The 57,671-nt window shown below is 71.8% G+C and carries 40 protein-coding genes (1 of these 40 running past the window's edge); 31 read left to right on the top strand and 9 right to left on the bottom strand.

Annotated features, from left to right (window positions below):
• Window positions 1–20 carry the beginning of an LURP-one-related family protein gene (locus LUM46_RS18810; protein ID WP_274995949.1) on the bottom strand. Its footprint begins 550 nt before the window's first position, so 20 of the gene's 570 nt are visible here — the first part of the coding sequence; it begins with the start codon at window positions 18–20; its stop codon lies beyond the left edge, outside the window.
• A gap of 94 nt (window positions 21–114) precedes the next feature.
• Here LUM46_RS18810 and LUM46_RS18805 point away from each other — a divergent pair, with 94 nt between their 5' ends.
• On the top strand, window positions 115–477 hold the full coding sequence (locus LUM46_RS18805) for a hypothetical protein (RefSeq protein ID WP_274995947.1): 363 nt from the start codon (window positions 115–117) through the stop codon (window positions 475–477).
• A 411-nt stretch (window positions 478–888) separates the two neighbouring features.
• Here the strand turns inward: LUM46_RS18805 and LUM46_RS18800 are convergent, their stop codons facing one another.
• On the bottom strand, window positions 889–2,472 hold the full coding sequence (locus tag LUM46_RS18800; protein ID WP_274995945.1) for a pentapeptide repeat-containing protein: 1,584 nt from the start codon (window positions 2,470–2,472) through the stop codon (window positions 889–891).
• Window positions 2,473–2,488: 16 nt separating this feature from the next.
• On the opposite strand from LUM46_RS18800, the gene LUM46_RS18795 reads away from it, so the two are divergent.
• The 4 genes from LUM46_RS18795 to LUM46_RS18780 are packed head-to-tail and all read left to right on the top strand — an operon-like array spanning window position 2,489 to window position 7,272.
• Window positions 2,489–4,348 (top strand): VanW family protein, encoded by a 1,860-nt coding sequence (locus tag LUM46_RS18795; protein WP_274995943.1) that lies wholly within the window; start codon window positions 2,489–2,491, stop codon window positions 4,346–4,348.
• Window positions 4,349–4,388: 40 nt separating this feature from the next.
• Window positions 4,389–5,228, top strand: coding sequence for a hypothetical protein (locus tag LUM46_RS18790; protein WP_274995941.1), 840 nt, complete (start codon window positions 4,389–4,391; stop codon window positions 5,226–5,228).
• Window positions 5,228–6,208 carry a prephenate dehydratase gene (locus LUM46_RS18785; protein WP_274995939.1) on the top strand — a complete coding sequence of 327 codons (981 nt, stop codon included), beginning with the start codon at window positions 5,228–5,230 and terminating at the stop codon, window positions 6,206–6,208. Before LUM46_RS18790 ends, LUM46_RS18785 begins: the two co-directional genes overlap by 1 nt.
• Window positions 6,205–7,272, top strand: a complete 1,068-nt coding sequence (locus LUM46_RS18780) for a prephenate dehydrogenase (RefSeq protein WP_274995937.1) — start codon at window positions 6,205–6,207, stop codon at window positions 7,270–7,272. Before LUM46_RS18785 ends, LUM46_RS18780 begins: the two co-directional genes overlap by 4 nt.
• A 43-nt stretch (window positions 7,273–7,315) precedes the next feature.
• Here LUM46_RS18780 and LUM46_RS18775 read toward each other — a convergent pair whose 3' ends face one another.
• The gene (locus tag LUM46_RS18775) at window positions 7,316–9,031 is read right to left on the bottom strand and encodes an FAD-binding dehydrogenase (RefSeq protein ID WP_274995935.1); all 1,716 of its coding nucleotides are present in this window, start codon (window positions 9,029–9,031) and stop codon (window positions 7,316–7,318) included.
• Between the two features lie 46 nt (window positions 9,032–9,077).
• Window positions 9,078–11,405, bottom strand: a complete 2,328-nt coding sequence (glgX, locus tag LUM46_RS18770; protein ID WP_274995933.1) for a glycogen debranching protein GlgX — start codon at window positions 11,403–11,405, stop codon at window positions 9,078–9,080.
• Window positions 11,406–11,478: 73 nt separating this feature from the next.
• Here glgX and LUM46_RS18765 point away from each other — a divergent pair, with 73 nt between their 5' ends.
• The 7 genes from LUM46_RS18765 (at window position 11,479) to LUM46_RS18735 (ending at window position 20,873) form a co-directional block, all read left to right on the top strand.
• Window positions 11,479–12,306, top strand: coding sequence for an electron transfer flavoprotein subunit beta/FixA family protein (locus LUM46_RS18765; RefSeq protein WP_274995931.1), 828 nt, complete (start codon window positions 11,479–11,481; stop codon window positions 12,304–12,306).
• A gap of 47 nt (window positions 12,307–12,353) precedes the next feature.
• A complete protein-coding gene (locus LUM46_RS18760; protein ID WP_274995928.1) occupies window positions 12,354–13,331 on the top strand; it encodes an electron transfer flavoprotein subunit alpha/FixB family protein in 978 nt (325 codons plus the stop codon).
• 146 nt (window positions 13,332–13,477) lie between these two features.
• Window positions 13,478–14,638, top strand: coding sequence for a ThiF family adenylyltransferase (locus tag LUM46_RS18755; protein WP_274995926.1), 1,161 nt, complete (start codon window positions 13,478–13,480; stop codon window positions 14,636–14,638).
• 125 nt (window positions 14,639–14,763) lie between these two features.
• Complete coding sequence (locus tag LUM46_RS18750) at window positions 14,764–16,935, top strand: PhoX family protein (protein ID WP_274995925.1); 2,172 nt, start codon at window positions 14,764–14,766, stop codon at window positions 16,933–16,935.
• Between the two features lie 316 nt (window positions 16,936–17,251).
• Complete coding sequence (locus tag LUM46_RS18745) at window positions 17,252–18,415, top strand: cysteine desulfurase family protein (RefSeq protein WP_374727021.1); 1,164 nt, start codon at window positions 17,252–17,254, stop codon at window positions 18,413–18,415.
• On the top strand, window positions 18,415–19,713 hold the full coding sequence (gene mnmA, locus LUM46_RS18740) for a tRNA 2-thiouridine(34) synthase MnmA (protein WP_274995922.1): 1,299 nt from the start codon (window positions 18,415–18,417) through the stop codon (window positions 19,711–19,713). The genes LUM46_RS18745 and mnmA overlap by 1 nt, the downstream gene beginning before the upstream one ends.
• A 122-nt stretch (window positions 19,714–19,835) precedes the next feature.
• Window positions 19,836–20,873: a uroporphyrinogen decarboxylase/cobalamine-independent methonine synthase family protein gene (locus tag LUM46_RS18735; protein WP_274995920.1), complete on the top strand. Its 1,038-nt coding sequence runs from the start codon at window positions 19,836–19,838 to the stop codon at window positions 20,871–20,873.
• A gap of 129 nt (window positions 20,874–21,002) precedes the next feature.
• On the opposite strand, the gene LUM46_RS18730 is transcribed toward LUM46_RS18735, so the two are convergent.
• Entirely contained in the window at window positions 21,003–23,171 is a 2,169-nt protein-coding gene (locus LUM46_RS18730; protein ID WP_274995917.1) for a prolyl oligopeptidase family serine peptidase, read from the bottom strand.
• 323 nt (window positions 23,172–23,494) lie between these two features.
• On the opposite strand from LUM46_RS18730, the gene LUM46_RS18725 reads away from it, so the two are divergent.
• From LUM46_RS18725 to LUM46_RS18705, 5 genes are all read left to right on the top strand, one after another.
• Window positions 23,495–25,165 carry an ATP-binding protein gene (locus tag LUM46_RS18725; RefSeq protein ID WP_274995914.1) on the top strand — a complete coding sequence of 557 codons (1,671 nt, stop codon included), beginning with the start codon at window positions 23,495–23,497 and terminating at the stop codon, window positions 25,163–25,165.
• Window positions 25,162–25,575: a roadblock/LC7 domain-containing protein gene (locus LUM46_RS18720; protein ID WP_274995913.1), complete on the top strand. Its 414-nt coding sequence runs from the start codon at window positions 25,162–25,164 to the stop codon at window positions 25,573–25,575. The genes LUM46_RS18725 and LUM46_RS18720 overlap by 4 nt, the downstream gene beginning before the upstream one ends.
• Window positions 25,576–25,685: 110 nt before the next feature.
• Entirely contained in the window at window positions 25,686–26,039 is a 354-nt protein-coding gene (locus LUM46_RS18715) for a DUF742 domain-containing protein (RefSeq protein WP_274995912.1), read from the top strand.
• Entirely contained in the window at window positions 26,020–26,631 is a 612-nt protein-coding gene (locus tag LUM46_RS18710; RefSeq protein WP_274995909.1) for a GTP-binding protein, read from the top strand. The genes LUM46_RS18715 and LUM46_RS18710 overlap by 20 nt, the downstream gene beginning before the upstream one ends.
• Window positions 26,628–27,890, top strand: coding sequence for a cytochrome P450 family protein (locus tag LUM46_RS18705; RefSeq protein ID WP_274995908.1), 1,263 nt, complete (start codon window positions 26,628–26,630; stop codon window positions 27,888–27,890). The genes LUM46_RS18710 and LUM46_RS18705 overlap by 4 nt, the downstream gene beginning before the upstream one ends.
• An 86-nt stretch (window positions 27,891–27,976) precedes the next feature.
• Here the strand turns inward: LUM46_RS18705 and LUM46_RS18700 are convergent, their stop codons facing one another.
• Window positions 27,977–29,497, bottom strand: a complete 1,521-nt coding sequence (locus LUM46_RS18700) for a flavin-containing monooxygenase (RefSeq protein WP_274995907.1) — start codon at window positions 29,495–29,497, stop codon at window positions 27,977–27,979.
• A gap of 156 nt (window positions 29,498–29,653) precedes the next feature.
• Between LUM46_RS18700 and ligA the strand changes: the two genes are divergently transcribed.
• Window positions 29,654–32,059, top strand: a complete 2,406-nt coding sequence (ligA, locus tag LUM46_RS18695; protein WP_274995905.1) for an NAD-dependent DNA ligase LigA — start codon at window positions 29,654–29,656, stop codon at window positions 32,057–32,059.
• Between the two features lie 10 nt (window positions 32,060–32,069).
• On the opposite strand, the gene LUM46_RS18690 is transcribed toward ligA, so the two are convergent.
• The gene (locus LUM46_RS18690; protein WP_274995904.1) at window positions 32,070–32,690 is read right to left on the bottom strand and encodes a TetR/AcrR family transcriptional regulator; all 621 of its coding nucleotides are present in this window, start codon (window positions 32,688–32,690) and stop codon (window positions 32,070–32,072) included.
• A 106-nt stretch (window positions 32,691–32,796) separates the two neighbouring features.
• Between LUM46_RS18690 and LUM46_RS18685 the strand changes: the two genes are divergently transcribed.
• From LUM46_RS18685 to LUM46_RS18675, 3 genes are all read left to right on the top strand, one after another.
• Complete coding sequence (locus LUM46_RS18685) at window positions 32,797–33,879, top strand: SRPBCC family protein (RefSeq protein ID WP_274995903.1); 1,083 nt, start codon at window positions 32,797–32,799, stop codon at window positions 33,877–33,879.
• A complete protein-coding gene (locus LUM46_RS18680; RefSeq protein WP_274995902.1) occupies window positions 33,876–35,276 on the top strand; it encodes a methyltransferase in 1,401 nt (466 codons plus the stop codon). The genes LUM46_RS18685 and LUM46_RS18680 overlap by 4 nt, the downstream gene beginning before the upstream one ends.
• Before the next feature lie 312 nt (window positions 35,277–35,588).
• Window positions 35,589–38,552 (top strand): 3-keto-alpha-glucoside-1,2-lyase-like domain-containing protein, encoded by a 2,964-nt coding sequence (locus LUM46_RS18675; protein ID WP_274995901.1) that lies wholly within the window; start codon window positions 35,589–35,591, stop codon window positions 38,550–38,552.
• A gap of 96 nt (window positions 38,553–38,648) precedes the next feature.
• On the opposite strand, the gene LUM46_RS18670 is transcribed toward LUM46_RS18675, so the two are convergent.
• The gene (locus LUM46_RS18670; RefSeq protein WP_274995898.1) at window positions 38,649–39,830 is read right to left on the bottom strand and encodes an ROK family transcriptional regulator; all 1,182 of its coding nucleotides are present in this window, start codon (window positions 39,828–39,830) and stop codon (window positions 38,649–38,651) included.
• A 75-nt stretch (window positions 39,831–39,905) separates the two neighbouring features.
• On the opposite strand from LUM46_RS18670, the gene LUM46_RS18665 reads away from it, so the two are divergent.
• From LUM46_RS18665 to LUM46_RS18620, 10 genes are all read left to right on the top strand, one after another.
• Entirely contained in the window at window positions 39,906–41,444 is a 1,539-nt protein-coding gene (locus LUM46_RS18665; protein ID WP_274995895.1) for a sugar ABC transporter ATP-binding protein, read from the top strand.
• A 35-nt stretch (window positions 41,445–41,479) separates the two neighbouring features.
• Window positions 41,480–42,418: an ABC transporter permease gene (locus LUM46_RS18660; protein WP_274996269.1), complete on the top strand. Its 939-nt coding sequence runs from the start codon at window positions 41,480–41,482 to the stop codon at window positions 42,416–42,418.
• A gap of 83 nt (window positions 42,419–42,501) precedes the next feature.
• Window positions 42,502–43,557, top strand: a complete 1,056-nt coding sequence (locus tag LUM46_RS18655; protein WP_274995894.1) for a substrate-binding domain-containing protein — start codon at window positions 42,502–42,504, stop codon at window positions 43,555–43,557.
• Between the two features lie 75 nt (window positions 43,558–43,632).
• Window positions 43,633–44,811 carry a Gfo/Idh/MocA family protein gene (locus tag LUM46_RS18650; RefSeq protein ID WP_274995892.1) on the top strand — a complete coding sequence of 393 codons (1,179 nt, stop codon included), beginning with the start codon at window positions 43,633–43,635 and terminating at the stop codon, window positions 44,809–44,811.
• Window positions 44,812–44,927: 116 nt separating this feature from the next.
• Window positions 44,928–50,540 (top strand): ThuA domain-containing protein, encoded by a 5,613-nt coding sequence (locus LUM46_RS18645; RefSeq protein WP_274995890.1) that lies wholly within the window; start codon window positions 44,928–44,930, stop codon window positions 50,538–50,540.
• Between the two features lie 111 nt (window positions 50,541–50,651).
• Window positions 50,652–51,299 carry a hypothetical protein gene (locus LUM46_RS18640; RefSeq protein ID WP_274995889.1) on the top strand — a complete coding sequence of 216 codons (648 nt, stop codon included), beginning with the start codon at window positions 50,652–50,654 and terminating at the stop codon, window positions 51,297–51,299.
• A gap of 61 nt (window positions 51,300–51,360) precedes the next feature.
• Window positions 51,361–52,362, top strand: coding sequence for a sugar phosphate isomerase/epimerase family protein (locus LUM46_RS18635; RefSeq protein WP_274995887.1), 1,002 nt, complete (start codon window positions 51,361–51,363; stop codon window positions 52,360–52,362).
• A gap of 180 nt (window positions 52,363–52,542) precedes the next feature.
• Complete coding sequence (locus LUM46_RS18630; RefSeq protein ID WP_274995886.1) at window positions 52,543–53,823, top strand: PQQ-dependent sugar dehydrogenase; 1,281 nt, start codon at window positions 52,543–52,545, stop codon at window positions 53,821–53,823.
• A gap of 7 nt (window positions 53,824–53,830) precedes the next feature.
• Complete coding sequence (locus tag LUM46_RS18625) at window positions 53,831–55,213, top strand: PKD domain-containing protein (protein ID WP_274995885.1); 1,383 nt, start codon at window positions 53,831–53,833, stop codon at window positions 55,211–55,213.
• Window positions 55,213–56,238: a sugar phosphate isomerase/epimerase family protein gene (locus tag LUM46_RS18620; protein WP_274995884.1), complete on the top strand. Its 1,026-nt coding sequence runs from the start codon at window positions 55,213–55,215 to the stop codon at window positions 56,236–56,238. The genes LUM46_RS18625 and LUM46_RS18620 overlap by 1 nt, the downstream gene beginning before the upstream one ends.
• A 78-nt stretch (window positions 56,239–56,316) precedes the next feature.
• Here the strand turns inward: LUM46_RS18620 and LUM46_RS18615 are convergent, their stop codons facing one another.
• The gene (locus LUM46_RS18615) at window positions 56,317–56,982 is read right to left on the bottom strand and encodes a GNAT family N-acetyltransferase (protein ID WP_274995882.1); all 666 of its coding nucleotides are present in this window, start codon (window positions 56,980–56,982) and stop codon (window positions 56,317–56,319) included.
• Window positions 56,983–57,671 lie beyond the last annotated feature (689 nt).

Raw genomic sequence — 57,671 nt, 5'->3', positions numbered from 1 at the left:
TGTGCCTGGAGCGTATTCACCCGCCGGAGTGTGGCACATTCGCAGTGTCCTCCCAGGTGAATGCTGGACAATGGTGGGGTGAACTCACCCCGACGTCACCTGGGACGAACGATCGTGCGCACAGTGCTCGCCGTGCTGCTCGGCGTGGTCATGGGCGGCCTCGGGACGGTGGTGCACCGGTTCGGCGACGAGTCCTGGTACCTCGGCCTGGTTCTCGCGCTGGCTCTGACGGCCGCGGCAGGCGTGCTCGCACGCGCCTGGGCGGGTTACGGCACGCTGCTGGGATTCGGGGTCGGCTGGGTCGCCATGGTGCAGGCCCTGTCGCTGCCCGGTTCCGGGGGCGACGTCGTTGTCCCGGCGGGCGCGCTGGGCATGGTCTGGTCGTACGCGGGTGTGGCGGTCCTGGCGGTCGTCGCGTTCCTGCCGTCGTCGTGGTTCGCCGAGGTGCCAGCACGCCGAGACCGGCCTGCTGCCTGACGTCTGCGGTCCTTCGCAGGCTGGTTCAGGATGGTGGTCAGGATTGATACACAACCTCCACCTCGGGGCGCCCGGTACGCGGCCTTGGGCAGGATTCTCGCTGGATAGGATGCCCGGCAGGGCGACCCCGTCCAGCGGATTCGCCGCAGGTCAGGTGCGCCCTTGGGGACGCGGAGAGCCCGCGTCTCGGGTAGTTGCACGGAGCGTGCCGATGGGTCAGCCGACCGAGCGTGACGAACCGCTCGAGCCGACGTCAGACGAGAGCGCCGGGACGAAGCCTGCCCCGGTGACGCCTCCCCGCTTGTCTCGGACGCGCCCTGGCAGCGTGCCGAGACAGCCGGCGAAGCCCCCCGTACGACTGACCGACCCCGGGGCAGCGCAATCCTCAGTACCGGCCGGTCACCCGACCGCTCAGCCGGCCCCCAGATCCCCAGAGAAGGCCCAGCCCGTGACCCCTTCGGAGCAGTCCGAGGCCCCCCAGGCCCCGCGCCCGCCCGTCGTGCCGCCCGCAGCAGCGTCTGCGGCACCCGAGAACGCCCCCAGCAGCACCGGAGCGGACGCCGAGGTGCCGGCCGACACACCGAGCAAGCCCGACCCGTCGGCCGAGCCCGCGCCGTCGAGCACGCCGGAGGCTTCTGGCGAGCCCGACCCGTCGGCCGAGCCCACGGCTCCCCAGCCGGCTGCGCCGAGCAAGGCGGCCCCGAGCAAGGCTGCGCCGAGCAAGGCTGCGCCGCCGAGCGAGCCTCGGGTGGCTGACAAGGCTGCGCCGCCGGACAAACCGGAGGTACCGAACAAGCCCGCAACCGGCTCCGCGCAGAGCAAGCCGTCGGACGAGCAGGCCGCGCCGACCGCCGATGAGCCTGACCCGGTCGCAGTGCTGCAGACCGTCGTGGAGAAGCTGGCGACGCCGCAGACCAAGGCAGCGGCGCCGAGGAAGGGGTACACGCCGCGCGTCTTCGCGTTCGACCGTCCGCCCAAGACGGCGCCCGCGGCGGACGGCGCGGAAGCCCTGGCCACGCCACCCCAGGCCGTGCCCGCGACGCCGGCCGAGCCTGCGGCGGCAGCGCCCGCAGCGCAGTCCGCTGCCGTCACGGGCACCGGCAAGGCCGCGGACGAGACGCCGGCCGCTTCGGCGGAACCCCTTTCCGACAGCTCTGCCACTGATAGTTCTGCCCGCGACAGTTCTGCGCCCGACAGCTCTGCCCCCGACAGCTCTGCCCCCGACAGCTCAGCGTCCGGAAGCTCGGCGCCCGCGGCAGGGGCCCTCGGCGCCGCGGGAATGGCAGCCGGTGCGGCAGGAGCGGCGGCGGCCGCGGCCGGTGCCGCGGGAGCCGGACCGGCCCCCGCTGGTCCTGCACCAACTGGTCCTGCACCAACTGCTCCTGCTCCCACAGGTCCTGCCCCGGCCGCTCCTGCTCCTTCAGGTCGCGCTCCCGTCGCCGGCCCCAGGGCCGGCTCGTCGGACGGCCCGGTGGGCTCGACCCCGCAGGACGCCACGCCCGACCCGGCGACGGTAGCCGAGGCCACGGCCGGCAAGCCGGAATCGAGCACTCCGGTGCCGCGCACCAGCAGGCCGAGCGCCAGCACGTCGAGCACCAGCACGCCGAGCGCCGCGCGCCCCGGCCGAGAGACGTCCAGCACCGAGCCGTCCAGCACCGAGCCGCCCAGCACGGCGGCGCCCAGCACGGCGGCGCCGAGCGCCCCTGCGCCGGGGACAGCGGTGCCTGGGCAGCAGGCATCGGGCACGACAGGTGCCGGTGCCGCAGCCGCCACCGCAGCGGCGGCGGCCGCCGGAACCTCGGCAGCGGCCGGCGCAGCGGCGAGCACTGCCGCAGCACCGTCCACACCACCGCCCACACCGCCCACACCGCCGGCCCCGCCGTCGGTGCCGCCTCGTTCGCTCCTTCCGCAGCAGGATGCGGTGCCTCCGGGTCCAGGCCCGGGTGCGGTGCGGCCGCCGGAGGCGGGCCAGAACTCCTTCCTGAAGCCGCTCACCGGAGCGATCCAGCGAGTGTCGCGCCCACTGGCCGGTACGCGCTGGGCGCCGGTGCGTCCGGAAGGGGCGCCACAGACCACCTCCGCGCAGGCGCTCGGCGGACCGCAGGGTCCCGGTGGACCGGGCGGTCCCGGCGGTCCGCACGGCTCCGGTGGCCCGCACGGCCAGGGAGCGTCCGGCGAGGGCGAGTTCTTCGGCCTCTCCGGCGACGGCGCCCCGAGCCGGGGACCCAAGATCGCGCTGCTCTCCGTGCTGGCCGTGGTCGTGCTGTTCGCCGTCTACGCCCTGGTGGCGTGGGGTGTGAGCGACAAGGCGCCGCGCGACACCACGGTGGCGGGCGTCGACGTCGGCGGCATGACGCAGACCGAGGCGGCGGCCGCGCTCACCGAGCAGCTCGCCCCGCGGGTCAAGGAGCCGATCGAGCTCACCGCGGGAGAGGGCAAGGCCCAGCTCTCCCCGGAGCCGAGCGGTCTCGCGATCGACGCCGAGGCGACGGCGGCGGAGCTCACCGAGTTCTCGTTGAGCCCGACGCGGATGTGGGCGCACATGTTCGGCGGCTCCGAGCACGAGCTCGTCCTCGCCGTCGACCAGAAGAAGTTCGACGCCGCGGTGGCGGGCCTCGAGGAGTCCCTCGCGGTCGAGCCCGTGGACGGGTCGGTCTCGTTCGTCGACGGACAGCCGGTCAAGACCGACGCGAAGGAGGGCTCACGGGTCGTCGCGAGCGAGACCGCGCGGATCATCCAGGAGCGCTGGATCGTCCAGGAGGGCCCGTTCGAGCTGCCGGTCGAGCCGGTCGAGCCCGCGGTCACGCAGCAGGAGACGGACAACAGCTTCGCGGTGGCGCAGAAGGTCGTGTCGGCGCCGGTCACGGTGTCGGTCGGCGGCCAGTCACCGGTGCTGTCGCCCGAGACGCTGGCCGGACTGATCCGGTTCGAGCAGCGCGACGGCAGGCTCGTCGCCATCGTCGACCGGGAGGCGACGGTCGAAGCCATCGTCGACGGTACCCAGAACCTGCTGGAGGTGCCGTCCGACGCCCACTTCGAGTTCGCCGGCGGCAAGCCGACGGTGGTCGGGGGCAAGACCGGCACCACGCTCGATCCCGCCGAGGCGGGCAAGGCCGTGCGCGTCGCCGCGACGAGCGACGACCGGGAGACGTCGGTCGAGCTCGTCGAGCAGGACCCGACGGAGACCGTCGAGTCACTGGAGGCCCTGGGCGTCAAGGAAGTGGTCTCGGAGTTCCACACGCCGCTGACCAACGAGCCGGTACGCACCCAGAACCTGGTGCGCGGTGCCGAGATGATCACCGGTGACCTGATCAAGCCGGGTGAGACCTTCTCGCTGCTGGAGGCCCTCGCGCCGATCACGCTCGCGAACGGGTACTTCGACGCCGGCGTGGTCGAGGACGGGAAGCACGTGGAGGCGGTCGGCGGTGGCCTGTCGCAGATGGCCACCACCACGTTCAACGCAGGTTTCTTCGCCGGGTACGAGGACGTCGAGCATCACGCGCACTCGTTCTGGTTCCCCCGCTACCCCGCGGGCCGCGAGGCCACGATCTACGTGGGCGCCAAGGACATGAAGTTCACGAACGACACGCCCTACGGCGCCGTGATGCAGTCCTACGTGGCGGGGGGCGAGCTCTGGGTCAAGATCTGGAGCACCAAGCACTACCGGGTCGAGGAGTCCAGCAGCGGCAAGCAGAACGTCGTGCCCACGTCCGTGGTCCACGACTCCTCGGCGGACTGCCAGCCGTACCCGGGCGGTGAGGACGGATTCTCCATCAGCATCAACCGCAAGGTCTACCGGGGCGACGAGCTGGCCAAGGAGAACTCGTTCAGCCACTCCTACAACCCCGACAACCCGGTGGTGTGTGACTAGCGGTCAGGCCTGGACGGCCGACCGGCGGTAGGTTTCGCACATGCTTGGACGTAGCGAGCGGGAATCCCCCGCGCACGCGGTGCTTGCCGCGAAGATGGCGGGCTGGAACGACCCGGTCGAACTGCTGGACCTCGGCACCACGGCGGACACGCTCGCCACGGTGGCCGGCATCGAGGCCCTGGCGGCGGTGGTGCACCTGGGACACCCGGAGCACCCCGCGCCAGGCCTCGAACGTGCCCTCCTGGAGGGCGCGTCGTCGCTCATCGTGACGGGTGCGGTCGCCGTGCCCAGCCAGTGGGTCTGGGTCGGAGCGGGCGCCGCGGGGGGCCAGGTCGTGATCGACGAGGCCGGGATGCGCGACTGCGCGGGCGTCCTGCGGAGCCTCGGGGCGAGTCCTCGCCTGGTGCCCACGCGAGCCACCGTCGAGGAACGCATCGCCCTGGCGGGCGAGGGCGGGTCGCTCGTGATCGAGCGGCCCCGGGTCCCCGCGGGCTTCACCGAGCTGCCCGACAGCGCCGCGCTCGCCGAGGGCGGACCCGTCTGGTACGGGCTCCTGGAGTCCCGTGCCGACTGGCCGGAGTTCGTCGACCCGGCGCAGGTCTGGCTCGCCTTCGGCCCGGCCGACGACCATCTCGGCTCCCTGCAGCCGACGCTCGCGCTCATCGCGGATGCCGGGCTCGACCTCGACCACCTGCGCAGCCAGCCGTCGTCGGCCGGGCCGCACGTGTTCTTCACGTCGTTCTCCTGCCCGACGTCGGCCGTGCTGACCGTCCTGGTCGCCACGCTCACCGAGCGGGGCGTGGCGCACCGCACGCTGGCTGTGCTGCCCGGCGAGGTGTTCGTGCCGGGGCCCGACGCGCTGACGCCGCGGTGGGCCTGATGGCGGGCACCGAGCGCGGCACCCGGGTCGCCTACCTGGGGCCGGAAGGCACGTTCACGCACCAGGCCGCGCTGGAGTGGGCGCGCCGGCACGCCATGTCCGGAGGCACCGCGGGCGACGTGACCGCCGAACCGCTGGACACGGTCAAGAGCGTGCACGACGTCGTGGCCGACGGCGCCGCCGACGTCGGGGTCGTCGCCATCGAGTCCTCCGTCGAGGGTTACGTGGTGCCGTCGCTGGACACGCTGCTCTCCAGTGCGGACGTCGTCGCCGTGGACGAGGTGGCGCTCGACGTGTCGTTCGACGCGTTCGTGCGCCCCGACCACGGCGAGCTGACCGTGGTGTCCGCGCACCCGCACGGTCTGGCGCAGTGCGCGGGCTTCGTCACGGGCACTGGGCTGGCGACCGCTCCGGCGTCGTCCAACGCGGCCGCGTGCCGCGACGCGGGGCCAGGGACCATCGCGCTCGGCCCCACGATCTGCGGTGAGCTCTACGGGCTCGAGACGTACGCGAAGGCCGTCGAGGACTTTCGTGGCGGCCGCACCCGGTTTCTCGTCCTGACCCGGCGGACCGCTGCCGACGCGCAGCTGGCGCGGTCGCGCGCCACGGGCGCGACGGCCTGGAAGACCATGCTGGCGATCACCCCCGCGGTCACCGGGCCGGGGGTGCTGGCGCGGATCACCGCCGCGTTCGGGGACCGGGGCGTGAACATGTCGAGCCTGATCACCCGGCCGCTCAAGGCCCAGGAGAGCAAGTACGTGTTCGTGGTGACGTTCGACGAGGCGCCGTGGGACCAGGGCGCCCGGGAGGTGATGAGCGACCTGCTCGCCGCCGGTGACTCCCTCAAGACGCTCGGCCTGTTCCCCGCCGGCGCCGGCTTCCGGGCGCTCGACGGGGTCCTCGATCCCGACCACGTCCCGGTCGGCTCGGTCTCCGCCAAGGACACCGGACAGGCGCGGGACCGGGGTCTGCTGTGGTGAGCGGCATCGGTGCGCACGGTGGGCCGGTCGGCGTCGTCGGCCTCGGCCTGATCGGGGGCTCGCTGGCCAAGGCGCTGCAGGCGGCGGGTGTGCCGGTGGTCGCGACGGACCCGGTCTCGACCGAGGAGGCTCGCGCGGCAGGCCTCTCGGTGGTGGACGACGTCGCCGGGCTGGCGCTGCACCGTCCCGAGATCGTGGTGCTCGCCGCGCCGCTGCGCGCCATGCGGACGGTCGCGGGGGAGCTGGCGGAGGCACTGGCCGGCGAGCCGGGCTGGGACCCGACGGTGACCGACGTCGGCTCGGTGAAGACGCCGGTGCGCGAGGCCGTCGCCGACGCCGGTCTGGCCGGCCGTTACGTCGGGGCACACCCGATGTCGGGGACGGAGCGGAGCGGGTTCGCGGCGTCGTCGGCCGAGCTGATGCAGGGCATCCCGTGGGCGGTGACGTGCGCGGCGGCCGAGGCCGGCGTGGCGGGGACCGACCCCGGTCGGCTGGAGCGGGTGCTGCGCCTGGTCACGGGTCCGCTCGGCGGGACGGCTGCCGTGCTCACCGACGAGCTGCACGACGAGGCGGCCGCCCTCGTCTCGCACGTGCCGCACGTCCTGGCCAACCAGCTGCTCGGGGCCGTGTCCGGCGCACCGGTGCGGGACCTGGCGCTGGGGCTCGCGGCGGGCTCGTTCCGGGACGGGACCCGGGTCGGGTTCACCGACCCGCGCCGTACCGAGGCGATGGTCACGGAGAACGCCGCCTGGGTGGCCCCCGTGCTGCGGCTCGCCGCCCGGGACCTCGAGCGGCTCGCGGACGACCTCGACTCCAACGCGCCGACGCACTGGTTCTTCGACCGTCCCGACGCGGTGCGCGAGCTGATCGGCCGCCCGGCCGGCCCGCGCGTGACGGGCCTGCGCCCGGGTGACGGTGCGGAGGGGTCCGACGTCGGCCCGGACGTCGGGGCAGACGTCGAGGTCGTGCCGCTGACCGGCGACTGGCCGGCGGAGCTGGTGGGCCGCTGCGCGGCGGGCGCCGTGGTGATCGGGTTCGAGAACGGCACGGCGCTGCTGCGGTAGTGCTGCCGGGGAGCAGCCCGGGCTCCACCGCCCCGCGGGTGGCCTACAGCGCCTCTGCCAGGGCACGTCCTGTCGTGCGGCCCGTGAAGAGGCAGCCGCCCAGGAAGGTGCCCTCCAGCGCCCGGTGCCCGTGCGAGCCACCGCCGCCGAAGCCGGCGGCCTCGCCCACCGCCCACAGGCCTTCCAGCACGTCCCCCGCGGGCGTCAGGGCGCGTCCGGTCTCGTCGCACCAGATGCCGCCGAGCGTCTTGCGGGTCAGCACCGACAGCCGGACGGCGAGCAGCGGCCCGTCCTGGGGATCGGTGAGCGCGCGCGGGGGCGACACCCGGATCGCCTTGTCCACGATGAAGTGCCGCGCGGCCGACGTCGCCACGACCTGGGGGTCCTTGCCCAGTCCCGTCGCCACCTGCGCGTCGCGGGCGGTGATGAGGGCGGCCAGCGCGTCGGCGTCGATGTGCCCGGCCGACCCTTCGGTAGCCTCGGTGAGCGCGTTCATCTTCGCGGCGAGCTCGGCGGGCGTGCTCGCCCAGAGGAACTCCTCCGACTGCTCGGCGAACGTCCGCACCGGCACCGACCTCCCGCGTACCCGCTCCAGCAGGAGCGGCACGGACTTGCCGGTCAGGTCGGGGTTCTGCTCGGAGCCCGACAGCGCGAACTCCTTCTCCATGATGGTCTTGTTCAGCACGAACCAGGAGTGGTCGTCGCCCCGCGTGGTCACGTGCCGGAGCGCCCCGAGCGCGTCGAAGCCCGGGAACAGCGGGCCGGGCAGGCGGCCGCCGTCGGCGTCGAGCCACAGCGACGACGGGCCGGGCAGGATCCGGATGCCGTGCTGGGACCAGACCGGCGAGTGGTTCGCGATGCCCTCGGGGTAGTGCCACATGCGGTCCTCGTGCACCAGAGCCGCGCCGGACGCCGAGGCGACGCCGAGCATGAGCCCGTCCGTGGAGTCGGGCACGCCGGACAGCATCCGCGCGGGCAGGCGCCCGGCATCCGCCGACCAGTGGGCGCGCGCCAGGTCGTGGTTCGCGCCGATCCCGCCGCTCGCGACCACCACGGCCTGCGCGGACAGCTCCACCTCGCCGGTCACCGTACGGGTGGAGGGCTCGCCGCGGCCGACGCCGTCGTCGGCCAGGACCTCCGCGCGGACCCCCGTGACCCGGCCGTCCGTGGTGACCAGGGACGTGACCCGGTGGCGGAAGCGCAGGTCCAGCAGGCCGGCCCGGTTCGCCTCGCGGGCGGCCACGACGAACGGTGCGACGACGGCGGGCCCCGTGCCCCACGTGACGTGGAAGCGCGGCACGGAGTTGCCGTGGTCGCCGGCCGGATACCCGCCGCGTTCCGCCCACTGCACCAACGGGAACCAGCGCACCCCCTTGGCATGCAGCCACGGCCGCAGGTCGCCGGCGGCGAACTCGACGAATCCCTTGGCCCACCGGTACCCGAACCGGTCCGGCCCCTCACCGCGCTCGGCTCCCGGAGCGAACTGGGCGGAGCCGAGCCAGTCGGCGAAGGCGAGGTCGAACGAGTCCTTCACCTTGAGGCGGCGCTGCTCGGGGGAGTCCACGAGGAACAGGCCACCGAACGACCACCAGGCCTGCCCACCCAGCGACGCCGCGGGCTCCTGGTCCAGCAGGATCACCCGCTTGCCCGACGCCGTCAGCTCGGTCGCGGTGACAAGCCCCGACAGCCCCGCGCCGATGACGATGACGTCGGTGTCGGACGCGGCGGCAACGCCGTTGTTGTGGACGGAGTCAGTCATGAACGCACCTTAACCAGGACATAAGGCCCGTGGGGCAAGCGCCCGGTCATGTCCGGGGTGAATCCACGCCTGGCGAGAGCAGGACCTGGAGGCTGAGCGCGTCCAGCGTCACCGTGGTCCGCGGGCCCGCCTCGTCCTCGGGCACGGACGGGAAGTCCCAGGACGAGTCCCAGACGAGCTGCCACGGTGCGCCGTCCGCGCGGGGGTGCGGAGGCAGCGTCACGTGGGCGTCGTCCAGGCTGCCGTTCACGACCAGGAGCACGTCCGCGTCGCCCGCCGCCGGGCCCGGCCGCAGCATCTGCAGCACGCGCCGGCAGGTCTGGTTCCAGGTGGCCGGCTCCATCGGTACGCCGGCGTCGGAGAACCAGAGCAGGTCCGGGTCGGACTCGTTCGGCCGGGGCGAGCCCAGGAAGAACGAGTCGGCCCGCAGCGCCGGGTGCTCCCGCCGCAGTCGCAGCAGGTACCGGGTGGTCTCCAGCAGGTCGGTCGCCGCGTCGTCGAGCGCCCATGGCAGCCAGGAGACCTCGTTGTCCTGCACGTACGCGTTGTTGTTCCCACCCTGGCTGCGGCCGAACTCGTCGCCCGCGGTGAGCATGGGGGTGCCCGCGGAGAGCAGCAGCGTGCCCAGCAGGTTGCGCTGCGACCGGCGTCGCGGCGGCACGATCGCCTGCCACGGCTCGGTGGTGGCGTCGTCGCCCGACGAGGTGTGCCCCTCGATCCCGTGGTTCCACGACAGGTTGTTGTTCGTCCCGTCCCGGTTGTTCTCTCCGTTGGCCTCGTTGTGCTTGTGGTCGTAGGCCACCAGGTCCGCGAGCGTGAAGCCGTCGTGCGCCGTCACGTAGTTCACGGAGGCGACGGGCCCCCGCACCAGGGGCGGGTCACCCGGCCCGAACAGGTCGGCGCTCCCGGCGAGCCGGGTCGCGAGGTCGCGCAGGCCGAGCATCTCCTGCCCGCGGGCGCCCTGCCGGGGTGCGTCCAGCCAGAAGCCGCGGGCGGCGTCGCGGAACCGGTCGTTCCACTCCGCCATGGGCGGCGGGAAGGACCCGGTCTGCCACCCGCCCGGGCCGACGTCCCACGGCTCGGCCACGAGCTTGAGGCCCGACAGCACGGGGTCCGTCTGCAGGGCCACCAGGAACGGGTGGTCCGGGTCGAAGCCGACGGTCCCGCGGCCCAGCGTCACCGCGAGGTCGAACCGGTAGCCGTCCACACCGACCGTCTCGGCCCAGTACCGCAGCGAGTCCAGGGCCATCTGGATCACGCGCGGGCGGCGGAAGTCCAGCGAGTTGCCCGTTCCGGTGACGTCCGCGAGGGCGGCGGGCGAGGCGCCGTCGTGCAGGTAGTAGACCGGGTTGTCGAGACCGCGCCAGGCCACGTGGAGGCTGTCGTCACCGCCCTCGCAGGTGTGGTTGTAGACCACGTCCAGCAGCACCTCGATGCCTGCCTCGTGCAGCAGGTGCACCATGCCGCGCACCTCGTCGAGGACCGCCTCGGCACCCTGCTCCTGCGCCGCCCGCGTGGCGTACGCGGCGTTGGGGGCGAAGAACCCGAGGGTGCTGTAGCCCCAGTAGTTCGGCAGCCCGTTGGCGGCCAGCCGCGGCTCGGCCACGCTCTTGTGGATCGGCAGCAGCTCGATCGTGGTCACGCCGAGGCTCAGCAGGTGCTCGACGATCGCCGGGTGCGCCGCGCCCGCGTAGGTGCCGCGCAGCTCTGCCGGGATGTCCTCGCGGAGCATCGTCAGACCGCGCACGTGCGCCTCGTAGATCACGGTGTCGGCCCAGGGGACGCGCGGTCGCGACAGGGGAGCGGGCGGCGGCAGCGGCGCGACGACGACGGAGTGCGGCACGTACGCCAGCGAGTCCCGCTCGTCGGGCGCGCCGTAGGGGTCGCCGAGCCACCAGCCCGGCTCCCGCTCCGTGGACACGGACCCCACCACCTCCGGCCCGTAGCGCAGCCGGCCGGCGAACCCGCGGGCGTACGGGTCGACCAGCAGCTTGGCCGGGTTGTGGCGCATCCCCGCCTCGGGGTCCCACGGCCCGTACACCCGGAAGCCGTAGCGCTGCCCGGGGGCGACGTCCGGCACGTGCGTGTGCCAGACGCCGTACACCGGGCCCACCATCTCGACCCGCCGCTCCGTGTACCGGTTCGGGTCGTGCTCGTCCAGGGCCGGATCGGTGACGTCGATGAGACACAGGTCGACGGCGGTGGCGTGCGACGCGAGGACGGCCGCGTCGATCCCGCCGTCGGGTGTGACGTAGACGCCGAGGGGCGGGACGTGGCTGCGCCGGGCCGTCGGTCGGATCAAGGGCCGGACGACCGGGCGGGGTGCCGGGTCGCCCGGCGCGCGCTGTGGTTCTGCTCGTGGAGACTGCACCATGGGGCCAATCGTTGCAGAGACGGCATCGTGGACGAGATCCGTCCCATCCCGCGCGACGTCGTACCGTTACCCCATGCGCATAGTCGTCGCCGCCAAGTACGTCCCGGACATCAACACCGAGCGTGGTTTCCGGGACTGTCGGGTAGTGCGCGACGCCGGCGAGGGCACCCTCAACGAGCTGGACGAGAACGCCGTCGAGGCCGCCCTGCGGCTGGTCGAGGCCGAGCGTGAGTCCGGCCGCATCGGACCGGACGACGGCGAGGTGGTCGTCGTCACCATGGCCGGGCCCGACGGCGACGTCGCACTCCGCAAGGCGTTCCAGCTCGGTGTGGACCGGGGCATCCGTGTGTCCGACGACACGCTGGCCGGCTCCGACTACTTCGGCACCGCCGCCGTGCTCGCCGCCGCCGTGCGGAAGCTCGGCGAGGAGGCTCCGGTGGACCTCGTGGTGACCGGCATGGCCGCCCTCGACGGCCTCGGCTCCGTGGTCCCGACGCTGCTCGGCGCCGAGCTCGGCCTGCCCACGCTCAACCTCGCCAAGAAGGTCGAGCTGGCCCCCGCGGAGGGCTCGGAGCGTGTGCTGACGATCACCCGCGAGATCGACGACGTGACCGAGCGCCTGTCCGGCCCGCTGCCCGCCGTCCTGTCCGTGACGGACACGGCCAACCAGCCGCGCTTCCCGGGGTTCAAGCTCATCATGGCGGCCCGCAGCAAGGAGATCGAGGTGTGGACCCCGGCCGACCTCGGGCTCGACCCCGCCGCGGCAGGCACCGCCGGCGCGCGTACCGAGACGCTGTCCGCCGCCCCGCGCCCCGAGCGCGCCGAGCCCGAGATCGTCACCGACAAGGGCGAGGGCGGCGTGGCGCTGGCCGACTTCCTGATCCGCAACGACTTGGTCTGACGCGGAACCGCAGTGTCAGACCAGACAAGCTCAGTTTGAGAGAGACGATGACCAACCGCACAGTCCTGGTCCTGCTCGACCCCGCGACCGAGGTCCGCACCAGCGTGCTCGAGCTCCTCACCATCGCGCGCGGCCTCGGTCGGGTCGAGGCCGTGGCCCTGGAGGCGCCCACCGTCGAGGTGCTCGCACAGCTCGGCGCGTACGGCGTCGAGACCGTGCACCAGGCCGAGCCCGCCCGCGACGGCACCAGCGTGACCGGTGACGAGCGGCACCTGCCCGCCGTCGTCGCGGCGGGCCTGGCCGCCGCCGTGCGCCTCACCGACGCCGACGTGGTGCTGCTGCCCACGTCGTTCGCCGCGAAGGAGGCGGCGGCGCTCGCCGCCCACGACCTCCGCGCGGGCCTCGTCATCGATGCCGCCGCCCTGCGCGACCAGGGCGGTCGGATCGTGGCCGGCAAGCGCGTCTTCGCCGGCTCGTGGGACACCGAGTGCGTGGTGACCACCGACGTCGCCGTGGTGACCGTCCGGGCCAACTCCGCGGTGGCGCAGCCCGCCGAGGCCGCCGTCGAGCCGGTGACCGAGGGCTTCGCCGTCGAGGTGACGCGGTCCCCGGTAGCGCTGCTGTCGCGCACCGTCAGGACCGACACGAGCGGCCGCCCGCCGCTGGACCAGGCGGCGGTGGTCGTGGCCGGCGGGCGCGGCACCGACGGCGACTTCGGGCCCGTCGAAGACCTGGCGGACGCGCTCGGCGCCGCCGTCGGGGCGTCGCGTGACGCGGCGTTCGAGGGCTGGTGGGACACGTACGTGGGTCAGACCGGCGTCACGGTGGCCCCGCGCGTCTACATCGGCGCGGGCATCTCCGGCGCGCCGCACCACCGCGGTGGCATGCAGGCGTCCCAGGTGATCGTCGCCGTGAACAGCGACCCGGAGGCGCCGATCTTCGAGATCTGCGACTTCGCCGTCGTCGGGCAGCTCGCCGACGTGCTCCCGCAGGCCGCGGCGGAGATCCGCAAGCGCAAGGCCTGATCGGCTCGATCCGAGGTACCCCTTCGAGGCCTAAGTTTCTCCGTTCTGAACCGTTTCAGAGCGGAGAAACCTAGACCTCGAAGAGGCGGCCGCCGAGGGTGCCCGCCCCGGACGGAGCCGCTCCGGCGACGTGGTGGAATGGGCGGATGGAGCAGCTCGAGACCGACCGGGGTGCACTGGCGCCCGCCGAGCGGCGTCGCGTCGCGCGGCACCTCCTGCTCGACGGGTTCGGCCTCGCCGCGCAGGAGAGCCTGGCCGCGTCCCGCGTCGTGGTGGTGGGCGCGGGCGGCCTCGGGTCGCCGGTGCTGCAGTACCTCGCCGCCGCGGGCGTCGGCACGCTCGGCATCATCGACGACGACGTCGTCGAGGCCTCCAACCTCCAGCGGCAGGTGCTGCACGCGGTGGCCGACGTCGGACGCGCCAAGACGGAGTCGGCCGCCGACGTGCTGCGCGGCCTGGCCCCCGACGTCGAGGTGATCGCTCACCGCGAGCGGCTGACCCGCGACAACGCCACGGCGATCCTCAGCGGGTACCACCTGGTGGTGGACGGCTCGGACACGTTCGAGACGCGCTACGCCGTCGCCGAGGCGGCGGCGGCCCTGGGCCTGCCCGTCGTCTGGGGCACGGTGCTGGGCTGGGACGGCCAGGTCAGCGTCTTCTGGTCGGCGGCTCCCGAGGGGCGGGCGATCACCTACCCGGACGTGTTCGGTCCGCAGCCGCCCGAGGGGGAGTCGTGCGCGACGGTGGGCGTGCTGAGCCCCGCGTGCGGCGTCGTGGGCTCGACGATGGCGGTCGAGGCGGTCAAGGTCCTGACCGGTACCGGCGATCCGGCGCTGGGGCGGCTGCTGGCCTACGACGCGCGCACCTCCGCGTGGGACACGATCGAGCTGGCGCCGCCGCCGTCCGCCGCCGCACCGACTCCCGAGGCCGCGCTGACCGCCGAGGCCGTGCAGGCCTCGCAGGTCGTCGAGGGGTCGGCGCTCGCGCCGCCGCCGGAGCCCGCGGCGGCTCCCCGGCAGTCGCCGCCCGGGCCGAGGCCGGGTGCCCCCGAGCCAAACCGGAGCGACCCCGAGGCGCCCGGCGTCCTGCTGCTCGACGTCGGGCTGCGCCCAGGCGCGGTGCCCGGTGCGGTCTTCGCACGGCTGGAGGACCTCGCGGTCGGGAACCTGCCGCCGGAGCTGCTCGACCACCCGGTCGACCGGCCGGTCGTCGTGGTGTGCGAGCGCGGTCTGCGCTCGCGCGGGGCGGAGCAGCTGCTGCGCGCCGAGGGGTGGCGCGACGTCACGAGCCGCGCGATCCTCGGTTGAGGAGCACGACCCACTTTCTGGACACGTCCCGTTCATCTGGACGTACCGGACCTGACGCAGGTCGGACACCGCCTGCTTCTAGGTTGACGACGACCTACCCCCCAGCTCGGACCGGAGAACCTCCGATGACGATCGCCCCCGAACACCGCTCGCTGCTCACGGTGCACACGCACGCGCGCGGCAAGCGCAGCCCTGTGACGTGCCGTCTCAAGTGCAACGACGCGTGCCTCCACCCCGCCCCCAACGAGAGCGCCAACGAGTACTTCAAGGACGTCGTGAGCTCGGTGCTGTCGCGCCGCGCGATGCTCGGCACCCTGGCGGTCGCCGCCGGCGCCGTGGTGATCGGGGCGCAGGGTGTCGACAACGCGCCGTCCGCCACCGCCGCGACCCTGCCCGAGGGGCGCTTCCCCGGCCACGGCGGTGGACGCGGCCTGGCCTTCGGTGCGATCGACCCGCAGCCCGTCGACGTCGACGCGCTCGTGGTGCCCGAGGGTTACACCTGGGACCCGATCATCCGCTGGGGCGACCCGATCCTCCCGGGCGCACGTACCTTCGACCCGAACAACCAGTCGCCGGAGCAGGCCGCCAAGCAGTTCGGCTACAACTGCGACTACCTCGACATCCTGCCGTTCGACGTCGGCGACAAGCGGCGCGGCACCCGCGGCCTCCTGGTCTCGAACCTCGAGTACACCAACCCGGCGATCATGTTCCCGCCCACGGCGAAGTACTGGGAGACCGACGCCGCCGGGAACGTCACGGGCACGAAGAACGCCTACGCCCGGGCGATCGAGCGCGCGGCGCACGGCATGGCCGTCGTCGAGGTCCGCCGCAAGGCGCCGGGCAAGCCCTGGTCGTACCAGCGGATCAGCCCGTTCAACCGCCGTCTCCACATGGACACGGAGTTCGTCATCGACGGCCCCGCGGCCGGCACCGACCTGCTCAAGACGTCCGCGGACCCGACCGGCACCCGCGTGCTCGGCACCATGAACAACTGCGCCGGCGGCACCACCCCGTGGGGCACCGTCCTGTCGGGCGAGGAGAACTTCAACGGCTACTTCGCGGCCGCCGGCGCCAACCCCGCCGCCGACGCTCGGTACGGCATCCCCGCATCGAGCGGCTACGGCTGGGAGGCCGACGACCCGCGCTTCGGCGGCGGCGCCGGGTACGAGAACGAGTCCAACCGCTTCGGCTGGATCGTCGAGCTCGACCCGCACGACCCGTCCGCGCCGCCCGTGAAGCACACCGCCCTGGGCCGGTTCAAGCACGAGGGCGCCAACGTCACCCTGTCCCGCAAGGGCCACGCCGTCGCCTACATGGGCGACGACCAGGCGTTCGACTACGTCTACAAGTTCGTCTCCAAGGACCGCGTGGCCAAGGGCAGCTCGCGCTGGGCCCGCGCCCACAACAAGACGCTGCTCTCGGAGGGCGACCTCTACGTCGCCAAGTTCACCGGCGACTCGCCGGCCGCCGAGATCGACGGTTCCGGCGCGCTCCCCTCCGACGGCGCCTTCGACGGCTCCGGCGAGTGGCTCCCGCTGGTCGTGAACGGCCGCAGCAAGGTGGCGGGCATGTCCGTCGAGGAGGTGCTGGTCTACACCCGCATGGCCGCGGACAAGGTCGGCGCCACCAAGATGGACCGTCCCGAGGACGTCGAGATCAGCCCGGTCACGGGCCGCATCTACGTGGCGTGCACCAACAACTCGGGCCGCACGCCGGGCAACGCCAGGGAAGCCGCCACGGAGATCAACCCCCGCGACCACAAGGTCCAGAACGGCGCCACCATCAACGGCAACCGCGACGGACACGTCGTCGAGATCATCCCTTCGGGTGACCAGACCTCCACCCGCTTCACGTGGAACCTGCTGCTCGTCGCCGGCGACCCCGCGGTCGAGGGCACGTACTTCGCGGGCTACCCGAAGGACCGGGTCTCGCCGATCTCCTGCCCGGACAACCTCGCGTTCGACGCCGAGGGCAACCTCTGGATCTCGACCGACGGCCAGCCGAGCTCCAGCGGCATCGCCAAGTGCGACGGCCTGTTCAAGGTGCCGGTCGTGGGCCGGGAGCGCGGGCACGTGCAGCAGTTCCTCTCGGTGCCGGCCGGCGCCGAGACCTGCGGCCCGATCATCGACTCCCGCGACGGCATGGTCTACGTCAACGTGCAGCACCCGGGTGAGGACGGCACGTTCGCCGCGCCGCAGTCCTTCTTCCCCGACTACATCGCCGAGGGTACGCCGGTGGAGGCCGGCGACTTCCGGGGCCCGCGCCCCACGGTGGTGCAGGTCTACCGCAAGCGCTGACCCCCACGAGGTAGTCAGCCCGCGAGGTAGTCGGCTGGCGAGGTAGTCACAGGGCGAGGTAGTCACCCAGGTGGGGTGACTACCTCGCCTCATGACTACCTCGCCGGCTGACTACTTCGCCAGAGGACTACCTCGCGGAGCCGGGCATGTCACACCTCCGGGATGCGATAGGGCCTTCCCGGCGTTCGTAGACTTGATGACCGTGACGAACCCGCCTCCCGATCCCGCACGCACGCCCCTGACGGCGAGCGGCGCGCACGGCCAACCGCCGCGCGAGCCGGACGGCGCGTACCTCGACCATGCCGCGACCACGCCCATGTCGGCCGCGGCGCTCGCCGCGTTCGTGGCCGAGGCGCAGCGCACGGGCAACGCGTCGTCGCTGCACTCCGCGGGCCGCACGGCACGGCGCGCCGTCGAGGAGGCCCGCGAGACGCTCGCGAAGTTCCTGGGCGCGCGGCCGAGCGAGGTCATCTTCACGGCGGGCGGCACCGAGTCGGACAACCTGGCGATCAAGGGCATCTTCTGGGGACGCCGTGCGCAGGACACCCGCCGCTGCCGGGTCCTCGTCTCCGCCGTGGAGCACCACGCGGTGCTCGATCCCGCCTTCTGGCTGGCCGGCCACGCGGGTGCCGAGATAGTGCTCCTGCCCGTCGACGGCGAGGGCCGGCTCGACCTCGACGCCCTGCGCGCCGAGCTCGCCGCGCACGGTGACGAGACCGCTCTGATCAGCGTCATGTGGGCCAACAACGAGGTGGGCACGCTGCAACCGATCCGCGACGTGGTGCGCGCAGCGCGCCCGTACGGCGTCCCCGTGCACACCGACGCCGTGCAGGCCGTGGGCCAGGTCGAGGTCGACTTCACCGAGTCCGGCGTCGACGCCATGACCGTCAGCGGCCACAAGCTGGGCGGCCCCGTGGGTGTCGGTGCCCTGCTCGCGCGGCGCGACCTCGCGCTCGACGCGGTGCTGCACGGCGGTGGCCAGGAGCGTGGCGTGCGCTCCGGGACGCTCGACACCGCCTCGATCGCCGCTTTCGGCGTCGCCGCACGCCATGCGGTCGAGTGCCTGCCGCAGCGCGCCGCCCGGCTGTCCGCCCTGCGCGACGACCTCGTCGCCCGCGTACGCGTCGCCGCCCCCTCCGCGGTGCTGCGCGGCCCCGAGCCGGGATCGGCCGACCGGCTGCCCGGCAACGCGCACTTCACCTTCCCCGGCGCCGAGGGCGACTCCCTGCTGTACCTGCTCGACTCCGCAGGGGTGCAGGCCTCCACCGGCTCGGCCTGCCAGGCGGGTGTGCCCCAGCCCTCGCACGTGCTGCTCGCCATGGGCGTTCCCGAGGCCGAGGCCCGTGGTGCCCTGCGCTTCACGCTCGGGGCCACCTCCACGGGGTCCGACGTCGACCGGCTCGTCGCCGCACTGCCCCAGGTCGTGGCCAGGGCGCAGGCCGCCGGCCTGGTGTCCGGCCGTTCGATCGGGGGTGTGTGATGCGGGTGCTCGCAGCCATGTCGGGCGGCGTGGACTCCGCGGTCGCCGCGGCGCTCGCGGTCGAGGCGGGGCACGACGTCGTGGGTGTGCACATGGCGCTCTCCCGGAACCGGGACCAGTTCCGCACGGGGTCGCGCGGCTGCTGCTCCATCGAGGACGCCGGTGACGCCCGCCGCGCGGCCGACGTGCTCGGCATCCCGTACTACGTGTGGGACCTGTCCGAGCGGTTCGAGGAGACGGTCGTGGCCGACTTCCTCTCGGAGTACGAGGCCGGCCGCACGCCCAACCCGTGCGTGCGCTGCAACGAGCACATCAAGTTCGAGGCCCTGCTGGACAAGGCGACGGCCCTCGGCTTCGACGCCGTCGCGACGGGCCACTACGCGCAGATCGTGACCCGTGAGGTCGCGCTGCCCGACGGCGTGCGGCGCACCGTGCGCGAGCTGCACCGCTCGCCCAACGCCGCCAAGGACCAGTCGTACGTGCTGGCCGTCGCCGGTCCGGAGCGGCTCGCGCGTGCGATGTTCCCGCTGGGCGGGTTCGCGTCGAAGGACGAGGTGCGGGCCGAGGCGGCACGGCGCGGGCTGTCGGTCTCCGCCAAGCCCGACTCCTACGACATCTGCTTCGTGGCCGACGGTGACACCCGCGGGTTCCTGCAGTCCCGCCTGGGTTCCCGGCCGGGTGCCGTGGTCGACACCGACGGCGACGTGGTGGGCGAGCACGACGGCGCCTACTCGTTCACGGTGGGGCAGCGCAAGGGGCTCGGGCTCGGGCGGCCGGCCGCCGACGGCAAGGCGCGGTACGTGGTCGACGTGCAGCCCGCTACGAACACCGTGGTGGTGGGTCCCGCCGAGCTGCTGAGCGTCGACCGGATCGCGGGGGAGAAGGCCCTGTGGTTCGACGGGGTGCTGGAGCCGGCTCCGCTGGTCGAGCCCACCCCGTCGGTCGACCCTGTCGAGACCACCGACGTCGTCCCGGACGCGGACGGGTGGTTCGACGCCGAGGTGCAGGTGCGCGCGCACGGTGCCCCCGTCCCGGCGCGGGTGCGGTCGATCGACCACTCCGGCGCCGCGTATGGTGACGGCGTACCGGAAGGTGAGCGGTCGGCGTCGTCCGCGGCCGGGGTGGAGCCGTCCGCACCCGCGATGGAGATCGAGCTGACCGGGGCGCCCCTGCGGGGTGTCGCGCCGGGACAGTCGGTCGTGGTGTACCGCGGTACGCGGGTGCTGGGCCAGGCGACGGTCTCCCGAGCCTGGCGGGCACCTGCGCCGGCTGCCCCCGCCGCGGACCGGGCTCGCTGACTTCGGTCCGTAGGGACGATCGGTCGATCGACCGACCGACCGGTCTCAAGCCGCGGGACCGGTCCCGTGCGCGGTGTTGCGTGGGTCGCTGTAGAGGACCGACATCTGAACAAGGAGAGCTGATGACCGCTGTGACCGGACACGGGCCGTGGCCCGGAGGCGAGCGCGACGTGCTCGAGGCGCAGCAGACGGCGCTGGACGAGCTCGCGGAGCTGCCCACGGGCGTCGACGCGATCCCCTTCGTGACGCAGCTGGAGCAGCGCGGTCCGGGGGCGGACACCCTCGGGCGGACGGCGGTGCGGCTCGCCGAGATGCCCGTCGAGCTGGGACCGCACGGCTGGAAGCTCACCGAGCGGCCGGGCGTCGACGCGCGGCGGGCCGAGACGTTCTGGCGCGAGGACCTCGAGGCCCTCGCGATCGCGGCCCACGGCCACACGGGACGGCTCACCGTGGAGATGCTGGGGCCCTGGACGCTGGCGGCCCAGCTGTGGTCCGCTCGCGGGGACCGCGTCCTGGCCGACACCGGCGCCCGGGCGGATCTCGGCCTCGCGCTCGCCGGGAGCCTGCGGACGCTCGTGTCCGACATCGTGGCCCAGGTGCCCGGCGCCGAGGTCACCGTCCAGCTCGCGGAACCGCTGCTCGGTCAGGTGCACGCGGGCGTGCTGCCGACGTTCTCCGGGTTCTCGCGGCTGCGGGCGGTGGCCGGGCCCGAGATCGTGGAAGGGCTGGAGCCCGTGCTCGCGGCGGTGCGCGACGCCGGCGCCCGCTCCGTCGTCCACCTCGGCAGCACCTGGGTCGGGGTGCCGCCCGTGGTGCTCGCCGGTGCCGACGCGCTGGGCCTCGACCTGGCCGATGTCGGGCCGGGTGGCTGGAACGAGCACGCCTGGGAGCTGGTGGCACGCGCCATGGAGCGGGGCACCGGGCTCTGGGCGGGGCTGCCGCCCGCACAGGTCTCGCAGTGCGCGGGACCGGCGCTCGGCGAGCTGGCCGACCTCGTCGCGGTCCCCTGGCGGCGGATCGGTCTGCCCGCCGCGCAGCTCACCGAGGTGACGCTCCTGGCCGCGCACCGGAGGTCGCTCGGCTCGACCGACGCCCACCGCGCGGAGCTGGCCAACCTCGGCCGCGTGGCAGAAACCCTGTCGGAACGCGCGGAGGCCTGACCGCACCCCTGAGGCCGCCGGGGCCACCCTCTTCGAGGTCTAAGTTTCTCCCTTCTGAATCGCTTCAGAGCGGAGAAACCTAGGCCTCGAAGAGGGGCGGCGCAACCGCGTACGAGCGCGGTCCAGGCGTCAGGCGCTCAGCCGGTTCCAGAGGAACGTCCAGTGCGTCGCGGCCATGTGCGCGGCCTGCGCGTTGTTGGCCGCCCCGCCGTGGCCGCCCTCGATGTTCTCGTAGTACGTCACGTCCTTGCCCGCGGCCAGCATGAGCGCGGCCATCTTGCGGGCGTGGCCGGGGTGCACCCGGTCGTCCTTGGTCGACGTCGTGAACAGCACCGGCGGGTACTCCCGGCCGGCGTCGAACAGGTGGTACGGCGAGAACCTCTGGAGGAACTCCCACTCGTCGGTGTCCGGGTCGCCGTACTCGGCCATCCAGGACGCGCCCGCGAGCAGGTGCGAGTACCGCTTCATGTCGAGCAGCGGGACGCCGACGATGATCGCCCCGAACAGGTCCGGGTACTGCGTCAGCATGTTGCCGGCGAGCAGCCCGCCGTTCGAGCGGCCCTCCATCCCGAGCTGTGCGGGGACGGTGATGCCCCGCGCGACGAGGTCGCGTGCCACCGCGGCGAAGTCCTCGTACGCGCGGTGCCGGTTCTCCTTGAGCGCTGCCTGGTGCCAGGCCGGCCCGTACTCACCGCCGCCCCGGATGTTGGCCACGGCGTACACGCCACCCCGCGCCAGCCACGACCGGCCGACGGTGCCCGAGTACCCGGGCAGGATCGCGTGCTCGAACCCGCCGTAGCCCCACAGCAGGGTGGGCGCCGGCCCGGCCTCACCGGAGACGCGGTCCGCGCGGCCGACGACGAAGTACGGCACGCGCGTGCCGTCGTCCGACTCGGTGAACTGCTGGCGGACCTCCAGCCCAGCCGCCTCGAAGTACGAGGGCGCGGACTTGAGCACCTCGGGCGTTGCCTGCTCCCGCGTCCCGACCGTGGTGCGCGCCAGGGTCGACGGCGTCAGGTAGCCGGTGGTGACCACCCAGACGTCGTCCGAGTCGACGACGTCCACCGCGCCGACGCCGACCGTCAGCAGCTCGCCGCCCACGGACAGGTCGGAGCGGGTCCACTCCTGCTCACCGGTCGAGCCCGCACCGTCGGCGGGCGGTGTGAGCACGTGGAGCAGGTTCTTCACGTCGTCGAGCACGTTGAGCACCAGGTGGTGCCGCGTCCAGGTGATCCCGGCGAGCGACGTCGTCGGCGTCGGCTCGAAGAGGACCGTCAGGTCGCGCGACCCCGCCATGAAGTCGTCGAACGGGGCGACGAGCAGCGACCCGGCACGGTAGGTCGTGTCGCCGAGCGCCCAGTCGTCACGCAGCCGGACCATCATCCACTCGCGGTGCAGGCCGACGTTCGCCGAGTCCGGCACGTCGATCTTGGTGAGCGTCTGGTCGGGCGTGCCCACGTTCGTCGCCAGGTAGGTCTCGTTGGCGTAGAACCGCAGGGCGCGGTGCACCAGGTCCCGCTCGAAGCCCGGGGTGTGCGAGCGCGAAGCGCTGATGTACATGTCCTGGTCGGTGCCCTCGTAGACGAGGGTCGCCTCGGCCAGGGGAGTGCCGCGGCGCCACCGCTTCACTTGCCGGGGGTAGCCGGACGGCGTCATGGTGCCCTCGCCGAAGTCCGTGAACACGTAGACCGTGTCCGCGTCGACCCAGGACAGCCCGCCCTTGGCCTGGGCGCGGACGAAACCGCCGTCGCTCTCGGGCACGAACTGCTTCGTGACCAGGTCGAACTCGCGCGTCACGTCGGAGTCCGAGCCGCCGGGGGACAGGTCGACCAGCGCGTGCCGGCGCGGCTCGCCCGCCGCGAGCTGCTCGGGCGTCGGGCGCAGGACGCTCGCGCCGTGCCAGACCCAGCTCTCGCCCTCCTGCTCGGCCAGGGCGTCGAGGTCGAGGACGATCTCCCACTCGGGGTCGTCGGTCCGGTAGGAGTCCAGGGTCGTCCGGCGCCACAGCCCGCGCTCGTGCTCGGCGTCCTGCCAGAAGTTGTAGTAGTGCTCGCCCACCTTGGAGACGTGCGGCATCTTGTCGTCCGAGTCGAGGACCTCGCGTACCGCCCGCTCCGTCTCGGTGAAGGCGGGACCGCCGAGGGCCTCCGCACTGTGCGCGTTGCGCTCGCGGACCCAGGTCAGGGCGGTCTCGCCGTCGACGTCCTCGAGCCACGCGAACGGGTCGGGGCCGGAGGGGTCGAGGGGGGTGTCCGGGAGAGCGGTTCGGGGGGCGGTCTGGGTGTGCTCGACGCTCATGAAGAGCACCCTACGCGGCCCGTCCGGGCCGCCGTCGTCCCGGGCCGTGTCCCACGCTCCCGCATCGCGCGCGTCCGCTTTTAGCCGTAATGTGGTGTTATTGCGCCACGAGGCAGCCTCATTCCTCAATGGCACATATTTTCGCTGGTCGCACCACGGTCGTGCCCTTCCACGCCCGGGACGCGCTGTGGTAGAAACTGCACTCCAGGGGGTTGTTCGCCCTCTCCAGCCGAGTTCGTGGAGCAGGTCGCGGTATTCCGCCGTGTCCGGTCTTCCCAAACTCTGACGAGACAACTATTAGGGGGATCGGCTCGGTGAGCTCGATGTCTTCTTCTCCTCCGCCGAGCAGGCTGCGCCAGGTCGCGCCCTGGGTGTGCGTCGCCGGCGTGCTCGCCTATGTACTCGTAGCACCCGTCCTGTTCACCGCCACCGGAGCCTCCTCCACGTGGCCCGCATGGCTCGTCGGCATCGCCGCCGTCGGGCTTGCCGTGGCGGCCGCACTGATCGCCGCCCGTTCCTCGCGGGACGATCTCGCCGCGCACGAGGACCTGGTCCTGGCGTACCGCCGGGCCGAGGAGCGCGCCGGGGCGGCGTCCGCTGCGCTCGACGCGCTCGCGAAGGAGCAGCTGCCCGCGTTCCTCGACAGCGAGCCCGCCCCGCCGCTCCCGCACCTTCCGGGTGATGCCGGCGCCCAGGCCCGTCTCGACGAGGCCGCGGCCATGCTCGCCCGGGTGCAGGAGGAGCGCGTCGCCCGTCGCGATGCCGTCCAGGTCGCGGTGGTGGCCCTGAGCCGCAAGGTCCAGGCCGCCGCGCACCGCATCCAGGAGGAGGCGGCGCGCATGGTGCAGCGCCACCCCACCGACCCGGACATCCTGCAGACGTCCATGCGCGTCGACCACGCCGCTGCCCAGCAGGCACGGCAGGCGCAGAGCCTCGCGGCCCTGTGCGGCGAGTGGCCGGGCCAGCAGTGGAGCGAGCCGCTCCCGCTGCCCGACGTCGTCAAGGGCGCTGCCAGCCGCATCACGGCGTTCCACCGGGTCGAGGTGTCGGGTGACCCCGGCGTCGCCGTCTCCGCGCGCATCGTCGAGCCGCTCATCCACCTCGTGGCCGAGCTGCTGTCCAACGCCACGCAGTCCTCGCCGCCCACCACGCAGGTGCTGGTCTCGCTGCGTCAGGTGCAGCGTGGCGCGGTCGTCGAGATCGACGACTGCGGTGTGGGCCTCGACCTCAAGCAGCTCGAGCAGGCGCGTGACATCGCCTCCGGCAAGCGCGAGATCAGCATCACCGAGCTCGGTGAGATCCCGCAGACCGGCCTGGCCGTCGTCGGCACCTACGCCCGGCGCCACGGCTTCCGCGTGGACGTCACCGAGTCGGTGTACGGCGGCCTCCGCGCCATCGTCATGATCCCGGCGGAGCTCACCGAGGCAGTGGTGCCGACGGGCATGCTCACGCCGGCGGCCACCCTGCCGAGCGCCGGCAACCACACCAGCGGGGCCTCGGCACTCGGGTCCCGCCGCAGCGCCACCGCGGTCGTCGAGGCGCCGCTCGCGCCCGAGCTGCCCAGCGCCAAGCCCGCGGACGACGACGAGTGGCCCGCGCCCGCGGCGCCCGACCCGGCGACCGTGGTTCCCGTCGAGCCGCTGAGCGCGCCCGGCGACGTGGTCGACGAAGAGGAGGAGACGCCTGTGGCAGGTGCCCCGGTGCAGGCCCCTGGCGAGCTGCCCCTGCGTCCGGGGCGAGCCCGCCCCGAGGACGACGAGTTCCCCGAGCCGTCTGCGCTTCCGCAACGGCGATCGCGCCGTGGAGAGGCGGATACGCCCGGCCGGACCAAGGCCACGGAGCCCCGTACCGAAGCTCCTGGTCCCGCTCAGACGGCCGAAGAGGCCGGTGAGTGGATGGGTGCCTTCTTCAGTTCGAGCGAGGCGCGGTTCGGGGACTCACCTGACAGCAGCGAACCGTCGGCTGGAGCCGGCGGAACTTCGGAGGACCGATGACTACGCAGGCCGACGGCATGACGAGCACCGACGGCAACAGCTGGATGCTCGAGCTCATCAGTGGTGTACGGGGGGTCAAGCATGTTGTGGTGCTCACCTCGGACGGACTGATGAAGGTTCGGACGGACCAGACCCCGCTGGACGTGGCCGACAAGGTAGCTGCGGCATGTGCCGGACTTGTCGCACTGGGCATGGGAATGAGCAGGGAGTTCGGGAGCAGCGAGACGATCCGCCAGGTGATGGTGGAGTTCGACGGCGGGTTCCTCTTCGTCCGCGGAGCCGGTGACGGCTCCCGCCTCGCGGTCGTCACCGAGACGGTGATCGACCCGGCGCTGATCGCCCAGCAGATGCAGGCCCAGGTGCTCATGATCGGAGAGCGCACGCTGGGCACGGAGCGGATCTCCAGCTGATCCCGCCCCAGGCACCTTTGCGGAAAGCACCACCTGGGCCTGAAGAGGCTCTGGCGTATCAGGCACCACCAGCTCGACCGATACCTGACCGACCAACAGGGGGCGACGGGATGGACACCGAGGAGTACCGCGACCACCCGGTGCGCTCGTACGTGCTCACCTCGGGGCGGGCACATCCGTCGCGCAACACGCTGCGACCGGAGACACTCGTGCGGGCCGTCGAGAGCCGGCCCGTGCTCTCGACGGCGAGCCGGCTGGAGCGCGAGCTGGTCGAGCTGTGCCGCGGGACGCTCGCGCTCGCCGAGGTCGCTGCGTACCTGCAGCTTCCGGTGAGCCTCGTGGCGGTCATGGTCTCCGACCTGGTCGACTCGGGGAACCTGACGATTCGTTCCAACCATCAAGCGCACGTCCTGCCCGGCAAGGACATCCTGGAGAAGATTCTCGATGGACTCCGCAAGCTCTGACCGCACAGCGTCCGGCCAGCACCTGGCACCGACCGTCGCCCGGTCGGTCAAGGTGCTGGTGGTCGGCGCCTTCGGGGTGGGCAAGACGACGCTGATCGGTGCGGTGAGCGAGATCGACCCGCTCCGCACCGAGGAGCGCATCACCACGGCGAGCGTGGGCATCGACCCGGGGCAGCCGAACAAGGAGACGACGACGGTCGCGATGGACTTCGGTCGCATCACCGTGACCGAGGACATCGCGCTGTACCTGTTCGGCACCCCGGGCCAGCGCCGCTTCTGGGACCTGTGGGCGGGCCTGGCCGACGGCGCCGTCGGTGCGCTGGTCATGATCGACACCCGGCACCTCGAGGACAGCTTCGAGGTGCTGGACCAGCTGGAGCTGCGCACCAAGATCCCGTTCGCGGTGGTCGTCAACCAGTTCCCGGACTCGCCGAACTATCCGCTGGAGCGGGTCCGAGCGGCGCTCGACCTGCTGCCGGAGACCCCGATCGTCGAGTGCGACGCGCGGGACCGGCAGTCCGCGGTACTCACCCTGATCACCCTCGTCGAGCACGCCATGACGTTCCCGGTGTTCCAGAAGGTCAACGCGTGACACTGGCCAACAGACTGCACCTCCGGCTGGAAGACATCTCGGACCGGATGCAGCTGTCGGACATCACGACGGCCCGGGATCCGCACAAGCTGTACGAGCAGCTCCGTGACGAGTGGGGTCCGGTCGCGCCGATGGACCTGGAGCCGGGTGTGCCCGCCTGGCTCGTGCTGGGGTACGACGAGGCGAGCAGCGTCATGCGCAACGAGCTGCTGTTCTCCCGCAACTCCCGCAACTGGCGGTACGTCCAGGAGCGTGCCCTGCCCCCGGACTCCGGGGTGTTCGCCGCCCTGGCGCCCCGCGAGAGCGCCTACTACCTCGACGGGATGCAGCAGCGCCGGCTGCGTGCCCCTCTCGACGACGCTCTGGGCGCCATCGACGAGAAGCGCCTGGCCCGCACCGTCGCGGTGACGTGCGAGGCGATCATCGACCGCCTGATGCCCCGCGGCGAGGCAGACCTCGTGAAGGACTACGCCGTGGCGGTCCCCGTGATGGTCATGACCGAGATGTTCGGCATGAGCCTGTCCGACGGGAACAAGATGCACGAGCTCACCGAGGCGGTGTACGCGGGCAGGGAGAAGGCCCGCGCTGCCGCGATCGAGCAGGAGTCGCTCCTGGCGGTGCTCGTGGCGACGCACCGGGCCGAGCCCGGCGAGGACCTCACCACGGCCCTGGTGAACCACCCGAACCACGAGAACGACGTCGAGGTGATGGCTTCGATCGGCGTGATGTTCAGCCTGGGGCACGACGCGGAGATCGCGTGGATCGCCAGCACGCTGCACATGATCCTGACCGATCCCGCGTTCGCGGCGCGCGTGCGCCGCGGCCGGATCGACCTGGACGACGCCCTGGACGAGGTGTCGCGCCGCAACCCGCCGGCTCCGCACGTGCTGCCGCGGTTCGCCCGCCAGGACTGCGAGCTGGGCGGACGCCGGATCGCGTACGGCGATGCCCTCGTGCCGGCCGTCGCCGCCGCGAACGCCGACCGGGCCATCCGTACGGACGACCCGTGGGAGGAGCTCGGCAGCCGGTTCCACCTCACGTGGGGCGCGGGTGCGCACGCGTGCCCCGCCCACCGGATCGGCCCGCTCATCGGCCGCATCGCCGTGGACACCCTGCTGCGCCGGATCCTCGACATGGAGCTCTCGGTGTCGGCGGACTCGCTCAAGATGTCGGTCTCACCGTGGTCGCGCTACCCGCGCAGCCTCCCGGTCCGGTTCACGTCGCCGCTCACCGAGGGCGGCCCGCGCACCGAGCGCTGACCCCGCCGAGGTAGTCGTCTGGCGAGGTAGTCACCCTGCTCTCGCTGGGGACTACCTCGCCAGACGACTACCTCGGCACGACGGTGTCAGACCTCGGTGCCCACCCGCTCCTTGGGAGCAAGCTCCTTGATCCGCTCCTTGAGGCGCGGCACCATGCTCTTGTAGACGGACGGCTCGATCGGCAGGAGCCACTGGATCGCGCGAGCACGCGAGCTGATGTTCACGCCTGCCTCGTCGAGCGTCTCGTCGATCTGGTGCATCGAGAACGGGATGACGTTGGTGCCCCGCGCGTGCTTGCCGCGGGTGCGCTTCTCCATCCACGCCACGCGCTCGGCCACGTGCTTGCGCCGCTCCTCGAGGGGCGGCAGGTCGAGCGCCCCGCCGAGGTACGCGGCGATCCAGATGGCGCCGGCCTCGGCGGACAGGGGCGAGAAGAGTGACGAGTTGTAGCCGGAGAACGTCAGGTTCGGCACGTCGTGGGGCAGGATCTGGCGGTAGAGCTCGTAGTTGCCCTGGTCGTCCAGGAGACGCGCGGAGATCGTGTCGTCGAGGAACGGGACACGCTGGTGGAACCCCGTGCCGCAGACGACGAGGTCGGTGGGGAGCCGCGTGCCGTCGCTGAGCACCGACACCGGTCGGTCTCCCTCGACCTCGAACCGCTCGATCTCGGTGTCGCGGTGGACGGCGATGGTGCCGGCGGCGACCTGCTCGTAGAACCCGTCGGTGGACAGCGACACCGTGCTGTTGGCGATGTCCGCGAACTCCCCGCGGGGGACCAGCCCGAGCTTCTTGAGCTTCAGCTGCACGGTCGCCACGGAGCCGATGCTGTCGAGCATCGACGCGCGGATCTTGTCGCCGGGGCCGTGCAGGAACTTCTCCATGGGGTTGTTCAGGTCCTGGTAGCGGAACAGCGCCTCGCCCAGGCGGGACAGCAGCAGGTACTTCATGTTGAGCACCTTGCCCACGCGCTTGGGCATCTTCCACAGCAGCTGGCGCGCCACCACCGTGGTGGACTCGGCGACCGGCCCGATCTCGGCGGCGACGTCGCACGCCGACTTGCCGTACCCGACCACCACCACGTGCTTGCCGCGGGCGTCGTCCAGCGTGTTGAGCTGGCTGGAGGCGACGAGCTTGCCGCCGGCGCGGACGAGGTTGGCATAACCCTCGTACTGCGGGAAGACCGGGTCGGAGAAGATGCCGTTGGCGACCACGAGGTGGTCGAACTTCTCGGGCGCGGAGACCGGGGCGCCGACACGACGGGCGGTGATCATCCAGCCGTCCTCGGCGTCGGTCAGCTCGGCGCGGACGACCTCGGTGGAGAGCCGCAGGTGCGGGCGGAGCCCGAACGTCGAGACGTACCGCTCGAGGTAGGCCTGGACCTGCTCGCCGGTGGGCCACTCGGGGTAGTCGCGCGGCATCGGCAGGTCGGAGAAGGCGTACGAATCCTTGTTGTTCTGCGTCCGCAGGCCGGTGTACCTGCGCGTCGCGCTCCACACCCCGCCGACGTCCGGCGCCTTCTCGAAGACGGTGACGTCGTGCTCGAACTCGCGGAGGATCTTCGCGGTGGCCAGACCTGCAAAGCCGGCACCGACGACGGCGATCTTCAAGGGACCCCTGCTCTCAGTAGATTCCTGGCATTTTTCACGAATGGTAGCCGGACCGGACCATGCGCGATAGGGGCGGATCGAGTCGAATGCCCAGGTCGGCTGACCCTTCGGCGCAGGCTCCAGCGGCTGGCCGCTCGGATGTCAGTGGTTCAGTCCATGATTGTGTCTGTGAGCGAGACGACAGGCATCCCGGAACCCGCAGGAGCGACCAGCGACGAGGCCACCGCACAGCGCCGGTGGGCCGAGCTCGTGGCCTGGATCGAGGAGGACCGGCGGGCGTACTTCGAGGCCGACGCCCCCGTCTCGTCGGACGCCGAGTACGACGCGCGGATGCGCGAGCTGCAGGAGCTCGAGGCGGCACATCCCGCGCTGGTGACACCGGAGTCGCCCACACAGAGTGTCGGCGGCGCCGCGGCGGCGGGGTTCGCCACCGTCGAGCACATCGAGCGCATGCTCTCGCTCGACAACGCCTTCAGCACCGACGAGCTGGCGGTGTGGGCCGAGAAGGTGAACCGCGACCTCGGCACGGACAAGCCCGGGTTCCTGTGCGAGGTCAAGATCGACGGCCTGGCCATCTCTCTCGTGTACGAGAGAGGGCGTCTGGTGCGGGGCGTCACCCGCGGGGACGGTCGTGTGGGCGAGGACGTCACCCGGAACGTGCTGCGCATCGCGAGCATCCCGCAGCAGCTCACCGGCGAGGACCACCCCGACGTGGTCGAGGTGCGCGGCGAGGTGTTCATCCCGGTCGCCACCTTCGCGCGGCTCAACGAGCTGCAGGCCGAGCTGCGTGAGCGGGTCGTCGACGAGGCACAGGAACGTGCCGGCCGGCACGCCGGTGGCAAACAGTTCGACGTGGAACGAGCGCGCCTCGTCGCGCTCCGCCGGTTCCCGCAGTTCGCCAACCCGCGCAACGCCGCGGCGGGTGGTCTGCGCCAGCTGCTGGAGAACAAGGACGGCCTCGAGCTGGAGGCGGGACTTGCCCGCGTCGAGGGTCTGCGCATGTACGCGCACGGTGTGGGCGCCCTGCAGTGGGAGGCGGGCACGCACGAGGAGCTGGAGCGGCAGTCCGACGCGTACGCCCTGTTCGAGCAGTGGGGTATCCCCGTCTCCCCGCACAACCGCGTCGTCGACGGACTGGACGGCGCGCTCGAGATGATCGAGCACTTCCGTGAGCACCGGCACGACATCGAGCACGAGCTCGACGGGATCGTCCTCAAGGTCGATGCCCTGGCGCGGCAGCGCAAGCTGGGCTCGACCAGTCGCGCACCGCGCTGGGCGATCGCGTTCAAGTACCCGCCCGAGGAGGTCAACACGCGGCTGCTGGCCATCCAGGTGGGTGTGGGCCGTACCGGACGGGCCACCCCGTACGCCGTCATGGAGCCGGTGAAGGTCGCGGGCTCCACGGTGCGCCAGGCCACCCTGCACAACCAGGACGTGGTGCGGGCCAAGGGCGTGCGCATCGGTGACGTGGTGGTGCTGCGCAAGGCGGGCGACGTCATCCCCGAGATCCTCGGGCCGGTCGCCGCCCTGGCCGACGACGGCTACCCACGCGAGGACTTCGTCATGCCGGCCCAGTGCCCGGAGTGCGGCACGCCCCTGCGCCCGATGAAGGAGGGCGACGTCGACCTGCGCTGCCCCAACGCGGAGTCCTGCCCCGCGCAGGTGCGCGGACGGGTCGAGCACATCGGCTCGCGGGGTGGCCTCGACATCGAGGCTCTCGGTGAGGTCACGGCAGCCGCGCTGACCCAGCCGCAGGTTCCGGCGGACCCACCGCTGCGCACAGAGGCCGGCCTGTTCTCGCTCACGCTCGACGATCTCGTGCCGATCGAGGTCGTGGTCCGCGACCCTGAGCTGGGTGCGCCGAAGGTGGACGATGACGGAGTCGCGCGGGTGCGCACCCCGTTCCGCAAGAAGCGCAAGCTCTCCAAGAGCGAGGAGCGGGCGGCGACCGAGGCGGGAGAATCGTTGTACGAGCCGTCATCCGGGGCACATACGCTGCTGAACGAGCTGGAGCGCGCCAAGACCAAGGAGCTGTGGCGCAAGCTAGTCTCCCTGAACATCCGGCACGTCGGGCCGGTCGCGGCGCGGGCGCTCGCGGGCTGGTTCGGTTCCGTGGACGCGATCGAGGCGGCGTCCGAGGAGGAGCTGGCGGCCGTCGACGGTGTGGGCCCGGTGATCGCGGCCGAGATCAAGGCCTGGCTGGCGGTGGACTGGCACCAGGAGATCCTCACCGCGTGGCGCGCGGCGGGCGTGGAGCTCGCGACGCCGGGGCATCCCGGCCCCGCGGCGATGGCGGAGGCGGACACCGAGCCCAGCGGCCCGCTCGCGGGCCTGACCGTCGTGGTGACCGGCTCGCTGGAGGACTTCACGCGGGACGGCGCCAAGGAGGCCATCATCGCCGCGGGCGGCAAGGCCTCCGGCTCGGTCTCGAAGAAGACGGACTACGTGGTGCTGGGGGAGAACGCCGGCACCAAGGCGGCCAAGGCCGAGGCGCTCGAGATCCCCACCCTGGACGAGGACGGGTTCAAGAAGCTGCTGGAGGGTGGTCCGGAGGCGCTGTGAGCGGGCGGGCTCACCGGCGGCCCGGCAGCCGCATGGTGAGCAGCTTGGCCTGCGGTGCGAGACGAGCGGCGAGGGCGAAGACGCCGTCGGTCCGCTGCCGGTCCGGGTCGATCACCGAGAACAGGTTCACACCCAGGTAGAAGGTGATGGCGGCGTCGGCGACGTCCCGTGCAGGCAGGAGCTTGCCGAGCGGTGATCCGCCGACGACACGTTCCCACTGCTCGGCGACGAAGCCGACCCAGGGCTCCGCGCGCACGCTGATCTCGGCCCGCAACGCCGGCTTGGTGACGGCAGCGGCGACGAGCTCGCCGAACTGCGCGAGATACCCACGCTCCAGGTCGGTGCGGTAGATGGTGGTCGCTGCCTCGACGAGCTCCTCGACCGTCCGGGCTTTCGCCGCGGTGGCGCGGTGCAGCGTCATGCGTTCCTCGGTCGCGCGGTCGAGCGCCGCCAGGAGGAGCTGGTCCACGCCCCCGAAGTGGTAGAAGACCAGCGCCGAGTTGGCTTCGGCCGCCGTCGCGATGGATCTCGCCGTCGCCCCGGCGTAGCCCTGCTCGCGTAGCACCTGGTCCGCCGCGTCCAGCAGCCGCTTGCGTGTCTCCTCGGCCGTCCTGCGCCCGGTCTGGGCCATCGTCAGCTCCCTCCGTCGTCGCTTGATCATATGCTTTAATCACTTGATTAAATCGATCGATCAAAACGCACAGGCGGTAGGCGGTGCGGCAACGACGGAGGAACCCGTGCGCGAACCGACGAACCCACCCCGGGATGCTGACCACGACCCGGAACGGCAGGCCCGCCGGGACACTCGGTCCGACGAGGAATGGGATGCCGATCCTGAACCGCCGCACACCTCTCGCCCTCCGCTGGCGCCGGAGGCACGGCGCGCCCGGCTGCTCCTGGCCGGCGTCGCGCTCGCCCTGTTCGCCGCGATGCTCGTGGCCAAGCTCCTCGACTCGGCGGACGCGCAGCAGACGGCCCTCTTCTACGTGGGCATCCCAGCGGTCATCGCTCTCACGGTGATCCTCACCGCGCGGCCCCGGAGCGCGGTCGGCACCGCCCTGGCGACGACGACGGTGGGCCTGGCGCTCGCGGGCCCGTTCCTGAACGAGGGTGTGGTGTGCCTGGTCATCGCCGCGCCGCTGTTCTACGGCGTGGCGGCCGCGATCGGATCCACCATCCAGAGGTCGCGCAACCATCGCGGCCGGGCGCTCGCCGTCGCGCCGCTGCTCCTTCTCCTGATGGCCGAGGGGATCGGCGGGTTCAGCCTGCTGCCGCGTGATGACACGGGCGTCGCGACCGTCGTCGTGCAGGCGACGCCCGAGCAGGTGGCCGCCGCGCTGGCCGCCCCGCCCACCTACGGCGAGTTCGAGGCCCCGTTCCTGCGAGCGGTCCCGTTCCCGGAGCCGGTGTCCGCCACCGGCAGCGGGCTCCGGGTGGGCGACGAGCGGCACGTGACCTTCAGCCCGCGCCGCAGCCTGGGGATCAACACGGGGACGACGCCGCGCGCGATGTCGCTGCGGGTCGCGCAATCCCAGGTGTCTGCCACCGGGGGCCATCTGCGCCTCGACGTCACCTCCGACACGACCCTGGCTCGCTGGATGGACCTGCACGCCGCGGACGTCACGTGGGAGGCGGCCGGCGCCGGTCGCACGCGGGTCACCTGGGCCCTCGAGTACACGCGCACCTTCGACCCCTCCTGGTACTTCGGCCCGATCCAGCACTACGCGTCCGGCCTGGCCTCCGAGTACCTGATCGAGACGTTCGCGAGCACGGCGGAGCACGCCACGGCGGAGCACGCGGCGGAGCGGGCGGGCGCGTGATTGGTCTGCTCGAACCGGCCACGGCCGCCGTCATCGTGCGGGGGGCGGCAGTAGCGGTACCCCTGCTCGCGGTGGTCGCCCTCTGTGCCTGGCGGACGCCGAGCCCGCGCGCCGTCGGTGCGGCGGTCACCGCGACGGCCTGGGCCGCGCTGCTGCTCCTGCCGCTGAACATCGTCGCGCCGTCGTTCGGCTGGTGGACGTTCCACGCGACAGGGGCCGTCTGGCTCGGTGTGCCCGTCGACCTCTGGCTCGGCTGGTCGCTGCTCTGGGGTGCCGTGCCCGCCCTGGCCCTGAGCCCTCTGAGGGGCGAACGAGACCCGAGCACTGTCCGGACCGCTCGCCCGGCCAGGTCCGGTCCGGGCACCGGCCGCGGGCCGCTCCTGCTCCTTGCCGCCGCCCTGGTCTGGCTGGACCTGGCCGTCATGCCGCTCGGTCAGCCCGTGGTCGTGCTCGGTGACGCCTGGCTGGTCGGCGAGGCGGTGGGGGTCGTGACCGCCCTGGCCCCGGCGTTGTTCCTGGCCCGCTGGACGCTGCACCGGAGGCACCTCGTTGTTCGGGCATGGGCGCAGGCGGTATGGGCGGGCGGCCTCCTGCTCGCCCTTCCCGTCGTCGCGCTGTCGCCGGAGCCGCACTGGCCCCCGGTCGTCACGTCGACGGGCGTCCAGCTCGCGCTCCTCGCGTGCCTGCCGGGCCTGGCAGCGATGCGGGAGCTCGCCGCTGCCGGGCGCGGCACACCCCTGCCGTACGACCCGCCGTCCCGCCTGGTCACCTCGGGGCCCTACGCATACCTGCGCAACCCGATGCAGACCACCATCGCCGCCGCCTACACAGGGCTCGCGCTCACCCTCGGCGAGCCCGCGCTCCTGCTCGGCACCCTGGTCGCCGTCGGATACTCCGCAGGGCTGGGCGAGTGGCACGAGGGGGAGCAGCTACGGCACGCGTTCGGCGAGCCCTACCGGGACTATCGCGCATCGGTGCGGTCCTGGCTGCCGCGCTGGCGTCCGGCGCCCGTGATGCCCGCGGCCACGCTGTGGGTCGCGGCGGACTGCGCACAGTGCACTGGCGTCGCCCGCTGGTTCGTGCGCCACAACCCAGTTCACCTGCGGGTTCGTCCGGCGGCAGAGCATCCGGAGGTCGTGTACCGCGTCACCTACGAGGTGTCCGGCGTGCTGGGTGAGGCGTCCGGGCCGACGCTCGTGGTGCGGGCCCAGGGTGTCGCCGCGATCGCCCGCGCGCTGGGGCACGTCCACCTCGGCTGGGCGCTCGCAGGCTGGGCGCTCGACCTGCCGGTCGTGCGGCACTTCGCTCAGCTCGGCGCCGATGCGTTCGGGGCGGGACCCAGACCGTCCCGCACGGGAGCATGCGCGTCGGCTGTGGCCGCGAACGGTATGACGTGACCAGACGCTCCCACCCCGCCGCCCGACCCACCCCGCGTCGACCCACGCGGTCGTCAGTCCACGACGTAGTCGAGCCGAAAGTTGCCGGTCGATCGGGGCCCGGATCGACGCGGGACGTGCGGTTCGGCGCCCTAGCGTGCACCGGTAACGGTGTCTGGTTTACAACTTTTGCTTGACTACCGGCAGAAGTCCCTCGTAGGTTCTAGCCGCATGGTCAATGCCGACCGAGGAGATTTCATGAAACAACGTGGAACCAGAATCCGCGCGAGACAGGCTGCCGCAGGCGCGACTGCCGTTGCGCTGACAGCAGTGATGCTGGCAGGGACCGTCCCCGCCGCGTCGGCGGCAGACGACCTGCCGCCGCAGGAGCCCGGCGTCACCCTGAGGACGTATGACATGGCGCGCGACCTGAGCGAGCTGTGCACGCTCCGCTCCGGCCAGACGCCGAACGTCGACCAGCTGAAGCCGACCATCGACTACGCCACGGAGGCCGACTTCGGCATGGGCGAGCGCTTCATCGCGCACGCGCTCGCCAACCTGTCGGTGCCGTCCACCGGGAACTACGAGTTCCGGCTCACGAGCGACGACGGCTCGCGGCTGGTGATCGACGACGCCGAGGTGATCGACAACGACGGCCTGCACGGCGCGGAGTCGAAGGAGGGCACCGTCGCTCTCGAGGCGGGGTTCCACGACCTGCGGGTGGAGTACTTCGACAACACCAACGACAACATCCTCAAGCTCGAGTGGCGTCCGCCGGGCACGACGGACTACGTCGTCGTCCCCGAGAGCGTGCTGAGCACCGAGGCCGGCGTCGTGCGCGTGACGGCACCGGGCACCAAGTACTGCGAGGGGTCGGACGAGACGGCGGGCGACGGCATGCGCCTCGACTCCGTGTACCCGGGCTACTCGCTGACCGACCTGCGCCCGGAGGGCTTCGAGCCCATGGTCGCCGGGCTCGACTGGACCGACGACGACCGCCTCGCCGTGGTCACGTCCGGCTCGGTGAGCCCCGGCGGCTGGGTCGAGAACCCCGAGCCGGGCGAGGTGTTCCTGCTCGACAACGTGACGGGCGAGACCTCGAAGGACGAGGTGACCTACGAGAAGGTCGCCACCGACCTGTTCAACCCCATGGGCATCGCCGTGATCGAGGACTCGATCTACGTCTCCGAGCGTGACAAGCTCACAGAGCTCACGGACCCCGACGGTGACGGCTTCTACGACGAGCACCGCACGGTGGCCGAGTGGCCGTTCGGCGAGAACTTCCACGAGTTCGCGTTCGGCCTGCTGCACGACGACGAGAACTTCTACGTGAGCCTGTCGGTCGCCATCAACAACGGCGGCGCCACCACGGACCCGCAGCCGGCCGAGAACCGCGGCACGACCATCAAGATCGACCGCGAGACCGGTGAGCTCGAGTACGTGGCCGGCGGTCTCCGCACGCCCAACGGCATGGTCAAGGGCCCCGACGGCGAGCTGTTCGTGATGGACAACCAGGGCGCTTGGCTGCCCAGCTCGAAGCTGGTGCACGTCGAGGAGGGCAAGTTCTTCAACCACTTCACCAACCCGGCGGGACCGTTCGACGACCAGTCCGTCTCGCCGCCCGCCCTGTGGGTGCCCCAGAACGAGATCGGCAACTCGCCGAGCGGTCCGGTGCAGCTCGAGGAAGGTCCGTACGCGGGCCAGCTCGTGTTCGGTGACGTCACCTACGGTGGTCTGCAGCGCGGCTTCCTCGAGAAGGTCGAGGGTGAGTACCAGGGTGCGGTGTTCCGGCACACGGCAGGCCTGGAGGCCGGCGTCAACCGCACGGTGGTCGGGCCCGACGGCGCCCTGTACGTCGGCGGCATCGGCGAGGGCGGCAACTGGAGCGAGCCGGGCAAGCTGCGCTACGGCCTGCAGAAGCTCACGCCGAACGGCGAGGACGCTTTCGACATGACCGAGATGCGGGCCACCAAGAAGGGCTTCGAGGTCGAGTACACGCAGCCGCTCTCGGACGAGACGGTGGCGAAGATCGCCGAGGACCCGAACGCCGCGTTCCGGATGGACCACTGGCGCTACGTGCCCACGCGCGCCTACGGCGGGCCGAAGGTCGACGAGCAGCAGCTGTTCGTGTCGCGCGCCAAGGTCTCCAAGGACCGCACGAAGGTGACGCTCACGGTGGACGGGCGCCAGCCCGGGTACGTGGTGCACCTGCGCAGCCCGCGTCCGTTCGCGGACGTCGAGGGCCGCGAGCTGTGGAACACCGAGGCTTGGTACACGCTCAACGCGATCCCCGGCTACAAGGCACCGACAGGATTCCAGGAGGCGGAGGAGGCGACGCTCCGCGGCAGCGCCAACGTGGCCAACGAGCACAACGGCTACTCCGGCTCCGGGTTCGCTGCCGGGTTCAACCAGGAAGGTGCCTCGGCGACCTTCACGACCACCGCGCGCCGCGCGGGCAGCGTCCCGGTGCACCTGCGGTACGCCAACGGACCCAACCCGTTCGAGGGCACCAAGACGCTGTCGGTGCTCGTCAACGGCGAGGAGGTCGAGCCGTGGGCGCTGGAGTCCACCGGCACCTGGAAGACCTGGGCGACCGCGACCCGGTCGCTGGACCTGCGCAAGGGCGACAACACCATCACCCTGCGCTACGACGAGGACGACGACGGCAACGTCAACCTCGACTTCCTCAAGGTCGGCGGCGGTGACGACATCTGCGAGGCGAAGCGGTACGAGCGGGGCTACACCGCGCTGTTCGACGGCACGATGGCCTCGCTGGACGGCTGGAACATGGCTGGTCCGGGCTCGTTCGGCCGACAGAGCGACTGCACCATCCGCGGCAGCGGCGGCATGGGTCTGCTCTGGCACTCCACGGAGCTGAACGAGTACAGCCTGAAGCTCGACTGGAAGCTCAAGAAGGACGACAACGGCGGTGTCTTCGTCGGCTTCCCGGACCCGGGCAACGACCCGTGGGTCGCCGTCAACCAGGGCTACGAGATCCAGATCGACGCCACCGACGAGTCGGACCGCACCACGGGCGCGATCTACACGTTCCAGGGCGCCGACCCGGAGGCCGTGGAGCGGGCGCTCAAGCCGGTGGGCTCGTGGAACTCCTACGAGATCCGGGTGGAGGGGCAGACCATCAAGGTCCTGCTCAACGGTGAGCTGGTGAACGACTTCGTCAGCACCGACCCCGCGCGCGACCTCAGCCAGGGGTTCATCGGCCTGCAGAACCACGGTCAGGGCGAGGCGGTGAGCTACCGCGACATCCGGGTCAAGGACCTGGGCGACGCCGGCTGACCGAGCTGCCGAAGCAGAACTCTGGCGAGACAGAGCCCGGCGACCGGGCGCTGTCTCGCCAGAGTTCTGTCTCGCCCTGGTTCTACCTCGGCAGGGTCAGGCGACCAGACGGTCGACGGCCTCCGACGAGAGCGCCTGGTCGACCGCCATGGCGCTCGCGCCGAGGACACCGGCCTGGGTGCCGGTCCGGGCGGTGACGATGCGCAGGTGCTGCGTCGCCAGGGGCAGGGACCGCTGGTAGACCACCTCGCGGATGCCGGCGACGATGTGCTCGCCGGCGTCGGCCAGGATGCCGCCGATCACGATCATCGACGGGTTGAGCAGGCTGACGCTCGTGGCGAGCACGGCGCCGATGTCGCGGCCGGCCTGGCGGACGGCCTGGCTCGCGGGGACGTCGCCGGCCCGCACCATGGCGACGACGTCGGCGGGCTTCTCTGCGCCCTCCAGCGCGTTCGCGACGGCCAGCCCGCTCGCGATCGCCTCGAGGCAGCCGATGTTGCCGCACCGGCAGACGACGTCCGTGACGCCCGGCACCGCGACGTGCCCGATGTCGCCCGCCGAGCCCTGGGCGCCGCGCCGGAGCGCGCCGTCGGCGATGATGCCGGCGCCGATACCCGTGGCGACCTTGACGAACAGGAGGTCCGCGACGTCGGGCCAGGCGGCCCGGTGCTCGCCGAGCGCCATGATGTTCACGTCGTTGTCCACGAGCACCGGCGCGTGGAACCGGGCGCCGAGGATCGCGGGCACGTCGGCGTCGTCCCAGCCCGGCATGATCGGCGGGTTGTTCGGCTTGCCGGTCGCGTGCTCCACCGGCCCCGGCAGGCCGACGCCGACCCCGGCGAGCTCGCTGGCAGACCGGCCGGCCTCGCTCAGCAGCTCGGCGCCCGTCTGCGCGACCTGGTCGAGCACCGCGTCGGGGCCGTCGGTGATCAGCAGCGGCAGCTCACGCTGCGCCAGGATGGTGGACGCGAGGTCGGTCACGGCGAACCGCGCGTGCGTCGCACCGAGGTCGACCCCCAGCACCACCCGGGCGGACGGCGCGAACGCGAACGTCGCCGGCGGACGGCCCCCGGTCGAGGAAGCCTCGCCGGCCGGAGCGATGAGCCCGGCCGTCATGAGCAGGTCGATGCGCGCCGCGACGGTCGACCGGGCCTGCCCCGTGACGGCTGCGAGGTCGGCCCGCGTGCGGGGCCGACCGTCGCGCAAGAGCTGGAACATGTCCCCCGCTCCGGAGACCTTGGGCGCCTGCTGAAACACTTCCCGTGCCACTTCCACCATGCCTCTAGTCAATCATGGTCAACGAAGTTGCGACTTTTGCTTGACCGTCGCCAAAAGTCCCTCTACGTTCATTCCATGGTCGACGTGGACCCCCCTGGGGCAGAGCAACAGGCGCAGCAGCCCCTGCTGCAGATGCGTGGCATCGTGAAGGAGTTCCCCGGCGCGCGGGCGCTCGACGGTGTGGACCTCGAGGTCCGCCCGGGCGAGGTGCACTGCCTGCTGGGTCAGAACGGGGCGGGCAAGTCCACCCTGATCAAGGTATTGGCCGGAGCGCACCAGCCCACCGCGGGCGAGGTGCTGCTCGACGGCGAACCGGTGACCATCCCGGATCCGGTGGCAGCCCTCGGCCTCGGCATCGCGACGATCTACCAGGAGCTGGACGTCGTCGACGGGCTCACGGTCGCCGAGAACATCTACCTCGGGCACGAGCTCGCCCGGGGCGGTGTCACCCGCCGGTCCGACGCGGCCCGGAACACCCGGGAGATCCTGAAGCGGCTCGGGCACCCGGAGATCTCGCCGCACCGCGAGGTGGGCAGCCTGCCGGCGGCCGGCAAGCAGATCGTCTCGCTGGCCCGCGCGCTGTCCCGGGACGCGCGCGTGGTCGTCATGGACGAGCCGTCCGCCGTGCTGGACTCCGAGGAGGTCGAGAACCTTCACCGGATCGTGCGCGAGCTCACCGCCGACGGCGTCGCCGTCATCTACATCTCGCACCGGCTCGAGGAGATCCGGCAGCTCGGTCACCGCATCACGGTGATCAAGGACGGCCGCACGGTCGCGACGAGCCTGTCCGTCGCGGACACGCCGACGGACGACCTGATCAAGCTCATGACGGGTCGCGCGGTCGAGTACTCGTTCCCGAAGCGCCCCGGCGTGCCGGAGGCCGCAGCGCCGGTCCTCGAGGTCACCGACCTCGGGCTCGGCGACGTCTTCAAGGATGTCTCGCTCACCGTCCGGGCCGGCGAGATCGTCGGTCTGGCGGGCCTCGTCGGCTCCGGCCGCTCCGAGATCCTCGAGACCATCTACGGGGCCCGCCGCGCGACATCGGGCACCGTGCGCCTGGGCGGCAAGCGCCTGCGTGGCGGGGTCGACGCGGCGGTCGCCGCGGGCATGGGCCTGTGCCCGGAGGAGCGCAAGAGCCAGGGCCTGCTCCTGGACGAGCCCGTGTACCGGAACATCACCCTGTCCACCTTCGCGCGCCTCGCCCACAGCGGCTGGCTCGACGAGAAGGCCGAGCGCGCGGCGGCGCAGGAGCAGGTCGAGGCGCTCGACCTGCGGCCGGCCTCCGTGGACCGCGACGCGCGCACGCTGTCCGGCGGCAACCAGCAGAAGGCGCTGCTCGCCCGCTGGCTGGTGCACGGCTGCCGCGTCCTGCTGCTCGACGAGCCCACCCGGGGCGTCGACGTGGGCGCTCGCTCCGAGATCTACAACTTGATCCGCCGGCTGGCCGATGACGGCGCCGCCGTCATCGTCGTGTCCAGCGAGATCCCCGAAGTGCTGGGCCTGGCAGACCGGGTCCTGGTCATCTCCGACGGCAGGGCGGTCCACGACAGCCCCGCCGACGACATCGACGAGCACGCCGTGCTCGATATGGTCATGGAAGGAAGTGTCCCGTGAGAGGACGATCGGCCCTGTCAGGGCCGGCTCTGCGAATGGGTGGCCTCGTGCTCGCCCTGCTCCTGCTGTGCGTGGTGGGGATCGTCACCACGGGTGGTCGGTTCGCCTCGGTCGGCAACATCACCACGCTGCTCGCTCTCGCGGCCACGACGGGCGTGGTGAGCATCGGCATGACGTTCGTCATCACCGGTGGTGGCATCGACCTGTCGGTCGGCTCGGTGCTCGGCCTGTCCACCGTCTGGGCGTCCACGCTGTCCACCCAGTACCTGGCGGAGGACTACGGCTGGTGGGTCATGGTGGTCACCGCGCTGGCCGTCGGTCTGGCCGCAGGCCTGGTGAACGGCGCACTTGTCGCGTACGGCAAGGTGCCGGCCTTCATGGCCACCCTGGCGATGCTGGCAGCGGCCAGGGGCCTCGCCGAACTCATCGCCGGACGGCGTACGCAGCTCGTCGAGGTGGATCCGTTCCTCGATACCTTCCGCGCCGACCTGCTCGGCCTGCCGGTGATCGTGTGGATCTTCATCGTGGTCGCGGTCGCCGGGTGGTTCCTGATGAACCGGACCACCTTCGGCCGCCGAACCGTCGCGGTGGGCGGCAACCCGGAGGCCGCTCGGCTCGCGGGCATCAAGATCAAGCGGCACACGCTCTACCTGTACGGGCTCACCGGCCTGACGGCGGGCATCGGCGCCGTGATGGCGCTGGCTCGCACCACAGCGGGCTCCTCGACGAACGGGACGCTCCTGGAGCTCGATGTCATCGCGGCGGTCGTCGTGGGTGGCACGCTGCTGGCCGGCGGCCGCGGCACCATCACCGGCACCGTGCTGGGCGTCCTGATCTTCTCGACGCTCACCAACGTCTTCATCCTGAACAACATCGACAGCTCGGTCCAGGCGATCGCCAAGGGCGCGATCATCGTGGGCGCGGTGCTCCTGCAGCAGTGGTTCGCCGCACGCGAGAAGGCGACGAGCACCTGAGCCGCCGCTCCAGCGGCCTCAGTCCTACCCAGTACCTGTTTCAGCCAACCCCAGAGCACGACCCCGGATCAAGGGAGATCACGATGACTTCTTCAACAGCAGTACGTACGCGCAGGGTTTCCGGCGCCTTCATCGCAGCGGCCTGCGCAGCGCTCGTCGTCACCGGCTGCGTCAGCAACGAGCCCCGCGACGAGGAGACGGCCGCTACCGGCCCCGTCACGACGACCGACAACGACGAGCCCGGCGACGAGGTGGTCATCGGGTTCTCCGCGCCGGCCGCCGACCACGGCTGGATGGGTGCCATCACCTCGGCCGCCGAGGCAGAGGCCGAGAAGTACGAGGACGTCGAGCTCCGCGTCGCCGAGGGCACCAACGACGTGAACGTGCAGATCAGCCAGATCGAGGGCTTCATCACCGACGGTGTGGACGCGATCGTGCTGCTGCCGTTCGACGGTGCAGCGCTCACCGAGGTGGCGCTCGAGGCCATGGAGGCAGGGATCCCGGTCGTCAACGTGGACCGTGAGTTCACCAGCCCGTTCGCCGCACGCACCACGGTGCTGGGTGACAACTACGGCATGGGCGTGAGCGCCGGCACCTACATCTGCGAGCAGCTGGGTGACAACCCGGACGCGGTGGTCGCCGAGATCGCCGGGATCGACTCCCTGCCGCTGACGACCGACCGCAGCACCGGCTTCAAGGACGCGCTCGACGACTGCGGTCTCGACGTCGACGCCCGCGTCGCCGCCGACTTCACGGTCGAGGGTGGCGAGGAGCAGACGGCGAACCTGCTGTCCGCCGAGCCCGAGATCGACGCCATCTGGAACCACGACGACGACCAGGGTGTCGGCGTCCTCGCGGCCATCGAGAACGCCGGCCGCGACGAGTTCTTCCTCGTGGGCGGCGCAGGGTCGAGCAACATGATGGAAGAGATCCAGTCCGGCGACAGCGTGGTTCAGGCGACGGTCGTCTACCCGTCCACCCAGGCCGCCGACGGCGTCAAGCTCGCCCGCCTGATCGCGCAGAACAAGACCATCGGCGACCTCGCCTCGATCGGCGTGCCCCGCACCGTCCAGCTCTTCGCACCGGTCGTCACGGCGGACAACGTCGAGGAGTACCTGCCCATCGGCTTCGACTCCTGACCCGGTGACGCAGCGAACGGCGCCCGGTTCGGGTGTGCGACACGGCGGTGAGACAACAGTGGCGGGAGGCGCGGTATGAGTAGCGGTAAGAGCGAGCTCGGGGTCGGCATGGTCGGCTACGCGTTCATGGGGGCGGCACACTCGCAGGCCTGGCGCACGGCGCCGCGGTTCTTCGACCTGGCCCTGGCGCCGCGCATGCGCGCGGTGGCCGGGCGGGACAAGACCGCGGTCCGTGCGGCGGCCGACAAGCTGGGCTGGGACGAGGCGGTCGTCGGCTGGCAGGACCTGCTGGGGCGGGACGACATCGGGCTGATCGACGTCTGCACGCCCGGCGACACGCACGCCGAGATCGCCGTGGCGGCGCTGGAGGCGGGCAAGCACGTCCTGTGCGAGAAGCCGCTCGCGAACAGCGTGGCCGAGGCGGAGACGATGGCCGCGGCGGCCGAGGCCGCCGCGGAGCGGGGCGTGCGCGCGATGGTGGGCTTCACCTACCGCCGCGTGCCCGCCATCGCCCTGGCCCGGCAGCTGGTCGAGCAGGGGCGCATCGGCCAGGTGCGGCACGTGCGTGCGCAGTACCTGCAGGACTGGATTGCCGACCCACAGGCGCCGATGTCCTGGCGGCTCGACAAGCAGAAGGCGGGTTCCGGCGCGCTGGGCGACATCGGCGCCCACGTGGTGGATCTCGCGCAGTACGTCACGGGGGAGTCGCTCACGGGGGTGAGCGGCCTGCTCGAGACGTTCGTGCACGAGCGCCCGGAGGCGTCGTCGTCCTCGGGCCTGTCCGGTGTGGCCGACGGCGGCCGCACGGGCAAGGTCACGGTGGACGACGCCGCGGTCTTCCTCGGGCGGATGTCCGGCGGCGGGCTGGCGACCTTCGAGGCCACCCGGTTCGCCTGGGGCCGCAAGAACGCGATCCGGCTGGAGATCAACGGCTCGAAGGGTTCGCTCGCGTTCGACTTCGAGGACATGAACCTCCTGCACTTCTTCGACGCGGCGGACGACGCGGCGACGGCGGGCTTCCGCCGCATCGTCGTGACCGAGCCGGAGCACCCGTACGGCGGCGCCTGGTGGCCGCCGGGCCACGGTCTCGGCTACGAGCACGCGTTCACGCACCAGGTCGTCGACCTGATCGGCGATCTGGCCGCCGGGCGGCAGCCGACGCCGTCGTTCAGTGACGGCTTGGCGGTCCAGCGGGTGCTGGACGCCGTCGAGCGCAGCGCTGCCGGCGGCGGGGGGTGGGTGTCGCTCGTCTGAGTTCCGGGCTCAGGGCAGTGCGGTGACCGCACTGCCCTGAGCACCACCCGCACCCCAGCAGTAGCAGTAGCACGTGCACCGCACTAGTACTGACCCGACTCAATGAGGAGCTCCAGGTGAGAAACGTGCAACGAGCCCGCCGCGTTCTGCGGTCGGTGGTCGTGGCAGCAGCCGTGACCGCTCTTGGCATCCCCGTGGCGCTGACGTCGGCCGCACAGCCGGCCACGGCGCCGGAACCGGTCGCACTGCCCGGCATCGGGGCGGCCGCCGCCCCTGGTGATGCGGCAGCCGAACCCTTCGACACCCTCGTCTTCTCGAAGACTGCGGGCTTTCGGCACGGTTCCATCCCCGCCGGCATCGCGGCGATCACAGAGCTCGGTGCGGCGAACGACTTCACGGTCACCGCCACCGAGGACGCCGGCGTCTTCACCGACGACGGCCTCGCCGACTACGAGGTGGTCGTCTTCCTGTCCACGACGGGCGACGTGCTCGACGGCGAGCAGCAGGCCGCGTTCGAGCGGTACATCCAGGGTGGCGGCGGCTACGCCGGCATCCACGCGGCTTCCGACACGGAGTACGACTGGCCCTGGTACGGCGAGCTGGTGGGTGCCTACTTCAACTCGCACCCGCAGAACCAGGACGCCACCATCAAGGTCGAGGACCACGCGCACGAGTCCACCGCGCACCTCCCCGACCGCTGGGACCGCCACGACGAGTGGTACAACTTCCGTACCAACCCCCGCGACGAGGTGCACGTCCTCGCCTCGCTGGACGAGTCCACCTACGACGCCGGGACGGGCGCGATGGGCGCGGAGCACCCGATCGCCTGGTGTCAGGACTACGACGGGGGCCGGTCCTGGTACACCGGTGGCGGGCACACCGACGCCTCGTACGCCGAGCCGGAGTTCCTCGAGCATCTCCTCGGCGGGCTGCAGACCGCGGCCGGGGTCGTCGACTCCGACTGCGCCGCGACGCAGAGCGACAGCTACGAGATGGTGCCGCTCGACGAGGACACCGCGAACCCGATGATGCTGGACGTGGCCGACGACGGCACCGTCTTCTACGTCGAGCGCGACGGTCGCGTCCAGGTGATCGATCCCGGGTCGAGCACCACGAGCACCGCGGTGACGTTGTCCGTGACCCAGTCCAACGAGGACGGGCTGACCGGCATCGTGCTCGACCCGGACTTCGCGTCGAACGGCTGGGTGTACCTGTTCTGGTCGCCGCAGGACGTCGGCGAGGACGGCCCGCACAACCGGGTCTCGCGCTTCGAGTACGACGCGGCAGTCGGCACGATCGACCCGGCCACCGAGGAGACCGTGCTGGTCATCCCGACGCAGCGCCAGACCTGCTGCCACGCGGGCGGCGACATGGTGTTCGACGCCGACGGCAACCTGTACGTGGCCACCGGCGACAACACGAACCCGTTCGAGTCCCAGGGGTACTCGCCGCTGGACGAGCGGGCCGGGCGGGCGAACTACGACTCCCAGCGGACGTCGGCCAACAGCAACGACCTGCGCGGCAAGGTGCTGCGGATCACCCCTCAGGACGACGGCTCGTACACGGTCCCCGAGGGGAACATGTTCGCTCCGGGGGAGGCGGACACGCTCCCCGAGATCTACGCGATGGGCTTCCGCAACCCGTTCCGGATCGGCGTCGACCCGGCGAACGGCAACGTGCTCGTGGCCGACTACGGCCCGGACGCCGGCTCGGCGAGCGCGGCCCGTGGGCCGGCCGGCACGGTGGAGTGGAACGTCGTGAGCGAGCCCGGGTTCTACGGGTGGCCGTACTGCACGGGAGCGAACGCCGACTACCGCGCCTACGACTTCGCCACCGGGCAGTCCGGTGCGGCGTTCGACTGCGCCGGCGGTCCGGTGAACGACTCGCCGAACAACACCGGCATCACGCAGCTGCCGCCCGCCGTGGAGGCGGAGGTCTGGTACGGATACGGGACCAACCCGCTGTTCCCGGAGATCGGCGGCGGCGGTGCCCCGATGGGCGGCCCGGTCTACTCCTACGACCCGGAGCTGGAGTCCGACGTCAAGTGGCCCGCCTACTGGGACGGCAAGGCGCTGTTCGGGGAGTGGAACCAGGGGCGGATGTACTCGTTCCAGCTGGCCGGCGAGCAGCGGGACGACCTCGTGGACATCAACCGGGTCCTGCCGGAGATCTTCGACCCGGCGGCCGGGTTCGACCGGCCGATGGACTTCGACTTCGGGCCCGACGGCGCGCTCTACGTCGTCGACTGGGGTTCTGGCTTCGGTGGGAACAACGACAGCTCGGGCGTGTACCGGGTCAACTACGTCAAGGGTGAGCCGGCACCGATCGCGCAGGCCTCCGCCGACGTGACCGACGGCCTCGCCCCGCTGACCGTGCAGTTCTCGTCGGAGGGCACCCGGCACCCGGCCGGGGAACCGATCACGCTGCAGTGGACCTTCGGCGACGGGTCGGAGCCGAGCACCGAGGCGAACCCGACCCACACCTACACGGAGAACGGCCGCTACACCGCCCAGCTCGTCGCGACCGACGCCGCCGGGCAGACCGGGGTGGCGAACGTGACGATCGTGGTCGGCAACGTCGCCCCCGAGGTGACGATCACCTTCCCCGAGAACGGTGGCTTCTTCGAGTGGGGCGACCAGGTCCGCTACGAGATCGACGTCGACGACCCCGACGGGGACGTGAGCTGCGAGGACGTCTCGCTGTTCACCTCGCTCGGCCACGACTCGCACGCGCACCCGTTCGACGAGCTGACCGGCTGCGAGGGCGTCATCCAGACGGCCCGCGACGAGGGCCACGGCATCGAGGCGAACATCTTCTGGGTGATCGAGGCGTTCTACACGGACGACGGCGGTGCCGCCGGCGCACCGCTGACGGCCACCGACCTGCAGGTGCTGCAGCCCAAGCTGGTCCAGTCGGAGTTCTTCACCGGCACGGGACGAGTCGACGGTATCGGCGACGGCACCGGCGACCCGGGCGTCCAGATCGAGCAGACGGGCGACACCGCGGGTGGCGGCCAGAACATCGGGTACATCGAGCCCGGTGACTACTGGGCCCACGAACCGGTGGGCCTGGCCGGCGTCGACGCCATCTCGCTGCGCGCGGCCTCCGGCGCCGCCGGCGGGGAGGTCTCGGTGCGCTGGGACGCGCCCGACGGTCCCGAGATCGGCCGGATCACGGTGCCGAGCACAGGTGACTGGCAGCAGTACGTCGACGCCCGTACCGAGCTGACCGACGTGCCGTCCGGCTCGGGATCACTGCACTTCGTCCTGCTCTCCGGCGGGATCAACGCCAACTGGATGGAGATCGACGGCCGAGGGGTCACCGACAACGAGAGGCCGGACGTCGAGCTCACGGTCGACCCGGTCTCGGGCGACGCCCCGCTGACCGTGACCGCCACCGCCGAGGCCACCGACCCCGACGGGACCGGCGACCTGACCTATGCCTGGGACGCCGGGCTCGGTGACGGGTTCGTCGACGGCACCTCCGCCTTCGAGCACACCTACGAGGAGCCGGGCACCTACCGGCTCCAGGTACGCGTCACCGACGAGGGCGGCGCCTATGCCGTCGAGTACGTCATGGTCGAGGTCACCGGGACCCTTCCGGAGCCGACGCCCTGCCTGGCGGGCCGGTCGGACGACTTCCTCGGGGACGAGCTCGACCCGGAGCGCTGGACGGTGCTCGACCGCAACCAGGACCTGCAGGTGGCCGACGGGACCCTCACGGTTCCGGCGAGCACCTCGGACATCTACGGGACGGACAACACGGCAGTCCCGAACCTCGTCCTGCAGGACCTGCCGGACGGTCCGTTCACCGCGACGGCCAAGGTCACGATCCCGGCCCACGCGCAGTACCAGCAGGCGGGGCTGCTGATCTACGGCGACGCGGACAACTACGCGAAGATGGTGATCCAGGGGCGTTCGGCACCCGCCGACCCGGCCACCCGCGTCTTCCAGTACATCCGTGAGGAGGGCGGCACACCGAACGAGGTCGGGGACTCCAACACCGCGGCGCTCGGCGAGGCGTACCCCGACACGGTGTACGTGCGGCTGGCGAGCAGCGACGGCGAGGACCTGACGGCGTCGTACTCCGCGGACGGCGTGGAGTTCACGGCCATGCCCCAGACCAAGTCGCTCGACGGCATCGTCGATCCGCGGATCGGGCTCTTCGCGCTCGCGGGTGCCGGATCGGCGGCTGACGTGGTGGACGCGCAGTTCGACTGGTTCCACATCACCCCGGACGACACGGCCGGGACCCCCGGGCCCGCGGACGAGTTCGACGGGGACACCCTCGACGGCTGCCGCTGGGACGTGGTGCGGGAGGATCCGACGGGCTACCGGGTGACCGGTGGCGCGCTGGAGATCGACACGACCGCCACGGACATCTACACGGGCAGCAACTCCGGCACGCCGAATATCGTCGTGCAGGACCTGCCGGAGGACGACTGGACGGTCGAGACCCGGGTGGACGGGTCGGACTTCGACCAGCAGTACCAGCAGGGCGGTCTCATCGGGTACGGGGACGACGACAACTACGTCAAGCTCGACCTCGTGACGGACAACGTGGCCGGAGACCCGGTCGCGCAGCGCATCGAGCTCCGCAGCGAGGTCGACGCCGTGGTCCAGGACCCGCAGCCGGGCGCGAACGACCTCACGTCGGGCGTGTGGCACCTGCGGCTGTCGAAGCAAGGGACCACCTTCACCGGTGAGTACAGCGCTGACGGCGAGGACTGGACGGCCCTCGCCGATCCGGTGACCCACGACGGGCTGCAGGACGCCCGGGTGGGCCTGTACGCCCTCGGGGCTTCCCAGCAGTCGGCGGCCACGGCCACGTTCGAGTACTTCCGGACGACGGACGCCACCGAGCCGCTCGAGGTGACGGGCACGGTGTCGCCGGCTGAGCCGGACGGCCCGGACGGCCAGTGGCTCGGACCGGTGACCGTCACGGTGGAGACGACCGGCGGGCCGGACGGCGCGCAGGTGTACCGAGAGGTCAACGTCGACGACGGGGGCTGGGCCGAGTACACGGCACCGCTGGAGATCTCGGCGGCCGGCGCCCACACCGTCCAGGTGCGGGCCTCGGCGGACGGCGAGACCGTGGTCGGCGACACCGTCGAGTTCACCATCGCCGAGCCACAGCTCACCGAGGCGACACCTGCGGTCGACGTCGTGCAGCCCACGTGCTCGTACGGGCCCTCCGGGGCCGAGGTCGTCACCGCGGGCGCACTCGTCCCGGCCGAGGTGGCCGGCGTGCGCTCGTACGTGGTGCGCGAATGGGTCGACGGCTCGGCCGGTGACGTCCTGGACGACCTGGACCACGTGGCTCCGGGGACGTACCGGATCGCGGCCCGCCCGGCCGAGGGGTACGCCCTCGTCGGCGAGGGCGACTGGAAGGTCCGGGACAACGGGCTCGCCGTGCTCTTCGTGACGCTCGAGGAGCCGGAGTGCCCCGACCCGAACACGCCGGACGTCGTGGTCGTGGCCGCGACGTGCGACGCCGGTGGCTCGATCGATCCGGTCGAGCTGCCGGGGGTGCGCAGCTACGTCGTGCACCGCTGGGTCGACGGCGAGGCGGACGGCAAGGCTCGTGACCTGGGCGACCTCGCCCCGGGTGACTACCGGGTGATCGCCACGCCGAACCGCGGTGCGGAGCTGACGGCGGCCGGGGACTGGGAGCTCAGCCCGTCCGGCAAGGCACGCCTCATCGTGACCGTCGAAGAGAGGTGCGACTGACAGCCCGGGGGCGTGCACCGATCACCGGTGCACGCCCCGTCGCACCATGGCCCGAGGTCAGCGGGCAGCGCTGCTGACCTCCGGGCCCTCGTGAGTCGGAGAGGAACGAGCATGAAACGGTTCACCCCCCTCGGCGCGGCGCTCCTGCTGGCGCTCGGTCTCGCCGTCGTGCCCGCCGCCACGGCTCCGGCCGCCGCACACGGTGGCAAGATCGACATCGAGCTCGGCACCGATGGCGCCGGCGGTGTCTCCGCCGCACTGACCTGGGCAGGGGACGGGCATCCCGTCGAGGAGTCGGCCGTCGTCGTCGTGCAGGCGGTCTCGGACGCCGGTGACGAGGTCGGCCCCGTCACGCTCGTCTCCGCCTCCGAAGGGGTCGGCTGGTACCGCTCCGACCCCGAGCTGCTCGGCGAAGGGCACTGGACGGTGACCGCGCGGGCGACGGAACCGAAGAAGGCGAAGGTAGAGGTACAGGTCGACGTCGCCGCACCGGCCGCCCCGCCGTCCGAGGACGAGGCGTCCGACCCCGCACAGTCCGACACCGCACACTCCGCGCCGGCAGAGTCCGGGCCCGCGCCGTCGGGTCCAGGAGCCGCAGGGACCAACCCGGACGCGGACGCCGCCGGCGCGGCCGCGGCGGCCGGCGACGGGGCGCCGTCGTCCGGCGGCGTGCCGGCCTGGACCGGCTGGGTGCTGGGGGCGCTCGTCGTCGCCGGAGGGGCGGCGGCCGTCGTCCGCCTGCGCCGCGGGAAAACGTGACCGAAGACCGAAGGGCACGACCGGCGACGCCGGATCGTCACGCACAGGAGGAAAGAAAAAGATGACACGACCGATCACCCTGTTCACCGGCCAGTGGGCCGATCTACCGCTCGAGGAGGTGGCGCGGCTCGCCGCGTCGTGGGGTTACGACGGCCTCGAGCTGGCCTGCTGGGGCGACCACCTGGACCCGTGGCGCTGGGACGACGACGAGTACGTCGCCGGGCGCCTGGAGCTGCTGGAGCGGCACGGCCTGAAGGTGTGGGCGATCTCCAACCATCTCAAGGGCCAGGCAGTCTGTGACGACCCGATCGACCAGCGGCACCGGGACATCGTCTCCGACCGCGTCTGGGGTGACGGCGACCCCGAGGGCGTGCGGCAGCGCGCCGCCGAGGAGATGAAGAACACCGCCCGGCTCGCCGCGAAGCTCGGTGTCAAGACGGTCATCGGGTTCACCGGCTCGGCGATCTGGAAGTACGTGGCGATGTTCCCGCCGGTGTCGGACGCCGCCATCGAGGCCGGCTACCAGGACTTCGCCGACCGCTGGAACCCGATCCTCGACGTGTTCGACGAGGTGGGCGTCAAGTTCGCTCACGAGGTGCACCCGAGCGAGATCGCCTACGACTACTGGACCACCGTCCGGACCCTCGAGGCGATCGGCCACCGCGAGGCGTTCGGCCTGAACTGGGACCCCAGCCACATGGTGTGGCAGGACCTGGACCCGGTCAGCTTCCTCTGGGACTTCAAGGACCGGATCTACCACGTGGACTGCAAGGACACGAAGAAGCGCATGACGAACGGTCGCAACGGCCGCATGGGCTCGCACCTGCCGTGGGCGGACCCCCGCCGCGGCTGGGACTTCGTCTCCACCGGGCACGGGGACGTCCCGTGGGAGGACGCCTTCCGGATGCTCAACACGATCGGCTACGACGGCCCGATCTCCGTGGAGTGGGAGGACGCAGGCATGGACCGCCTCGTCGGTGCGCCCGAGGCGCTCCAGTTCGTGCGCTCGCACGCGTACGACGCCCCCGACGCAGCGTTCGACGCCGCGTTCTCGACCCGCTGAGGCCCTGACAGGCCGACGCCCGCCGTACACGCACTGAGCAGGGAGGTACGACCAGGTAGGGAGAGGGACCACCGGCGGCGCAGCGCGGCGCCGGTGCGACAGGAAGACCGGGCCCCGGACGAATGGGATGCGGACGAGGCCCGGCCGGCGTGACGAACTCGATGAGGAGCTGCATCACGTATGAAGACTATCCAGGCGCCCGCCCGTGCGCGGCGGAAGAAGACTCTCGCGGCGCTCGCCGCGACCTCGCTGGTCGGCGTGGCTCTCCTGGCCACGCCGGCGGCGTCCGCCCACGAGGGCCACGACACCGAGACCCAGGACGCCGAGGCTGCCGCCACGGCCGACACGGACTGGGGCAGCTACGAGAAGGTCCTGCTCACCAAGGACGTCGGTGAGCCCATCGACATGGCCGTGCTGCCCGACAAGCGGGTGCTCCACACGGCCCGCAACGGCGAGATCCGCGTGACCGACCCGGCGACGGGCGTCACCACGCTGGTGGGCACCCTCGACGTGTACGCGAACTCGGAGGACGGGCTGCAGGGCATCGCCCTGGCGCCGGACTTCGCGGAGAGCAACGAGGTCTACCTCGTGTACGCGCCGCGGGACGCCGATGGGGACGGCACGGCGGACACACCGTCGGGCAACGCACCCAACTCGCTGCCCGCGGGCGAGGACGAGAGCTACTGGGACCGCTGGGTGGGCGTGAACCGCCTGTCGAAGTTCACCTGGACGGGTGACGCCCTCGACCCGGCCTCGGAGCAGCCGATCCTCGACGTCGAGGTGCAGCGCGGCCAGTGCTGCCACGTCGGCGCCGACATCGACTTCGACGCCGAGGGCAATCTCTACCTGTCGACCGGGGACAACACCCCGGCCGGTACCCCGGGTGCCAGCGGCTACGCCCCGAACAACGACGCACCGAACATGAACCCGGGCTTCGACGCCCGTCGCGGGGCGGGCAACACGAACGACCTGCGGGGCAAGATCCTGCGGATCGACGTGAAGGACGAGATCCCGGCCGGCGCACCGCCGGGCGAGGGCAGCACCTACGACATCCCCGAGGGGAACCTGTTCGCGCCGGGCACGGAGGGCACGCGTCCCGAGATCTTCGTGATGGGCGTGCGCAACCCGTTCCGCATCGAGGTGGACCCCGAGACGAGCTCGCTGACCTGGGGTGACTACGGGCCCGACGCCGGTGCCGCGAACCCCGACCGCGGGCCGATGGGCTACGTGGAGTGGAACGCCGTGGGCCTCGACGACCCGCACAACTCCGGCTGGCCGTACTGCCACGGCCCGAACGCGGCCTACAACGAGTGGGACTTCGCGACCGCCACCCCCCCGCGAGTTCTTCGACTGCGACGCGCCGCAGAACAACTCCCGCTGGAACACGGGCCTCACCGACCTCCCGCCGTCGCGGGCGGCGACCCTGCACTACGGCGACCAGCCCGGGCAGCAGCCGCGTGACGAGCTCGTGAACTTCGGCTCGGGCAGCGGGCAGGGCCCCATGGGCGGTCCGGTCTACCACTACGACCCCGAGAGCACGGCGCCCGGCAAGTTCCCGGAGCACTGGGACGGCAAGGCGTTCTTCGGCGAGTTCTCCCAGGACTACTACGCGGCGTTCAGCGTGGACTGGGCCACGTTCGAGGTCGGCGAGATCGAGGACTTCTTCCCGAACGCCGCGGTCGAGGCGGCGGGCATGCCCCGCAACGACAACCCGATCGACCTCGAGTTCGGCCCGGACGGCTCGCTGTACGTCCTGGAGTACGGCGACGGCTTCTTCCGCCAGAACCCGGACTCCGGGCTGTACCGGATCGACTACGCGGAGGGCAACAAGGCGCCCCAGGCGCGGTTCACGACCACGCCCTCGTCGTCGTCCTCCGCGCCCGTGGAGGTCACGTTCGACGCGTCCGCCTCGACCGACCCCGACGGTGACGCGCTCACGTACGAGTGGGACTTCGACGGTGACGGTTCGTTCGACGCCAGCGGTGTCCGGGCCACCCACACCTACACGGAGCTCGACGTGTACACGGCCCGCCTCCGGGTCACCGACGCGCGCGCCAAGTTCTCCCTCACCTCGCGGGAGATCAGCGTCGGCAACCAGGCACCCGAGGTCACGGTCGACTTCCCGGCCGACGGCGGGTTCTTCGAGTGGGGCGACGCGGTGCCGTTCCAGGTCAGCACGCAGGACGCCGAGGACGGTGGCGAGACGGTCTGCAGCCGGGTCGCGTGGTCCTACGGGCTCGGCCACGACGAGCACGCCCACCCCGAGGTGTCCGGCACGGGCTGCACGGGTGTCTTCCCGACCGACCCGAACTCCCCGGAGCACGGCCCCGGCGCGCACCTGTACGGCGCCGTCGTCGTCACCTACACCGACAACGGGGCCAACGGTCTGCCGCCCGCCAAGGGTGAGGCCACGCTGCGCCTGAACCCGAAGCTGCAGGAGGCCGAGCATGGAGCCGTCCAGGGTGCCGAGGTGGTCGAGGACGAGGCGGCCTCGGCCGGCGCCTACGTGGCGGGTCTGGCCAAGCGCGACTCGCTGGCCCTGGAACGCGTCAGCCTGTCGGGCATCGACAGCGCCACCGCGAAGGTGCGGGGCAAGGGCAAGGTCGAGCTCCGCTGGGGCTCACCCACGGCCAAGCCGTTCGCGACGGCGAAGGTGACCGGCACGGCGTGGCAGGACGTCGACCTGGCGTTCGACGCCCCCGAGGGCACCGGGACGCTGTACCTCACCACGACCGGCACGCTCGACGTCGACGCGGTGACGATGGTCGGCGCGGGCGTGGGGACGCCCCCGGCGGCAGCACAGAGCTCGACCGGCCCGACCGGGGCCGCTCAGACCGAAGGAGAGCAGTGATGGAATCACGCACTGACGTCAACCGCAGGAACTTCCTGAGGCTGGCCGGCGGCACCGTAGCCGTCGGTGCGGCCACGCTGGCCGGTGCCGGTCTCGCCGGCAGCGCGGCCGCCTCGACCCTCGCCCCCCCAGCGGCGACCGGAGCGGCGACCGGAGCGGCGACCGCGAGCCGGGGCCGGGTGCTCGTGCCCGCCGGCCACATCGGCATCCAGCTCTACTCGATCCGGGACAAGGTCTCCTCGCTCGGGTTCCGTACCGTGTTCGAGCGGCTCGCCGACATGGGGTACGCGGAGATCGAGTTCGCCGGGTACACGCAGGGGCAGGTCGGCCCGATCACCCCCGAGGAGATCCGGCAGCTGCTGGACGACAACGGCCTGCGGGCCGTCGGCTCGCACCGCGGGATCGGCGACTTCGCGAACAACATGGAGCGCGAGCTCGACATCGCCGAGATCCTCGGCACGGAGCACGTGGGCACCGCGCAGGCACCCACGAACAACCGCACGGTCGCCGGCTACCTCGCCGCCGCCGAGCAGTTCAACGGCTTCGGGGAGGCGGCGTCCGCCCGAGGCCTGAAGTTCTACCAGCACAACCACGACGGCGAGTTCAGCTTCGCCACGGACAACCCGGACGTGCGCCTCTACGACGTCTTCTACGAGAACACCGACCCCGCGAAGGTGTACCTCGAGATGGACGTGTACTGGGCGTTCGTGGGCAAGCACCGGTACCCGGGCTTCGAGCCGGTGGACTATGTCAAGCGCAACCCGCACCGGTACCCCCTCCTGCACCTCAAGGACGGCGACGCGAACCCGGCGAACACGGGCGGCTACGACATCGTGGAGTTCGGGGCCGGCGACCTGCCGTACACCGAGTTCCTGTCGGCGCTCGCGGGCTCGGGACGCCGGCACGGCATCTGGGAGCAGGACAACGCCGCCTCGGTGGCGGCGCCGGGCTTCCCGGTCGACTCGTTCGGCAACGCCGAGCGGTCGTACGACGAGATCCGGTCGCTGCGCGCCGAGCGCTGCTGAGCAAGCAAGCAGCTGGGTGAGGGGTGTGGCCGACGCCGTCCGGCGTCGGCCACACCCCTCTCGCTGCGGTGCTTCTCGCTACCGGGTGCGGAGAAGCACCACGTCGTCGTGCTCCAGGCCGCCCACCACGTAGGTGCGCCTGCCGATCACCTCGAAGCCGTGCTTTCGGTAGAAGGCCTGGGCGCGCAGGTTCTGGGCGTTCGTCCCCAGCCAGTAGGGGAGACCGGGGCCGAGCTCGGCTGCCGCGTCGGAGGCCGCCCGCATGAGCTCACCGGCGATGCCGCCACCCTGCACGTCGGGCTGGACGTAGATCTTGGACAGCTCCACGTAGGGAGCCACGCGCCCGCTCGCCTCTCTGACGGTCGCGGCCTCGGTCGCGCCCTCGGGGGAGCCGAGGACGAGGAGCGCGTAGCCGAGCAGGCGCGCGCCGTCGTCGTACACGAGGAGTGCGTGCCGGTCGCTGATGGCCCACTCGTGGAAGTGGGCGGGGGTCAGCTTCTGCGCGATGTGCGTCGCCATCTCGGCGCGTGCGGCCTCGGGCGGGCAGGCGAGGGGGAAGGTGAGGGCGGCCAGCCACGCGGTCTCGGCCGTGTCGTCGGCGGTAGCCCTGCGGACGACGCCGGGACGCGTCGCCGGTGCCGACGTCGGTCGGCCTGCTGGACCGGGCGTGGTGCTCGGTACGGTCGGGGTCGTGTCGGTGGTCTCGGTGGGGGCGGGGAACGTCGCCCGGGGCTCGGGTGTCACGTCCCGAACGTAGTACCGGGCCCTGTCGCGGTGCATCGAGGTGCCAGAACAGAAAATGCTGGTGCGGAGCGGGCCAACGGAGGGTTCGCCGAGGGTCGGCGCAGGGTGCTGGACACCCGGAGGCGTGTCCCCCGTCACAAGCGTGGTGCGAAGGGGTGTCATGACATGTTCAAAACAGCCCCTGACCTGCGGAAACGTAGTGTGTCGCGGGCCACTCCGAGCGAAGTGGCGCCCACGGGGGAACGTGTGTAATGTTCTCCAGGTCAGCCCGACGGGCAGACGGACACCAGACGGAAACGGCTGGGTGGCCGCGCCGGGGTTGAAACCCACATCGTAGGACCAGGGAACTTTGTGTTCCCCGGAACAGGATGTGGTGCCGAATTCGGCAGGCAGGTGCAATTCCTTCCAGTTCTGAGAACGGAAGCGAATTTGATCGGCCGAAAGAATCTGGTAAGTTACGGAAATCGGAAATGATTCGGATGATCGAAGAATTCTCCCGGCTGAGAGGCTGGCGAGGATTTGGAAAGTCCGAAAGGGCCTGGTAAGTTACAGGCACTGCCCCGGACAGGGAAGCGATCGGAAAGATTGCGACTTTGACGGTGTGCGTCGGTTGTTTGAGAACTCAACAGTGTGCTTGATAGTCAATGCCAAAGTTTTAACCCTTGTCGGGTGTGGCTTCGCTGACCGTC

Source organism: Promicromonospora iranensis (assembly GCF_028994805.1).
Taxonomy (GTDB): Bacteria; Actinomycetota; Actinomycetes; order Actinomycetales; family Cellulomonadaceae; genus Promicromonospora; species Promicromonospora iranensis.
The sequence above is the reverse complement of the archived record's forward strand: the minus strand, read 5'-3'. Positions and strand labels throughout refer to the sequence as shown.

What these genes read in the sequence shown, in the direction of transcription:
- LUM46_RS18790 (WP_274995941.1), top strand. Translation starts at nt 4,389, where the DNA reads ATGCTTGGACGTAGCGAGCGGGAATCCCCCGCGCACGCGGTGCTTGCC.
- LUM46_RS18785 (WP_274995939.1), top strand. Translation starts at nt 5,228, where the DNA reads ATGGCGGGCACCGAGCGCGGCACCCGGGTCGCCTACCTGGGGCCGGAA.
- LUM46_RS18775 (WP_274995935.1), bottom strand. Translation starts at nt 9,031, where the DNA reads ATGACTGACTCCGTCCACAACAACGGCGTTGCCGCCGCGTCCGACACC.
- glgX (WP_274995933.1), bottom strand. Translation starts at nt 11,405, where the DNA reads ATGGTGCAGTCTCCACGAGCAGAACCACAGCGCGCGCCGGGCGACCCG.
- LUM46_RS18765 (WP_274995931.1), top strand. Translation starts at nt 11,479, where the DNA reads ATGCGCATAGTCGTCGCCGCCAAGTACGTCCCGGACATCAACACCGAG.
- LUM46_RS18760 (WP_274995928.1), top strand. Translation starts at nt 12,354, where the DNA reads ATGACCAACCGCACAGTCCTGGTCCTGCTCGACCCCGCGACCGAGGTC.
- LUM46_RS18755 (WP_274995926.1), top strand. Translation starts at nt 13,478, where the DNA reads ATGGAGCAGCTCGAGACCGACCGGGGTGCACTGGCGCCCGCCGAGCGG.
- LUM46_RS18750 (WP_274995925.1), top strand. Translation starts at nt 14,764, where the DNA reads ATGACGATCGCCCCCGAACACCGCTCGCTGCTCACGGTGCACACGCAC.
- LUM46_RS18745 (WP_374727021.1), top strand. Translation starts at nt 17,252, where the DNA reads ATGTCGGCCGCGGCGCTCGCCGCGTTCGTGGCCGAGGCGCAGCGCACG.
- mnmA (WP_274995922.1), top strand. Translation starts at nt 18,415, where the DNA reads ATGCGGGTGCTCGCAGCCATGTCGGGCGGCGTGGACTCCGCGGTCGCC.
- LUM46_RS18735 (WP_274995920.1), top strand. Translation starts at nt 19,836, where the DNA reads ATGACCGCTGTGACCGGACACGGGCCGTGGCCCGGAGGCGAGCGCGAC.
- LUM46_RS18730 (WP_274995917.1), bottom strand. Translation starts at nt 23,171, where the DNA reads ATGAGCGTCGAGCACACCCAGACCGCCCCCCGAACCGCTCTCCCGGAC.
- LUM46_RS18725 (WP_274995914.1), top strand. Translation starts at nt 23,495, where the DNA reads ATGTCTTCTTCTCCTCCGCCGAGCAGGCTGCGCCAGGTCGCGCCCTGG.
- LUM46_RS18720 (WP_274995913.1), top strand. Translation starts at nt 25,162, where the DNA reads ATGACTACGCAGGCCGACGGCATGACGAGCACCGACGGCAACAGCTGG.
- LUM46_RS18715 (WP_274995912.1), top strand. Translation starts at nt 25,686, where the DNA reads ATGGACACCGAGGAGTACCGCGACCACCCGGTGCGCTCGTACGTGCTC.
- LUM46_RS18710 (WP_274995909.1), top strand. Translation starts at nt 26,020, where the DNA reads ATGGACTCCGCAAGCTCTGACCGCACAGCGTCCGGCCAGCACCTGGCA.
- ligA (WP_274995905.1), top strand. Translation starts at nt 29,654, where the DNA reads ATGATTGTGTCTGTGAGCGAGACGACAGGCATCCCGGAACCCGCAGGA.
- LUM46_RS18690 (WP_274995904.1), bottom strand. Translation starts at nt 32,690, where the DNA reads ATGGCCCAGACCGGGCGCAGGACGGCCGAGGAGACACGCAAGCGGCTG.
- LUM46_RS18675 (WP_274995901.1), top strand. Translation starts at nt 35,589, where the DNA reads ATGCTGGCAGGGACCGTCCCCGCCGCGTCGGCGGCAGACGACCTGCCG.
- LUM46_RS18670 (WP_274995898.1), bottom strand. Translation starts at nt 39,830, where the DNA reads ATGGTGGAAGTGGCACGGGAAGTGTTTCAGCAGGCGCCCAAGGTCTCC.
- LUM46_RS18665 (WP_274995895.1), top strand. Translation starts at nt 39,906, where the DNA reads ATGGTCGACGTGGACCCCCCTGGGGCAGAGCAACAGGCGCAGCAGCCC.
- LUM46_RS18660 (WP_274996269.1), top strand. Translation starts at nt 41,480, where the DNA reads ATGGGTGGCCTCGTGCTCGCCCTGCTCCTGCTGTGCGTGGTGGGGATC.
- LUM46_RS18655 (WP_274995894.1), top strand. Translation starts at nt 42,502, where the DNA reads ATGACTTCTTCAACAGCAGTACGTACGCGCAGGGTTTCCGGCGCCTTC.
- LUM46_RS18650 (WP_274995892.1), top strand. Translation starts at nt 43,633, where the DNA reads ATGAGTAGCGGTAAGAGCGAGCTCGGGGTCGGCATGGTCGGCTACGCG.
- LUM46_RS18640 (WP_274995889.1), top strand. Translation starts at nt 50,652, where the DNA reads ATGAAACGGTTCACCCCCCTCGGCGCGGCGCTCCTGCTGGCGCTCGGT.
- LUM46_RS18635 (WP_274995887.1), top strand. Translation starts at nt 51,361, where the DNA reads ATGACACGACCGATCACCCTGTTCACCGGCCAGTGGGCCGATCTACCG.
- LUM46_RS18630 (WP_274995886.1), top strand. Translation starts at nt 52,543, where the DNA reads ATGAAGACTATCCAGGCGCCCGCCCGTGCGCGGCGGAAGAAGACTCTC.
- LUM46_RS18620 (WP_274995884.1), top strand. Translation starts at nt 55,213, where the DNA reads ATGGAATCACGCACTGACGTCAACCGCAGGAACTTCCTGAGGCTGGCC.